Below are 57,671 nucleotides of genomic sequence, written 5' to 3'. Positions count from 1 at the left end.
TACGCCCCACGGGCGAGGGCCTCGACATCCAACGGTTGCGCGTACTCCCGGTCAATGCGGTCGCGTACCCGACGCAGCACCGCGAGGTCGCGGAGCCGCTGGTCGTCTGTCGGGGTGCCGGTCATCAGCGCGATCGTGCCACGCGATCTCGCCTGGCGCCCGACGATTCGGACATCGCATGTGTCGGGTACACCGCTCGTCACGAGGTTTCCTGTGCCACGATCGATGCCATGACCGACATCGACGGCATCGACACACACATCGCCCCGAGCGGACCCGGGTGTCTGGACTGCGAGGCCGACGGTAGCTGGTGGTTCCATCTCCGGCGGTGCGCACTGTGCGGCCACATCGGTTGCTGCGACGACTCGCTCAACGGTCACGCCACCGCGCACGCGACGAGCACCGGTCATCCGATCGTGCAGAGCTTCGAACCCGGGGAGAGTTGGTTCTTCGACTACCGGACCGACGACATGTTCACCGGGCCGGTACTCGCCCCACCACACCACCACCCGGACGCGCAGGCCACGCCGGGACCGGATGACCGCGTACCCGGCAACTGGCAGCAGATCCTCCTCGACCACCGCGGGCGATAGGCGACGGTCGCGTCGGGTGCGCGTCGGGGACGCCGACAGTCGATAATGTGCCCATGGGCGTCATCAACAGTCGGTTCCGGGGCAAACGCCGAGACGGACCGACCCTTCCCCCGGGGCAGTACCTCACCACCGACTTCCCGGTCCTCGCCACCGGCGCCACCCCGCGGGTGGTGACCGACCGGTGGTCGTTGTCCGTCACCACACCGGACGGACAGGGACACCGGTGGACGTGGCCCGAGTTCATGGCACTGCCCCAACAGAAGATCGTGGTGGACATCCACTGCGTGACACGGTGGTCGAAGCTCGGCACGTCGTGGACAGGCGTCTCGATCGACACCCTCCTCGACGCCGCCGGCGCGGACGTCGCGTCCGTGAGCCATGTGATGGCGCATGCCTACGGCGGCTACACGACGAACGTCCCGCTGGCCGATCTCGTCGGCGGCAAGGCGATGATCGCCCACACCTTCGACGGCAAGCCACTGCATCCCGAACATGGTGGGCCTGCACGACTTCTCGTACCGCACCTGTACTTCTGGAAGAGTGCGAAGTGGGTCAACGAGCTGCACCTGCTGACCCAGGACGAGCCCGGCTTCTGGGAGGCCAACGGTTACCACATGTACGGCGACCCCTGGCAGGAGCAGCGTTATGCCTGAGGCGCTCGACCGGTGACGACGTGGCAGGTGGCCACGGTCACCGCGGCGACGATGGAGACCCCCACCGCGCGATCACTGTGGTTGTCGATCCCGGGCTTTCCCGGTGCGCTGGCGGGTCAGCACATCGACATCCGACTGACCGCACCCGACGGCTATTCGGCGTCGCGCTCGTATTCGCTGTCCGACGTCCGTGAGGGCGACACGGTCGCGGTCAGCGTCGAGGAGCTCGACGACGGCGAGGTGTCGCCGTTCCTGGTGCGCGACCTCGAGATCGGTGAACAGGTCGAGATCGCCGGGCCGATCGGCGGGCACTTCGTGTGGTCCCCGACATCACCCGGCACGGCCCAGCCGATCCAGCTCGTGGCGGGCGGCTCCGGCATCGCACCGTTGATGGCCATGGTGCGCCTACGGGAGACCGCGGCGCCCGATTCGACGTTCCGGCTGCTCTACTCGGCCCGTTCTCCTGAACACGTCTACTACCGCGACGAGTTCGCCGCGCTGGCCGCACACCGACGGCTGCCGGTCGACTGGTTCTACACGCGATCGGCCCCACCGGACTCGATCCGTCCAGCGGGACGGATCACGCACGAGGAGTTCCTCGCCTCGGTGATCCCGGTGGAGAGCCGTCCCCTCGTCTACCTGTGCGGGGCAAACGAGTTCGTCGAGATGCTGGGCGAGTGGCTCGTCGACGCCGGCTACCCGATCGACTCGATCAGGATCGAGCGCTACCTCGCCGCCTGACTCACACCTCCGCGGCCAGGGCCCGTCCGGCCTGTCGACCACTGAACAGGCACCCGCCGAGGAAGGTCCCCTCGAGCGACCGGTAGCCGTGCACGCCACCGCCACCGAAACCGGCGATCTCGCCGGCGGCCCACAGGCCGGGGACCGCGGACAGCTCGGCGTTCTGCACCCGACCGGCCAGATCGGTCTGGAGTCCGCCGAGCGTCTTCCGGGTGACGATGTTGAGTCGGACCGCGATCAGCGGACCGGCCTTGCGGTCGAGGATCTTGTGCGGCGCCGCGGTTCGCGCGATCCGCTCTCCTCGTGACCGACGTGAGTTGTGTATCGCGGAGACCTGCAGGTCCTTGGTGAACGGGTTGTCGATCTCGCGGTCTCTCGCCACGATCTGGCGTCGCAGGTCGTCGTGCACGATCAGGTCGCTCCCGACGATCCGGTTCATGCCGTCGACGAGTTCGGGCAGGGTGTCGGCGACGACGAAGTCCTCGCCGTGTTCCTTGAACGCCTCGACGGGTCCGCTGGCGCCGGGCAACACCCGACTCAGGACCAGCTTGAGGTCCTTGCCGGTGATGTCGGGATTCTGTTCCGATCCCGACAACGCGAACTCCTTCTCCACGATTTTCTGCGTCAGGACGAACCACGAGTGGTCGAAGCCGCTGTCCTGGATGGCTTTCAGCGTGCCCAGTGTGTCGAAGCCGGGGAAGTTGGGCACCGGAAACCGTTGCCCGCGTGCGTCGAACCACATCGATGACGGTCCCGGGATGATGCGGATACCGTGGTTCGCCCAGATCGGGTCCCAGTTCTTGATGCCCTCCGTGTAGTGCCACATCCGGTCCCGATTGACCAGCCGGGCACCGGCTGTGGCACTGATCCCCAGCATGCGGCCGTCGACGTGTTCGGGCACGCCGGAGATCATCGAGGCCGGAGGCGTGCCAAGGCGCTCGGGCCAGTTCGCCCTGACCAGATCGTGATTGGCGCCGATCCCGCCGGCCGTCACGAGCACGGCCGACGCAGACAGGTCGAACTCCGCGGTGACCACCCGTGAGCTCTTGCTCCCGCGGACGGCATCGCTGGGCTCGAGCACCGCGCCGCGGACACCGGTCACCACGCCGTCGGACACGACGAGCTCGTCCACGCGATGGCGGAAGGCGAACGTCACGAGCCCGCGGTCGGCCGCCTCGCGGACCCGCCGTTCGAACGGGGCCACCACACCCGGCCCGGTCCCCCACGTGAGATGGAAGCGCGGAACCGAGTTGCCATGGCCCTCGGCGAGGTAGCCGCCGCGCTCGGCCCATCCGACGATCGGGACCCATCGCACGCCCTGGGCATGCAGCCACGAGCGCTTCTCGCCGGCGGCGAAGTGCACGTAGGCCTCGGCCCACCTGTGGCCCCAGTAGTCCTCGCCGGACGGGTCGTCGACACCGCGATCGAAGGTGGCGCTGCCGAGCCAGTCCTGCCAGGCGAGTTCGGGTGAATCCTTGATGCCCATCCGCCGCTGCTCGGGGGTGTCGATCATGAACAGTCCGCCGAGCGACCAGAACGCCTGGCCACCCAGGTTCGCGGCCGGCTCCTGATCAAGCAGGAGCACGCGTTTTCCGGCGTCGGCCAACTCCGCGGTGGCCACCAGCCCCGCCAGACCGGCACCGACCACGATCACATCTGCGTCCACGTTCTCTCCTCCTCGGCGACTTCGACCTCTCGTGTGAGAGTGTCGTGGATGACAAGGCAGCGCAATGATCGGCGTCCTTTCAACCATCCGGTTTGTCACCGGGTGACAAACCGCAGACGGGATCTCGATGAGCGCCGCACGCGAACGCACCGTCACCCGACTGCAGGGCGAACTCCCCGCGATCGTCACGCGGTCGGTCGATGCCATTCGCGAGGCAGTTCCCGCCTACCGCGACCTGCGGGGTCCACAACTCGACGAGGTCGAGAACATCGCGGCCGGGTCTCTGCGCCGGCTGCTCGAATTGTGGATCGACGACGGCGACATCGAGCGGGACCGATCCGCGTTCCGGGCGATCGGCACCGCTCGGGCCGCCGACGGCCGCCCACTGACCGACATCCTGCGCGCCTACCGCGTCGCGTCAGACGTGTTCGTACGACACGTCATCGACCACCATCTCGACGACCTCGAACCGGCCGACGTCGCCGACCTCAGCCTGCTGGTGCTCCGCACCCTTGACGCGGTCTCCGAGGTCATCATCGACGCGTACACCACCTACCGCGACCGCCTGACCTCCGATCGCGGACAGGCACAGGCCGCGTTTCTCGACGACCTCATCGCGGGTCGGCAGAACTCGCCCGGCGCCATTGCCGACCGCAGCAGGCAGCTCGATCTCGCCCTGGCCGGTCGTCCACAGCTGCTCGTGGTCGCCCGTACCGACCCAGGGCGCTCGATGTCCGACGACGACCTCGACACGATCCTCCGATCGCTCGGCGAGACACCGCACACCGACCCGACCGACGGTCCGGCACGACCCCACCTCTGCACCCGGCGTGGGACCCGAGGGGTCCTGCTGCTGCCCGGAACGGTCGACCGGACACTCCTCGACTCGGTGTGTGCGGCGGCGGATCTGCGGGGAAGCCTGATGTCGGGGCGACCCATCGCCGATGTCGCCGCCGCCTACCGGTTGGCATGCGACGCACTCGACACCGCTCCCGGACACGCATTCGCCGAGCGGGCGTTGCTCGACGACGGGGATTGTCAACTTCTGGTCCTGCTGACCGCGCGTGCGACGGCGGACACCGACGCGGTCGTGTCCACCGTGCTCGGACCGCTGCGCGATCCGTCCAACGAGCATCTGCTCGACGGCGTGCGGGCGTTCATCTCGACCGGCACGGCCACGGCGGCCGCCGCGGAGCTGCACGTGCATCCGCAGACGCTGCGATACCGACTACGCCGCGCGCAGGAGCTGACCGGCCGCGATCCTCGACACGCATGGCATCGCCTGGCGTTGGACACGGCGATCCAGCTGCAGCAGCTGGCTGATCCGCTCAGGCCTCGGTGATCTGACGCTCGAGATCGGCGATGCGGGCACGCAACTCCGCGGTCTCGGCGGCGTGTGCCTGGTTCAGGGCGCGCACGTAGTCGCGGTCGTACTGCGGGACCAGGCTGCGCGAACAGTTCCAGTCGAACGCCTCGATGGTGATCACGATGCTGCGTTCGGCCCGGGCCGCGATACGCGAGTCACCCACTGTCATCAGCCGCGACAGCAGTTCGGGGTCCTCCGCGGCGTCGACGACGGTGGCGTGGCCGAACAGCTTGAGCCGGATCTTGCGGGGATAGTCGGCGACGAACATCGCGATCCGGCCGTTGTCGTCGATGTTGCCCACCGACACGAACTGGGCGTTGCCGTGGAAGTCGGCGAAGCCGATGGTGTCCTCGCCCAGATGGTGCAGGAACCCACGCGGTCCGCTGCGGTACTGGATGTAGGGGTACCCGTCGGCCGTGGCCGTCGCGAGGTGGAACTGGAACACGCTGCTCAGCAGCCCGATCTCGCGTTCATCGAGATGGTCCGGTCCGTCGTCGTCGCGGTCGGCGTTCGCCCCGTACACCGCATAGCTGCCGTCGGCCCGTTGCCGTTCGAGCGCACCACGACCGAACATCAGGCGCGCATAGCGATTCGACATGACCACCTGTCTTCCTGTCGATCACGCGCGAACCGACACCTCGCAGAGCACCCGCTCACCGAAAGGTACTCGGTCAGCTCGGTCGCGGTGATAGACACATACGGCGGGACGATCACTGCGAGAGGTGGATGACATGGCGATCCAATCGTGGTCTCACATCGGGATCTGCTGTTCCGATCTCGACCGCTCCACGGCGTTCTACGTCAACGTCCTCGGGTTCCGTGAGCTGTTCACGATGGATCTCGGCCCCGAGTTCGCCGCCACGATGGAGATCGACGGCCAGTTCACCTCACGGATGCTGGCGCGTCCGGACATGCGGCTGGAACTGGTGCGGTGGACCACGCCCGACGGGGTCGGAGACCGCGAGCGACGAGCGATGAACCAGTTCGGGTTCACGCACCTCGCCTTCCGGGTGGAGGCGATCGACGATCTGTGGGAGCTCGCCGAGCAGTACGGCGGAACCGCTCAGCGACACACGGTCTCGAGGATGGAGGGGGCCGGTGGATCGGTCACCGGCGCGGTGTACCTCACCGACCCCGACGGCGTGCGGATCGAGTGCATGGCGGGCGTACCGGATCTGTCCACCCTCTGATCACGGCGCGCTCAGGGCCCTCTCGGATCGGCGATCGAAGCGACGATCTCGCGGGTGGCGACCTTCCCCTCCGGGGTCGGCAGGACCGGGTAGACGTGAATGGCCCCCTCGCACTGCGTCAGTCGCACCTGTCCACCGCCTGCGCGGATGCCGCGGGTCAGGGCCAACACGTCGGGCAGGAACAGATCGCGGGTACCGCACCAGATCTCGACCGGTGGGAGACCGCGCACCGATCCGCGGATGGGACTGACCCGCGGATCGTCGAGCGGTAGGTCGCCGGCCCACGCCCGCGCCGCCGCACGCAACCCGACGGAACTCAGCCACGGGTCGCGCTTCTCCACCCCGGCGATCTCCGGGTTCGACAACTCCGCGTCGAGCCACGGTGACACGAGTACGACCTGCCCCGGCTGGGGAAGGTCGAGAGCCGCCACCTGCTGGACGAAACCCAGCGCGATCCCGGCCCCCGCCGAATCGCCCATCACGGTGATCTCCGACGGGGTGGCGTCGGTGAGCAACCGCCGATACACCGACTCGACCAGGTCGTAGGCCTGCACCGCGGTGTGCTGTGGCGCCAGTCCGTACGCGGGTACGTCGACGCGGACCCCGGCATCGACCAGCCTGCTGATGAAACCGTAGTGCTGCGGCGCGATCTCGGCGATGTAGGCACCGCCGTGCAGGTACAGCACCGATCGGGTGAACCGGCCGTCCTTCGGGACGATGCGGTGGACGTCGAAGCCGTGTTCTCGGTACTGCGTGACGGTGTGCCGGTCCCGGATCGCCGGCGTCGGCTCGGCCGACCCCTTCGGCGCGTGGATGCGTCGCTGTGCACGTGCGGGCGTCGACATCTGTCGTTTGCGGGTCAGCCGCATGACACCCGCGACCAACCGCATCTGCGCGCTCATCTGCTCAGCCGGCCAGGGATCGACTGATGACGAGGCGCTGGATCTGGTTGGTCCCCTCGAAGATCTGGGTGACCTTCGCGTCGCGCATGTACCGCTCGACCCGGAAGTCCCGGGTGTAGCCGTACCCGCCGAAGACCTGGACGGCGTCGGTGGTCACCTTCATCGCCGCGTCGGTTGCGATGAGCTTCGCGACCGACGCGTTGCGCGAGTAGGGCAGGCCTGCATCACGTCTGCGAGCGGCGTCGAGGTACGTCGCCCTCGCGGAGTCGACGGCGGCGGCCATGTCGGCGAGCACGAACCCGAGACCCTGATGATCGATGATCTTGCGGCCGAACGTGGACCGTTCCTGCGCATAGGCGACCGCGTCGTCGAGAGCGGCCTGCGCGATGCCGACGGCGACCGCGGCGATGCCGAGGCGTCCCGAGTCCAGTGCGGAGAACGCGATCTGCAGGCCCTGCCCCTCAGCGCCCACGAGCCGGTCGGCTTCGACGTGCGCACCGTCGTAGTGCGCTGAGGTGGTGGGTATCGCGTGCAGGCCCATCTTCTCCTCGGGCTTGCCGAACGTCAGGTTCGGAGTGCTCTTGTCGACGAGGAAACAGGAGATTCCCTTCGACCCCTCCCCGGTGCGGGCGAAGAGGTTGTAGAAGTCGGCGACCCCACCGTGGGTGATCCACGCCTTGGCGCCGTCGATGACGTAGTGATCCCCCGCGGCGACGGCCCGACACGTCAGTGCCGCGGCATCGGAGCCGGCCTGCGGTTCGGACAGGCTGTAGGCGCCGATGGTGGCGCCGCCGAGCATGTCGGGCAGCCAACGTGCCTTCTGCTCCTCGGTACCGAAGGCGCTCACCGGGTAGCAGGCCAGGCCGTGCACACTCGCCGCGACCGCCACGGCCGCCCACGCCGAGGCGAGTTCCTCGAGCACCTGGAGGTAGACCTCGTAGGGCTGGCCACCGCCGCCCCACTCCTCGGGATACGGCAGGCTCAGCAGACCCGCCTCGCCGAGCGTTGCGAAGACCCCGTCGGGATACTGTTCCCGCTTCTCGTGGCCGTCGACGATCGGGCCGAGCGTCTTGGCTGCGATGTCACGGGTCAGCTGGATCAGCTCGCGGGCCTCGTCGGTGGGCAACAAACGGTCAACGGCCACAACCAGCTCCTCGGTGTCAGACGCCCGGTCTGACGACCGACGCACGATCGATGTAACCACGCAGTCCACCCGGCCCGACTCAGCCGCCCCATTACGATCGTCAATGGAGTCGTAGACACGTGCAGACATCGCGAATGCGGCCCGCCCGCCCGCGGAGAGGACTCACCGATGAGCTCGCATGAACCGATGGAACCGCTGTCCCCCAGCTATCTGGCCTCCGACCTGTTCGGATACCAGGCCGCGCTGACCGACGAGGAGAGCGAGATCATCCTCCGGGTACGACGTTTCCTCGCCGAGGAGGTCGCCCCGCGGGCGAACGAGTTCTGGGAGAAGGGCGAGTCGCCGCGGCACCTGCTGCCGCGGCTGGCCGAGCTGGACATCGTCGGACTCGGATACGAGTTCGACGGACGCAAACCGCACCGCAAGGTGCTCACCGGGTGGCTCGGGCTGGAGTTCGCGCGGGTCGACCCGTCCACCGGGACGATGTTCGGCGTCCACAGTGGTCTGGCGATGAGCAGCATCTCGATCCTCGGTTCCGCCGAGCAGCGTGACCGCTGGCTCCCGGCGATGCGCCGAATGGAACTCGTCGGCGCCTTCGGGCTCTCCGAACCCGACGGCGGTTCCGACGTCGCCGGCGGGCTGTCGACCACCGCGCGTCGCGACGGCGACGACTGGATCCTCAACGGCAGCAAGCGATGGATCGGCAACGCCACCTTCGCCGACCTCGTCATCGTCTACGCCAAGGACGAGGAAGACGGCGAGGTCAAGGGTTTCGTCGTGGAGAAGGACTTCGAGGGGTTCCGCGCGGAGAAGATCGAACGCAAGTACTCCTTGCGCGCCGTCGAGAACGCCGATCTCTACTTCGAGGACTGCCGAGTCCCCGGGGCCAACAAGCTCGAGAACGCCAACTCCTTCGCCGACACCGGCAAGGTCCTGCGCCTCACCCGCGGCGGGGTGGCGTGGAGCGCCGTCGGCGTGATGATCGGCGCCTACGAGAAGGCGGTGGCCTACGCGCAGGAGCGCGAGCAGTTCGGCAAGCCCATCGCCTCGTTCCAACTCATCTCCGACCTCATCGCCCGCATGGCGGGCAACGTCACCGCCTGTCTGGGGCTGGCAATGCAGGTGTCACAGCTGCAGGATCAGGGTGTCTATCGCGACGAACACGCAGCACTGTGCAAGACCTACTGCACGACGCGGTTGCGCGAGGTGGTCGGCTGGGCCCGAGAGATCATGGGCGGCAACGGGATCCTGCTCGACTACGACGTCATCCGGTACTTCGTCGACGCCGAGGCGCTCTACTCCTATGAGGGCACCTCGCAGATGAACAACCTGATCGTGGGCCGCGGCGTCACCGGGTTCAGCGCCTTCGTCTGAGGCACACCGCTAGAGCAGGGGTGGGATGATGGCCTCGATGAGGTGAGGTCCCTCCTCTGCGAAGGCGCGATTCAGTTCGGTCGCGAGGTCCTCGGCTGTTGTGACCCGCACGGCCGGGACGCCGAACCCGGTGGACATGGCGACGAAGTCCATGTCCGGGTGGGACAGGTCGAGCAGCGAGTTCGCCTTCTCGCCACCGCTCTGCGCGCCGACGCGTTGCAGTTCCATCCGCAGGATGGCGTAGGCGCTGTTGTTGAGCAGCACGGTGGTCACGTTCAGGTTCTCCCGCGCCATCGTCCACAGCGACGAGATCGTGTAGAGCGCACTGCCGTCGGACTGCAGCGCGAGCACGGGACGGTCCGGGGCGGCGATCGCGGCACCGACGGCGACGGGTAGTCCCTGTCCGATGGCACCCCCGGTCAACGTGAGCACCTGGTGTCGTGGCGCACCGGCGGTCGCGGCGGGCAACATCAGACCCGACGTGTTCGCCTCGTCGGAGATGATGGCGCCCTCCGGGAGGACGGAGCCGACGACCTGGACCCAGTTCGCCAACGTCAGATCGCCGCTCGGCAGGTCGACCTCGACCCGATCCTGCACCGTCGCGGTGTGCTCGGCCGCCACGCGGTCGGCCAGCGCGGTCACCGCACCGAGGACGTCGTCGCGGATGTCGACGAGGGTGTGCACCGTGGCGCCGTCGGGCACCAGGTCACTTGCCTTGTCCGGGTAGGCGAAAAACGACACCGGCGAGCGGGCCCCGATGAGGACGAGGTGTTCGATCCCGTCGAGTTGCGCCTGGGCCGCTTCGGCCAGGTAGCCGAGCCGGTCGAAGCTCGGGACACCGGCACCCCGGTCGAGCGCGGCGGGGAACGTCTCGACGAGAACCGTTGCCCCGGTGGCGTTCGCGATCCGGCTGACCGCGAGGAGTCCGTCGATCCGTGTGGCCTCGGCGCCGATGAGGATCACTGTCTTCGCACCCGAGGTCAGGGCCTCGGCGATCCCGGCGATCACCTGCTCGTCGGGGACGGCACGCGGCACCGGTGCCACGGCGGTCCCGACGGTTCCACCGGCGGTCCAGGAGATGTCCGCGGGGAGGATGACGGTGGCGATCTGCCCGGCGCCGTCCGTCGACGCGGCCACCGCGTCGGCGACATCCTGCCCGACCGTCTCGGTCGAGGTCGCCGTCCGCGTCCACCCCTGCAGCCACGATCCGAGCGTGGCGATGTCGGATTCCAACGGTGCGTCGTAGCGGTGGTGGTAGGTCGCGTGGTCGCCGACGATGTTGACGATCGGGGTGTGTGCGCGGCGCGCGTTGTGCAGGTTTGCCAGGCCGTTGGCCATACCCGGTCCCAGATGCAGCAGCGTGGCGGCCGGTCGGCCGGTCACCCGGGCGTAGCCGTCCGCCGCCCCGGTGACGACCCCCTCGAACAGGCAGAGGACCGCGCGCATCTGCGGCACGGAGTCGAGCGCGGCGACGAAGTGCATCTCCGAGGTTCCGGGGTTGCCGAAGCACACCTGCACACCGGAATCGACGAGCGAGCTGATCACCGCGTTGGCGCCGTTGGTCATGCTGGTTCCCCTTCACCGAACAGAACGCCGGGATTGAGTATCCCGGACGGGTCGAATCCTCGTTTGATCTCGCGCATCACCGCGATCACCGCCGGATCGGTCAACTCGGCGAAGTGTGCCGACTTGGCGCGTCCCACACCGTGTTCGCCGGAGATGGCGCCACCCATGCTCATCCCCAGCGCGAAGATGTCGTGGAGCAGTCCACGGCGGGCGTCGGTGTCGGGGCAGAAGATCGCGAGGTGGACGTTGCCGTCCCCGGCGTGACCGCAGCCGATCGCCGCCCCACCTGCGGTCGTGGCGAGTTCACGCGACCGTGCGAGGAATGCGGGCATCGCGGTGCGGGGCACCACCAGGTCGATGATGTCGTCGGCGCCGGCGGCCTTGGCGGTCCAGAATGCCTTCTCACGCGCGCCGATCAACGCACGGGCCGATCCACCGTCGAGCACGAACGTGTCGAGCGCGCCGCGCTGCGCCACCAGCGCCCCCAGTAGTTCGATGTCGCCGTCGAGACGGTCGCGGTCGCGGTTCTCCAGCGACACGACCAGATACGCCTGCGCGGTGTCCCGGAGCGCGTCGGGGATCCCGAGCGAGAGGTCCTGCGAGTAGGTGATCGACGCCATTGTCATCGCGTCGATGTACTCGAGGATGACCGGCGCGCACCCGGTCGCGATGACCGCAGGCACGATCCCGACGACCTCGTCGACCGTGGCGAACGGAGCGAGCACGGTGGCCGAATACGCCAGTCTCGGATGCAATTTCACCGTCACCTCGGTGGCGAGCGCCAGGGTCCCCTCCGAGCCGATGATGAGCTGGGTCAGGTCGTAGCCGGTGGACACCTTGGCGATGGCGCCGCCGGTCCGGATCAGCGCACCGGTCACGAGTGCGGCCTGCAGGCCGAGCACGTTGTGGCGGGTGACGCCGTACTTCACCGCCCGCATGCCGCCGGCGTTGGTGCCGACCGTCCCGCCGATGCTGGCGCTGAGCTCACCCGGGTACACCGAGTACATGAGACCCACCCGCCCGGCGGCCTCGTCCAGGGCTGCGAGTCCGACGCCGGGCTGGACCACGGCGACCTGGTTGTCGACATCGACCTCGAGGATCTCGGACATGTTCTCGAACGAGATGACCATGCCGTCGGCGAGCGGACGTGCCGCGCCGGACAATCCGGTGCCGGAGCCACGTGCGGTGACCGGGATCGCGTGCTCGCCCGCGTACCGGAGCACGGCCGCCACCTGCTCCGGCGTCGACGGCCGGACGACGTACATCGGCGTGACCGGCTCGATGTGCAGTGCCTCGTCGTGGCCGTAATCGGATCCGACGTGCTCGGTGTGGAGCACGTCGCGCGGACCGACGATCTCGGCGAGTGCCGCCGAGACCGTCCGGACGCGCGCGTCGGCGGTCATGCTCAGCTGTTGGGGCCGGAGATCTCCAGAGCGATGTTGTCGGGATCGCGGAACTCGAGGATGGCGATGCCCGCGTCGCCGAGATCCTTGACGCCCTCGTGGGCGACGCCGAGCTTGTCCAGGGTCGCGGCCGCATCGTGCAGATCCGACAGACCGGCGACCGAGAAGCTCAGGTGATCGAGACCGCACCGGTCCTCGGTGAACGAGTCGTCTCCCGGGGCGACCGGGCGCAGTCCGAGGAGGCCGCCACCGAACTGGTAGATGACACCACCGAACAGGAACGAGAGGGCTTCCTTGGTGGCGTCGTCGGCGTCGGCGGGCGGCGCCTCGAACGCGACGTCGAATCCGAAGACGTCGTCGTAGAACTTACGGGAGGTGGCGATGTCCCGGACGGTCAACCGAACATGGTTGTAGTCGGTTGCTTTGATCGTCACGAATTGCTCCTCTTCCGCGACCGGCGAGGTCGCATAAACATGTGTGCATCTGCCCTCACCGACCCTACGCGGGCGCGTGGATGGGAGAAGTGACGCTCGGGTGAACGCCGGTGCAGGCACACTGGAGTCATGAGGTCTCTGGTCGCCACCACTGCGGTGGCTCTGTCGGTCGTGTTGGTCGCGGGTTGTGGCACGGATTCGGAAGGCGGTGACGCCCCCGCATCGTCATCGTCGGCCACCCCGGTCGCGGCGGAACCCGCCGTGGCGCCGGCACCGACGGTGACTCCTGCGGGCAGGGTCATCGAGGTCGGCAACGAGCCCGAGGGCGTCGTCATCGGCACCTCCGGCATCGCCGCGGTCGGTGTGCGGCGGCCCGACGCCATAACCCTGGTCAACGTGCGTACCGGATCGGTGGTCCGCAGCATCCCGACCGCCGGCGCACCCAGGCATCTCGAGCTCGCCGGCCCCGACGGCCCGGTGATCCTCCCGCTCGAGACCTCGAACACCATCACCGAACTGTCGTTCGACGGGACCTTCGGGCCGATCGCGACCGGTGTCGGCGACCTGCCGCACGACGCGGTGCGTACCTCGGACGGGACTCTCGTCGGCACCAACGAACACGGCGGCGGCGCGTTGTTCATCCGTGACGGCAAGCTCGTCAAGTCGTTGCCCGCCGGTCCACCGCAGCCTGGCGGTGTCGCCGCGGTCGGGCGCTACGCCGCCATGGCCGACGTCCAGGGCAACGGTGTGTTCATCTATGACGGCACCACCATGACCGAGGTCGCGAGCAAACGGATCGGAACCCGGCTGACCCACGCCCACGCCCTCGGTGACGGCTTGGTGGCGTTCGCCGACACCGATGGTGGCGCGGTACTGATCGAACGGATCACCCCGCAGGTCACCGACGTCGCCCGCATCGATGCTCCCGGCAAGCCGTACGGGCTCAGTTATGACGCGCGCACCAAGACGCTGCTGGTCACCCTGGGGTCGTCGAACACGCTCCGACTGGTGGACATGACCGATCCCGCCAAGCCGCGCATCAAGGGCGACGTCCCCACGGTGCAGCAGGCGAACTCGGTGGCGATGGACCCGGTGACCGGCATCGTCGCCGTCACCGGCAGCGCGCCCGGCGAGGCCAGTTCGTTGCAGATCATCCCTGCAGATCAGTTGCCACGCTGAGTAACCCATCGCGGAACGACGAATGCCCCCGACCACCAGGCCGGGGGCATTCGTCTCGTGAGAGGGGTTCAGATCAACCGATCGAGAACGGCTTGCCGTAGAACGTGACCTGCTTGTCGACGTTCGACGTGCGCACGCGCACGATCGCGACCGAGCGCGCCTGGGCGTAACCGGCACAGCCGGTCAGCTGCAGCTGCGAGCCCGTGTAGCTGAGCTTGAGCTTGGAGCCCTCGTAGTCGACGTTGTTGGTGTACTGCTGGCTGCCGAAATCGTCGGCCTTCTCCACCTGGTTGATGAAGTACTGGGTCGCCTGGCCCGGCCCCAGCGTGAGCGACTGGTTCGCGCCGCCGCCGGTGGCGGTGCTGGTCCCCGCGAGGTTCTCGGTGGTGGTCCCGCTGCCACCGGAGGTGGTGGACGCGATGCTGACCTGGCAGCCGACGATGTACCCGGCCTGGATGCGGATCTTGGCCTTCTTGCTGGAGGTCACCTGGTACCGCGCGGACACCTGTGCGGCGCGGTGCAGCGGCGTCCCGCCCAGCGACGGTGCGATGGTCGCGGTCTCACCCGTGCGGGTGATCGACACCTTGGTGCCGTCCTGCAGGGTGGTGTTCTGGACCTGGTTGGGCAGCTTCACGAAGACGTCGGCGTTCGCCGAGCCCTGTGCCAGTAGTGCTGCGGCAGCGACCAGCGCGGCGCTGGTCCCGGCGAGCCCCGCGGCACGGCGGGTTGCTTTGTGCGAGTTGTTCATCGAATCCCTTGTCTGGTGATGTGGTTCGTGGGTGTGAGGGGATCAGCCGATGGAGAACGGCTTGCCGTACAGGGTGACCTTCTGCTGGCTCTCGCCGGTGGTCTCGACCACCGTGAACGCGCGGGCCTGGGCGTAGCCTCCGCATCCCTGGATCTGCAGCTGGGCGCGATCGTAGGAGATGTAGTACGTCCCCTTCTTCTCGATGTTCTTCGAGTTGACGATCACGAAGGACACCGCACCCGGGGTGAGCGGCAGCGAGAACGAACCGTTGACCGTCGCGGTGGGCAACGCGGCGCCGATGTTGCTGACCGTCGCGCCGCCGCCCAGCGTCAGGTTGCCGACGGTGACCTGGCAGCCGACGATGTAGCCGGTGGACAACGTGGCGGCAGCGCCGTTGGTCTCGGTCGAGTTCGTGCCGAGCGTGCCCGAGGTGGAGTTGCTCTCGCTCTGCGCACCACGGTTCGGGCCGGCCTTCTTGGCCTTGAGGTTCGGCGCGGACAGCGTGATGTCCGCGGACACCCATGCGGTCCGACCCGCGCCGTTGGCCGCCAGCGACGGCGAGAGCTGGGCGCGCTCGTTGGAACGGGCGAGGACGATGCCGTCGTCACCGCGGATGGCCCCGTTCGGGAGCTTGACGAAGGTGTCGGCGTTGGCTGCACCCGGAGCGACCAGACCGACTGCCGCAGCGCCGACCATGGTCATCGCTCCGAGCGATGCCGCCCGCCGCAACGCGGTGGAGTTCTTGCTCATTGTTCCTCTTTCGGACAATCGGGACCCGGAGCGCACTCACGGATCACATTCACTTCAATGGGTGTCGATCGAGCGCATTGGTGGAGAGCTGACTCTCTCGATCGGCAGAAGCCTGAAGCAGCGAGAAGAACACGCGGTGAACTGATCCTCGCGTTTCGGTGACAACGACCACCCCGTGGTGTGAACGCGGGCCGATTCCGATCTCAGAACCGGTCAAATCGTAATGCGAAGCCCACCAAACGATTTGAACGCACCGCCTGTCCATCTCTCGTTCATGTCGACGATGGCGTTCTGTGCGGATGGGCGAGATGCCGTCGGCCGCGGCCGATCCCGGCGACCCGTGTGGACCAGTCGGACTAGATGTCGACGCGTCCGCCGCGCGAGGCCGCCATGTCGTACGCGGTCTCGGCATGCTCCGCGTCGTCGATGCCGTCGGCCTCGTCCTGCGGATGGGCGCGGACACCGATGGTCGCCTTGAGCACGAGCGCGATGACCGCGGTCACGGCCATCGCGTATCCGCCGACGGCCAGGACGGCCACCAACTGCCGCCAGAGCTGATCCAGTCCGCCACCGTAGAAGAGTCCGTCGACACCCGCGGGTGACGCGCTGCTCGCGACGAGCCCGATCATGACGGTGCCGACGACACCACCGACGAGGTGCACACCGACGACGTCGAGCGAGTCGTCGTATCCCAGCTTGTATTTCAGCTCGATGGCCAGGGAGCTGACCGCACCGGCGACGATGCCGATGGCCAGTGCGCCGATCGGGGTGACCGATGCGCAGGCGGGGGTGATCGCGACGAGTCCGGCGACCACACCGGATGCCGCGCCGAACGAGGTCGGCTTGCCCTGTCGGATGCGTTCGACGAGCAGCCAGCTCATCATCGACACCGCGCCGGCACCGAGGGTGTTGGCCAGGGCCAGGGCGGCGGTGCCGTCGGCGGCCAACGCCGAACCGGCGTTGAACCCGAACCAGCCCAGCCAGAGCAGTCCGGCACCGAGCATGACCGCGGGCAGATTGTGCGGACGCATCGGATCGCGGGGCCACCCACGTCGGGTCCCGACGACCAGCGCGAGCACGAGAGCAGATGCACCCGAGTTGATCTCGACCGCGGTGCCACCGGCGAAGTCGATCGCCCCCAGATGGTTGACGATCCATCCGCCCTTCTCGGCGGCGAGACCGTCGAGGGCGAAGACCCAGTGCGCGACCGGGAAGTACACCAACGTCGCCCACAGCGCGGCGAAGAGCAACCACGCGGTGAACTTCATCCGGTCGGCCACGGCACCGGCGATCAGCGCCACCGTCACCATCGCGAAGCCGGCCTGGAACATCACGAAGACCATCGCCGGGATGGTGCCGACCAGTGGGATGGCGGCCGACGCCGGCTCACCCGGCGCGTAATCGCCCCCGAAGAGATGCTTCAGACCGGCGAACTGGGTGGGGTCGCCGATCACTCCGCCGATGTCGTCGCCGAATGCCAACGAATACCCGAACACCAGCCACAGGACCCACACGACGCCGATGGCCGCAAAGCACATCATCATCATGTTCAGGACGCTCTTCGCGCGCACCATGCCACCGTAGAAGAAGGCCAGCGCAGGCGTCATCACCAGGACGAGAGCCGCACTTGCCATCACCCAGGCGGTGTTCGCGGCGTCGGGCGCACCGATGATCGGGTAGGTCACCACAGCTCCTTTGCTGTCGAGCATTCAAACGACAGTCAAATTAGCAGTAGGTGACCGACCCGACGCGCCCGCACGTCAGATGGTGGCGGCCAACCGATCTGCGAGCAACCGGCTGAACCGCGCCGAATCGGACAGCTCCCCACCCTCGGCGATGACGGCCATCCCGTAGAGCAGCTCGGCGGTGTCGGCCAGTGACGGATCGTCGGCCTTGGCGTCGTGGGCAGATCGCAGCGCGACGATCAGCGGATGGTCCGGGTTCAGTTCGAGGATCCGCTTGGTCGGCGGCAGCATCTGACCCGACGCGCGGTAGAGCTTCTCCATCTGCGGCGAGAAGCTGAACGTGTCCCCGACCAGGCAGGCCGGTGAATCGGTGAGGCGGGTCGACAGGCGGGTCTCCTTGATGTGCTCGGACAGCGCCTCGGTCAGCCAGCCGGTGAGGTCGGCGAACTTCTTGTCGCGCTCCTCGCGCTCGGTGGCCGCCTCCTTCTTCTCGTCGTCGGACTTGCCCGCGTCGTCGTCGAGGTCGACCTCGCCCTTGGCGATCGACCGCAGGGCCTTGCCGTCGAACTCGGGGACCGACCCGACCCACATCTCGTCGACCGGGTCGCCGAGCAGCAGCACCTCGATGCCCTTGGCCCGGAACGCCTCGATGTGCGGCGAGTTCTCCATGGCCTGACGGGATTCGCCGGTGAGGTAGTAGATCTCGTCCTGTCCGACCTTCATCCGGCCGACGTAATCGGCGAGAGTGGTCATCGATTCGGCGTCGTGGGTCGACTCGAAGGACGAGATCGCCAACAGGGCATCCTTGTTGTCCTGGTCGTTGATTAGGCCTTCCTTGATGGCCCGACCGAACTGGCTCCACAGCGTGGTGTAGTCCTCCGGACGCGAGGTCTGGATGTCCTTGATCGTCGAGAGCACCTTCTTGGTCAGTCGACGTCGGATCGCGCGGATCTGTCGGTCCTGCTGCAGGATCTCGCGGGAGACGTTGAGGGAGAGATCCGCCGCGTCCACGACACCCTTGACGAACCGCAGGTACTCCGGGATCAGCTCCTCGCAGTCGTCCATGATGAACACGCGCTTGACGTACAGCGAGATGCCGCCGTTGCGCTCGCGCATGAAGAGGTCGAAGGGCGCCTGGGTCGGGATGAACAGCAGTGCCTGATACTCGAACGTGCCCTCGGCCTTGAGCGCGATGGTCTCGAGCGGGTCGTCCCATGCGTGGCTGACGTGACGGTAGAACTCCTTGTACTCCTCGGGTTCGACCTCGTCCTTCGACTTCGACCACAGCGCCTTCATGGAGTTCAGCTGCTGGGTCTCGACGACGGTGCGCGTGGTCGGTTCGGGCTTGTCCTCGCCCTCGGCGACATCCTCGGCCTCGACGGTCTCGGTGCGCTCGACGTCCATGCGGATCGGCCAGGCGATGAAGTCCGAGTAACGCTTGATCAGCTCACGGAGCTTCGAGTCGTCGGCGTAGTCGTGCAGGGCGTCGTCGGTGTCGGCCGGCTTGAGCGCCAGCGTGACCGAGGTCCCCTGCGGCGCATCCGGCACGGTCTCGATGGTGTAGGTACCCGCACCGCTGGACTCCCACTTGGTGCCCTCGCTCTCCCCTGCCTTACGGGTGAGCAGGGTGACGGAGTCGGCGACCATGAACGTCGAGTAGAAGCCGATGCCGAACTGTCCGATGAGGTCCTGCGACGCCGCGGAGTCCTTGGCCTCGGCGAGTTTCTTGCGCAGCTCGGCGGTGCCCGATCGGGCGAGCGTGCCGATCAGTCCGACGACGTCGTCGCGCGACATGCCGATGCCGTTGTCACGGATGGTCAGGATGCGCGCCTGCGGGTCCCGCTCGATCGTGATGTGCAGATCCGACGTGTCGACGTCGAGGTCCTTGTTCTGGAATGCCTCGAGGCGCAGTTTGTCGAGAGCGTCGGACGCATTCGACACCAACTCGCGCAGGAAGCTGTCCTTGTTCGAATAGACGGAATGAACCATGAGGTCGAGCAATTGGCGGGTCTCGGCCTGGAATTCACGTTCTTCGACAGGTGCGCTCACTGTGATCTCTTCTCCTGTGTCGTGATCGAGTCGGCACACGATCTTACCGAGACCACGATCGGCCCACCCCGCCGCCCGCGCTGGTGTATCCCGGAAGGGTCCCTCCCCACCGCGCCTGCGCTCGCCACACTTTCCGAGGAGTCTCCGTGTCCCCATCGCCCGAGTCCCACGACGCCGCGTCCGGCCCCAGGAGCGTGCCGACCGACACGCACCTCTCCCCCGCCTACACCGGTCGACTGTCGACGCAGAAGATCCCCGCGTTGCGGATGCCCGCGGAGTCGATGGATCCCGACGCCGCCTACCGGTTCATCCACGACGAGATGATGTTCGACGGGGCCTCGCGCCTGAACCTGGCCACGTTCGTCACCACGTGGATGGACCCCCAGGCCGAGAAGCTGATGGCCGAGACATTCGACAAGAACATGATCGACAAGGACGAGTACCCGGCGACGTCGGCGATCGAATCGCGCTGTGTGTCCATGGTCGCGGACCTCTTCCACGCGCCCGACCTCGACCCGACCGACCCGTCCAGTGCGATCGGCGTCAGCACGATCGGCTCCAGCGAGGCGGTGATGCTGGCCGGGCTGGCCATGAAGTGGCGGTGGCGTCAGCGGCGTCGCGACGCCGGCGTGGACACGCACCGACCGAACCTGGTGCTCGGGTCGAACGTGCAGGTGGTGTGGGAGAAGTTCTGTCGTTACTTCGACGTCGACGCCGTCTATCTCCCGGTCGAACCGGGTCGCTACGTCATCACCCCCGAGCAGGTCACCGCGGCCGTCGACGAGAACACCATCGGTGTGGTGGCCATCCTGGGGACCACCTTCACCGGTGAGCTCGAGCCCGTCGCCGAGATCGTGGCCGCGCTCGACGAGGTCGCAGCAGGCGGCGGTGTCGACGTGCCGGTCCATGTCGACGCGGCCAGCGGCGGGTTCGTCGTCCCGTTCACCGATCCCGACCTGGAGTGGGATTTCCGCCTGCCGCGGGTCGTGTCGATCAACGCCAGCGGTCACAAATACGGACTCACCTACCCCGGCATCGGGTTCGCGGTGTGGCGCGACAAGGAGTTCCTCCCCGAGGACCTGGTGTTCCACGTCAACTACCTGGGCGGCGACATGCCGACCTTCACGCTCAACTTCTCGCGTCCCGGCAATCAGGTGATCGGTCAGTACTACAACTTCCTGCGACTCGGATTCGAGGGGTATCGGTCGATCATGATCTGTCTGTCGGAGACCGCGCAGTGGCTCGCGCAGCAGCTCGGCGAGATGTCGGAGTTCGAGATCATCTCCGACGGCTCGGCGATCCCGGTGGTGACGTTCGCCACCGCAGGCGACCCGGGTTTCTCGGTGTTCGACCTCTCCCGCGCCCTGGCCGCGTTCGGATGGCAGGTCCCGGCGTACACGATGCCCGCCGACGCCACCGACGTCGCGGTGCTGCGCATCGTCGTGCGCGAAGGCTTCTCCGCCGACATGGCACGTGTCCTGTGCGAGAACATCACCACCGCCATCGACGGACTGCGCCGGGTGCACACCTCCGGCGAGCTGCCCCACCGCAACCACTTCAAGCACTGACCCTGCCGGGGCGCCGACGACAGGGCACTAGTCTGAGGTGATCACGCCACCATCGAACGTCTCGGTGTCGCGACGAACGAGATGACAACCGGGGAGGGAGCGTCGTGGGGGCTCCGAGCGTTCTGTTCGTCCACGCGCACCCCGACGACGAGTCGCTGTGGACCGGCGGCACCATCGCACGGATCGTCGAGGCGGGATCGACGACGTCGGTTCTCACGTGCACCTGGGCATCGGGCACACCTCGACACACCGAACTCACGAGCGCGCTGCGCATACTGGGGGTCGACGCACCCATCGCACTCGGATACGCCGACGGTGGGTTCCCCGAGTCCGCGCCGCAGTCGGCGGCACTGTGCGAGTGCCGGTTCGACGACGCCGTACGTCAGATCGTCGAACACATCCGGCGTCTGCGGCCCGACATCGTCGTCACCTACGACGCCTACGGCATCTACGGTCATCCCGACCACATCCAGGCTCACCGCCTCGCTCTCGCTGCGGTCGAGGCCGCAGCGTGTGCGCCCCTCTACCCCGACGCGGGCCCCGCCTGGCAGACCCGGTCGCTGTATCTGTCGACCGTGCCGACCCGTGTGATGCACCGGATCCGACACCAGGTCACCACCGGACCGCCGCCGGAGGGCGCGGTGCCCCCGGGCACGCCGGATGCCGCCATCGACCTCGAACTCGACGTGTCGGCGTGGGTGGAACAGAAGTGGTCGGCCATCGGCGCACACCGGTCGGAGATGGATCGCAGCCCGGCCCTGGTCGAGCTCGCCGAACTCGATGTCGCGCGGCGCAACGCACTGCTGGGCACCGAGTGGTATCTCCGGCGTGATCTCGTCGTGGGCGGCGCCGACCTCGTGTGAGCCCAGCGCTCACACGTCGATGATCGATGATCGCAAACCGCTCGCGCGGAGGACCTTTCGTTCGATACCGGCGCGCAGACCTTCCGCGGTTCCGATCAGACGCACGGAGTCGGTGGCCCGGGTGATCGCGGTGTAGAGCAGTTCACGACTCAGCAACGCCGAGTCCGCGGGTGGGATCACCACGGCCACGGCGCGGTACTGGCTGCCCTGACTGCGGTGGATCGTCATCGCGTGCGCCGAGGACACGCCGCGCAGGCGACCCGGGTGCACCAGGCGTTGATCGCTGCCACGGCCGAACGCCGCCATCAGGCGATCGTCGTCGGCGACGACGATCCCGGTGTCGCCGTTGAACAGTCGCGCACGGTGGTCGGTCTCGGTGAGCAGCAGCGGGCGCCCCGGATACCAGGGACGGTCGAGATCGACGAACGTCGCGGCACCGACGGTCCCCCATGCGGTCACCCGCTGTGCCCATTGACGTACACCCGCCGGCCCCTCGCGATGAGCACACAGGACACGGTGCTCGCCGAGCGCGGCCAGGGCGGCCCCGGCATCGCCGCGTTCGGCCGCCGACACCATGCTCTGCACCCACGCTGCGACCTCGCCGCGGGCGATGTGTGCCTCCTCGGCCGGTTCGAGGGTCAAGTCGGATTCGCCGGCGTCGAGTATCGACAGCGCCTCGTCGGCGTCGCCGGCCCGAACTGCATCGGCGAGCCGGCCGATCCGGATGCCGAACCGACGTCGGCGGCGGAGTCGGACGACACCGTCGGCCATCTCCGACCGCTCCGCTGCGGCCACTGTCGCATCGAGATCTGCATCCCCATCCGGGGCGTTCGGCGTCGAGTCGGTGGTGATGAGATCGGCGAGCGGGCCGGCGAGTTCGGTGGTGTGCGACCGGTGCACGAGGTCGGCCAACACGGCGCCGGCGTCGACCGACGCCAGCTGATCCGGGTCGCCGATCATGACCAACCGCGTGGTCGGGCGCAGCGCCTCGAGCAGGTGGTACATCAGCGTCAGCGACACCATCGACGCCTCGTCGACGATGATCACGTCGTGCGGTAGGCGGTTCGATGCGTGGTGCCGGAATCGGTTGCCGCCACCGGGAAGTGGGCCGAGCAGGCGGTGGATGGTCACGGCCTCCACCTCGGGCAGCGCAATCTGCGCGGACTGGGCGGTCACGGCGTCCTGGAGCGACGCCGCGGCGCGTCCGGTGGGCGCGCACAGACCGACCCGGAGCCCGGATCCGTGCAGCGCGTACAGCAGGGCGATGATCCGGGCGGCGGTGTGGGTCTTCCCGGTTCCCGGTCCGCCGGCCAGCACGGTGGTCCACCGGGTCGCCGCGACCGCCGCCGCCATGCGTTGCCGGTCGGGCCCGGGTGAGTCCGGGTCCGACGGGAACAGCGCACCGAGCTCGGCGGCCACGCGGGCGATCTCGGCCGCGGGTTCGGAGGCCGCGCGTTCGGTGAGGATCGCCCGAACGCGTTGTTCCTCGCGGAAGTAGCGGTCCAGATAGAGCAGCGACGCCCCGTCATCGGTCGTCACCACCCGCAGGGGCTGTAACGGCGACTCCGCCGACGTTGTCGCCAGGGCACTGGCCCGGACCTTGTCGGGCAGGGTGAGCGGGTCCGGCCACGCCAGCTCGGCGGGGTCGGTACCGGTGTCGGAGTCGGGCGGGATGTCGCGCAGCCTCGCCAGGTCGATACAGACCGACCCGGCGCGGACGGCCCGGACGGTGAGGGCCACGGCGAGCACGACGTCGGGGTCGACCTCGGCCCGGCGGATCGTCACCAGCCGGCGGGCGACGTGGACGTCGGCCGGTCCGAGAACCCCCGCACGGTTGAAGTCGGCCAGCACCCCCTCGGCGCGCAACGCGAGCCGGTGCCCGGCGTTCATGGTCGGCTTCCCGTCGTCTGCCCGCCCAGCAGTTCCGACAACGCCACCACGAGCGCCGGCGGCACATCCCAGCCGAACACCCCACGATCGGGCGGGGTGTCGGGACCGACCATGGCGCGGACGAACAGGTAGAGCACGCGCCCGAGGTGACGGTCGGGTCGGTACCCGGGCAGTCGCCACCGCAGGTAGCGATGCAGGGCAACCGAATACAGCATCGCCTGCAACGGGTAATGCGACCGCATCATCTCCGCGGCCATGGCTGCCTCGTCGTAGTCCTCGACGGTCAGATCCCCGAACCCGAGTCGGTTGGTCTTGTAGTCGACGATCACGAACCGCTCGTCGGCGGTTCGCAGGACGCCGTCGATGCTGCCCGTGAGGAACCCGTCGAGCGCTGCCCCCGGGATGAGACGCAGACGAGCCGGGTACTCGCGTAACGGGTCGTCGGCCGGCAGGTGGTCGTCCATCAGGTCGGCGATCGCGGCCAGGGTCGAACCGCGGGTCGCCGACGCGAGCGGGAACTCGAAGTCCATCTCGGCCAGTCGGTCGGCCATCGCGACCCCGGCGAGGTCGGGTATCCCGGAGGCGCGTCCGAGCGGGGTCTGCAGGACCGCGTTCATCGCGCGGGCGAGGACGTCGACGTCGACCTGCAGGCCCGATGCGAGTGCGGCGCGGGCACACCGATCGCGGACCTCGGCCGGCAGGTCGGCGGCGTCGGTGTCGACGTTCTCGAGCACCGAGTGGACGAGCAAACCGAACGTCGCACCGGCCGGGAGCCCGTTCATCAGCGACGGCGCGCCCCCGGCCGCGGACGTATCGGTCACCACCGCGTCGTCGGGCTCGTCGGTCAGCGCCGCGGCGGCGTCGACGTCGACAGCGGCACCGACCGCGACGTGGTGATCGGCGACCAGGGCCGAATACGATGTCCGGCGCCAGCCGTGGTCGATGACCCGGTCGAAGTCCGCTGCGCGCAACGTGATCGGCGCGCCACCGGTGTCCGGGGTCACCGGCGACGATGCCGCCGGTCCGCCGACCGCGGGTTCGACGGAGATGACTCCGCCGGCCGGGCCCGCCCACGCGGCGAGCTCGGATGCGATCGAGGCGTCCGCGGGCACACGCGCAGTCGGGCCGGGATCGGGCGCGTTCGTGTCGGCGCTGGTGGTGCTCCGGGCGAACAGGAGTCGGTGCAGGGGCGCCGACCGCGCGGACGAACCGGCGGCCCACCACAGGACGACCTGACACCGGGCCCGGGTCACGGCCACGTAGAACAGTCGCAGTTCCTCGCCTGCGTCCTCGGCCTCGGCCGTTCGCCGATTGCGGGCGAACTCCGCCGACCGGGACCCGCCCACGTCGAGGATGCGGTCGCCGGATTCGTCGTGCAGATCGAGCGTCGGCGGGTAGGGATTGCGGGCGGCGTCCCACCCGAACGGCACGTAGACGATCGGGAACTCGAGGCCCTTGCTGCCGTGCACGGTCATGATCGACACCGCCTGCGCATCGCGGTCCAGACGTCGACTCTGCTCGGCCTGATCGCCGACGCGGGGGTCCTCGAGGCGGTCGACGAACCATCGCAACAGTCCCGCGATCCCCCGTGACTCGGTGACGACGTATCGATTGCACAGCGACGCGAGGTGGGCGATGTCGGTCATCACGCGCTCACCGTCGACACCGGAGAGGATGCGCGACTCCATCCCGGTCCGGATCGCGAGTCGCTCGTACATCGCGGCGAATCCCGACTGCGCCAACGTCTGCGACAACTCGATCAGCAGATCCCCGGCGTCGGCGAGCGCGTCGCCACCGGCGGCGTCGATCTCGCCTGCCGTCCGGCCGATGAGCGGCGTCAGCGCGGCGAGTGTCACACGATCGGATCGGTTGGGCTGCTCGAGTGCCCGCAGGACGTGGAACCAGTCGCGGGCGCTCGCGGTCGCGAAGACACTCGATCCGGCGCCGACCACCGAGGCCACCCCGGCTTCTCGCAACGCCCGCTGCACCGGCCCGATGGTCGAGCGCGTCCGCAACAGGATCACCACGTCGGACGGGCGGACCGGCCGGGTGGTCCCGTCCGGGTCGGTCAGTTCGGGCGCGTCGGCGAGCAGTTCCGCGACGTCTCGGGCGACGTCGTCGACGACCGCCGATCGTACGGCGGACAGCGGCGGGAACCCGTTGTCCCCTAACGGCCCGAGCCCGATGCGACCGAGGTGGCGCAGCCGCAGCGGAGGTCGGCCGGACAGCCGCGACGCGGTGTGGGTCGCATCGACCGGCCGGACGACGATGTCGGGATGTCCCAGTGCCGCGCCCCCGTAGAGGTGGTGCAGCGCGGTCACCAGTCCGGCGTCGCTGCGCCAGTTGGTGCCGAGTGCCTGGTGGTTGTCAGCACTCGTCGCGGCGTCGAGATAGCTCAGGACCTCCGCGCCGCGGAACGCATAGATCGACTGCTTCGGATCACCGACCAGGATCAGGTCGGAATGGCCGTGGAAGCATCGGCGCAGGATCTCCCACTGGATCGGGTCGGTGTCCTGGAACTCATCGACCAGGACCACGGAGAAGAAGTCACGGATCCGCGCGCAGGCCGCCTCACCGTGCACCGGGTCGGTGATCACGTCACGGAGCAGCGACTGCAGCTCGTCGTAGTCGCGGATCCGCATCATCCGTTTGCGGCGCAGCACCTCTCGGCGCACCGCGGTCACGAAATCGGTCCGGGCGCGGGCCGGGGTGCCCTCCGGGGCGTCCCTCGGCACGAGGGTGGCGTGGGACTGTCGGACGCCGTCGCGGGCGATGGCGACCGCGTCGCGGAAGTCGAACGGCGGGTCGTCGAGGCCGCTGTACCACTTGAGGAACACGTCTCCGGCGACCTCGGTGACCAGGTCGTCCACCTCTTCGACCAGGGTGAGGCCGTGTTCGCTCTCCCCGGCGATGCCGAGTGCGTCGAGCATCCGGGAGCAGAACGTGTGGGTGGTGCTGACCGTCGCCGCGTCGAAGTCCGACAGCGCGGCGCTGATCCGTTCGCGACGCAGTGCCACCTCGTCGGCGGGGGCATCGGCGAGCGCGGTGACCAACGAGTCCGACCGTGCGCCGGCCGGATCGGCCAGACCTGCGGCCAGCGTCGTCAACCGCTCGCGCGTGCGCTCCCGCAACTCGGCGGTGGCCATCCGGCTGAAGGTCACCAGCAGCAGTGCGCCGACGTCGACGCCCTCGGCGATGTGGCGGGCCGCCAGTCCGACGATGGCGTGGGTCTTGCCGGTCCCCGCGCTGGCCTCGAGCACCGTCGTGCCGGTGGGCATCGGCGCGAGGAGGTCGAACGTGGTGCGCGCGACGTGCGATCGGGCCGGCGTCATCGGACCACCACCTGCTCGGCGTCGAACATCGGGTGCCAGATCGACTCCGCAGACGCGACGAACTCCTCGACCGCGCCCGGATCGGTCGCGATACCCGCGAACCCGGACGGGAAGACCAGGTTCAGGTAACGGTCGGCGTGTTCGCCGAACGTGGCCTCGAACGCGGACCGGGCGGCGTCCAACGCCTCCGGCACCGGGTCCCCGCCGTGACGCCGCACGGCGTACTCGGCGCCGGCCGCAGCGGGCAGGGCCAGCGGGTGGCTGAGACCGACATCGCGTAACCGCACCAGGTCGGCCAGGATCTGCACCGGCGCGTCGAGCAGGACCAGTTGCGCGCGGGCGAGTCGCGTCCCCTTGCCGAATCGGCCGATCGTGAGACCGGTCATGGTCCCGTCGGCACGGGTGGCCGCGGCTGCGAGCAGCGCGATCCACGTGGACAGTCGGTGTTTGGGGGCGAGCTTGGAGTAGTGCGCCCGGAACACGACGTCACCGTGGACCCCGTCCACCGTGCCGGTCAGTCGACGGCCCTCGCCGAGGTCGACGTCGATGTCCACCGAGGTCCGTTCGGTGGCGACGATGGCCGCGGCCGCATCCCAGAGCCGTTCCACGTCGTCGAGGACCGGTTCGAGTGCACGGCGACCCAGTTCGAACGGCGGCAGTGTCCCGCGGCGGAGCTCGGCCCCCCGGAGGGCGTCGATCGTGTCGCCCTGCAGTCGATGACGCAGTAGCCGGTCGCCTATCCCCCAGCGGTCCAACGGATCGAGACCGGGATCGAGTTCGTCGTCGAGCACCTCTGCGGTGTCGGGGACGGCGAACCCGAGTCGTTGCCTGCAGAAGCCGCGGACGGGGTGTTCGAAGAACGCGATCAGGTCGGCGACGTCGACCGCGGGAGCCGTGCCGGAGGTCGAGGTGACCGGGGGCAACGGGGTGCGATCGAACTCGATGGCGTGGGTCGGTGGCGCGATGAGCGCGCGCGCCCCGGCGAGGGCGGCGCGGTCGAACCCGAACGGCGACGCGGCGTCGAAGTTCGCGGGATCGAACGCGTGTAGCGGGTGCCTGCGGACCACGCGGTCGGCATGAAGGGGTGAGACGAGCGCGGTGATGGCGTCGACCAGCTCGCTCACCGGCACCGACGGCGGGCGGCGCAACCCGGTGACCGGATCGGCACCGGTGTAGGCGATCACCAGCTTCTCCTGCGCCGACATCATGGTGTCGAGGAGGAGCTGACGGTCCTCGCTGCGCGGATCACGCTCACCGACACAGGGGGTGCGATCGAGGACGTCGTCACCGTCCTCGCGGGAGACCCGCGGGTAGACGTCGTCGTCGAGACCGATGAGCACCACCACCCGGTGCGGTACGGCACGCATGGGGACCATCGAGCAGACGGTCAGTTCACCGGTCCGGAAGTTCGCGCGCGTCGGCCGGGCGGCGACCACGTCGTCGAGCAGAGCCACGACGTCGGCGCGGCGCAGGACGACGTCACCGCAGTGTTCGGTGGCGCGGGTGATCTCGTCCACCGCCTGCGCCCGCTGCCAGGCGTCGGCGGGCGCCACGTCGAGCAGGTCGTCGATCACACGCACCATCGCCTCGGTCCAGTCCTGCGCCGAGCGCACCCCGGTGAGCGCACCCACACATGCGTCGAGCCGGTCCACGAACTCCGCGAACCGACCGACCAGATCGATGTCGGCGCTGTCGATGCCGTCGAGCGGCAGCGCGCGGTGCACCCACTGCAGACCCGCTTCGTGCGCGACGACACCGAGGACCATCCGATCGAGTCCCGTCTCCATCGTGTTCTGCTCGAACCCCTTGAGTCCGAACGCTGTTCGCTGGGCCGCTCCCAGGCCCCAGCGGACCCCCGCCTCGGCCATCCAGCGGCCGATGAGCTCGAGGTCGTCGTCGGTGAAGCCGAAACGGGTGCGTACCGGCGTCCGGCCGGCCAGGTCGGCGATGTCGCTGGCGGTGACGCGTGCTCCGGCGAGGTCCACGACGACCACGACCGACTCGAGGACGGTGTTCGTCGCACTCATCGACCGGTCGGCGAGACGGACCCGCAGACGATGCGCGGGGTGGCCGTCGACGTCCGGCCCCTGTCCGTCCGGCCTGCGGGAGTCGAACGCCGCACGGATGAGCGGCGCGAACGCCTCGATGTCCGGGCACATGACGATGACGTCGCGGGGCATCAGCGTCGGGTCGTCGGTGAACATCCGGGCCAGGACGTCGCGGATCACCTCGACCTGCCGTCCCGGGCCGTGACACGAGTGCACGCCGACCGAGTCGTCCATCGGCCCCGGCGTCACGTCGGTTGCCGCGACGTCGGCCCGGATCGTCTGTTGCAGCCGGGCCAGCAGCGTGGTCGGTTCGGTGAGCGTGCCGGCGTGGTGGATGTCGCGGGTGACGTGACGTGCCAGGCGTAGCTGGGTCTCCCGGATCTCCCGGGACAAGCTGGCCAGCAACGGGTTCGACACCCCGCCGCGGGCCAGGTCCCGACGTCGGACCGGCTCGCCCGCGGCGGCCGTGATCTGCCACAGCCGGTCGCTGGGGTGCGGCAGGAAGACGTGGACGTCGCGATCGGCGCCCACGGCGGAGAGCACCGCGAGCTGTTCGGTGGTCAGGCGGGTGGGCCCGAACAACGAGAGCCGTCGGGGCAGATCGAGCGCGGTGGGCTCCGATGTCATTCGAGCGCAGAGGGATTCGAGACGCTCGGCGGGACCGGGCGTACCGATCCGTTCCCGCAACCGTCGCCACACCTGCGCCTGCCACCGTTGGTCGGTGGGCAGTTCGCCGCCGATGCCGTCGGTGTCGTGGCCGTCGGCCCAGTCGGAGAGCATCTGTGGGCGTTGTGCGGCGTAGGACCGGAACGTGCGGGCCAGACCCACAGCGGTGCTCCACCGACGCCCGGCGCGATGGGCTTCGACGGTGCCGTCGGGACGCACGCCCAGATGGCGTGCGAGAACCGCGCATCCGGGATCGTGCACGCAGGAGTCGAGCACCTCGAGCAGCGTCCATCGCATCCGCGCGGGCGACCATGGGTCGTCGGCCCAGTGGTATCCGCGGATCGAGCCCAGCACCCGGTCGACGAGGTCGGTCGGCGACCGGAAGTCGATGTTCGCGGCGATGCCGTCGGCTCCGACGTCAGAGGTGCCGAGCCGAGCGGACAGCCGCTGACCCAACCACCGCTCGACCCCCTTCGCGGGGACGGCGACGATCTCCGGGGTCAGCGCGTCGGCGAGGGGATCGCGCAGGATGTCGGCCAGGGCGTCGGCGAGGATGTCGGTGCGCTCGGCGCGGTGCAGGATCAGCACGGTGCTCCTCCCCTCGCCCCGACATGGTGCCGCACAGGTGTACCAGCGGACACCGACATCACCCGGTCAGGCTCGCCGACGCAGCGGCACCGGTTCGTCGAGACGGTCGCGCATAGCCGCCACCAGGTTCTCCGGCATGGCCGCGGGCGCACCGTGGGGATCCACGCAGACCAGCGTCGTCTCGGCCTGCACGAACCGCCTGCCCGAGGCGTCGGCGAGCACCGAGCCGAACTCGAACGACGAACGACCGACGCGGCTCAGCCAGACCGACGCCAGGATGTCGTCCTCGGTGTAGGGGATGGTGGCCAGGAACTCGACCTCCTGGCGCACCACGACGAGGCCGGTGCCGGTCGCGGTGGCGTCGTCGGTCTGCGGCGCCGCGGACCCGGACGCGATCAGGCGCGGCATGGCACGTACCCGCGACTCCTCGAGGAGGCGGGCGATCGCGACGTTGTTGATGTGGCTGTTGATGTCCATGTCGCCCCAGCGCAGCTGCAGGGCGATGGTCACCGCATGATCGGACATGGGCGTCATCGTATAGTCGGCGCCCGCACCCGCCGCGATCGGTGCGGTCAGGGTCGGGGCGCTCAGGGTCGGGTGAACTGCAACTGACTGACCTGCAGGTAGCCCGACGCGAAGCCGGCCTCGCAGTAGGCCAGGTAGTACTCCCACATGCGACGGAACGTCTCGTCGAACCCCTTGTGCTGCACGGTGTCCCACGAGGCGTTGAAGCGATGTCGCCAGCGACGCAGGGTCTCGGCGTAGTGCTGGCCGAGATCGATCCGATCCGACCGGACCAGTCCGGTGTGATCGGCGATGGTGGCGTCGATGGCCTCCAGCGACGGGATCAGACCGCCGGGGAAGATGTACTTCTGGATCCAGCCGAATGACCGTCGAGTGGCCAGCATCCGGTTGTGCGACATCAGGATCGCCTGGATGGAGACCTTGCCGCCCGGGGCGAGCAGTTCGTCGATCTTGCCGAAGTAGGTCGGCCAGTACTCCTCGCCGACCGCCTCGATCATCTCGACGCTCACGATCGCGTCGAACCGACCCTCGACGTCGCGGTAGTCCTGCAGACGGATGTCGATGCGGTCGGTGAGTCCGGCGTCGGCGATGCGGCGCAACGCGAGCTCGCGCTGCTCCTGTGACAGCGTCACCGTGGTCACCACCGCACCGCGTTGGGCGGCCTGGATCGCCAACGCGCCCCACCCGCTGCCGATCTCGAGTACGCGCGTGCCCTCGGCGACACCGGCCATGTCGAGGACCGAATCGATCTTGCGGTACTGCGCTGCTTCGAGATCCTGCGTGGCGAAGTCCGCCGCCGGGTCGAACATCGCCGAGCTGTAGGACATCGTGGGATCGAGGAACGACGCGAACATCTCGTTGCTGAGGTCGTAGTGGGCGCCGATGTTCCGCTTGGATCCCTCGACCGAGTTCCGCTGATGCTCGGGGATCCGCTTGTCGACGACAGCGCGCAGCTTCCAGATCGGTTCCGGCACCAGGCTCGTCATCCGTTCGGCGAAGGGTGTCAGGGCCCGACCGAGGTCGCTGCCCTCGGCCGCACGCCAGTCACCGGCCATGTAGGCCTCGCCCAGTCCGATCTTCGGGTTGTGGCCGAGTCGGTCGTAGAAGACCCTGGGCCGCACGATCTCCAGCGTCTCGCTGTCGGGAGCGCCGTTGCCGCGGATCTCGCCGTTCGGGAACAGGACGTTGACCGGCGCCTTGCTCAGCGCGTAGTCGACCAGGCGACGCGTGATGGGGGTCTTGAACCAGGTTCCCGCGAGAACAGGCCTGCGCACGGCGAACGGATCAGCGACGTTGGTCATGGGGTTCAGACCTCCTGTGGGGGCGTGTGGGAAGGACGGGCCACGACGGGCAGGCGGCGGAGCCACAGCCAGATCCCGTGGACCGCGATGAGTCCGGTGACCCGCTGGGGCATCAGCGGCATGGTCAGTATCGACCGCAGCACGGCCCGGTTCGTGGCCGGGCGTGGAACCCCGGTGAACGATGCGCTGAACGGCGGCATCCCCGGTCGGTCGAGGGTGATGGTGACGACGACACGGTCGGCATCGAGACGGAACACCATGCGGTAGTGCCCCGAGACGTCGTTGAACGGCGAGACGTAGAAGTGCTTGTCGACCTCCGCGCGTCCGTCGGCGTCGGGGCGGAGCAGGTAGGCGGTGCGTTCACCGTAGGTGTTGTGCACCTCGGCGATCAGGCACCGCAGCTCGCCATCCGCCGCGAAGCACCAGTAGACCGACAGCGGGTCGAACACGTAGCCGAGCACCCGCGCGTTGGCGAGCATGACCACGCGGGATCCGGTGCCGAGGTCGATGTCGTTGGCCGCGAGGTAGGTCTCGACGTTGGTCTTGATCGCGGCAGCGGAGTCGGAGTCGATCGCGCCCAGGTGATCGCGCGCGCTGAACCGCGCGAAGGGGGCGAGCAGGCGCGGCAACCGCGGCGGGGCGTCGAGATCGATCAACCACTGGTACACGCGGTGCCGGAAGCGGTGTGCCGTGTCCCCGCGGCGGACGTGCGACACGTCCCCGGTCACGATCGCCGGCAGCGACGGCAGGTCGAGGACCGCCGTCATCGGGTCACCACCGGGCACCGAGATGTTCGGCCGCGGCGACACCCGATCGGGCGCCGTCCTCGTGGAATCCCCAACCGTGGTAGGCACCCGCGAACGCGGTTGTCGACGAGTTCAGTTGGCTCAGAAGGGTTTGCGCGGCCACGGCCGCCGGCGTGTAGGTCGGGTGGGCGTAATCCATCACCGCGATGATCGTCGAGGGGTCGATCAACTCGCGGGCGTTGAGCGTGACCAGGTAGTCGGTCGGGCTGTCGAGTGCCTGCAGGCGGTTCATCCAGTAGGTGACCACCGGCGGCTCGTCGGATCCGCCGTCGCCGTCGGGAGTGAGGTAGTTCCACGACGCCCGCGCCCGCCGCGCCGACGGCAACAGCGTCGAATCGGTGTGCAGCACAGCCTGGTTCGGAGAGTAGTGGAAGGCCGACAGGACGGTGCGCTCGGATTCGGACGGATCCGCCAACATGGCCAGCGCCTGATCGGGATGGGTGGCGACGACCACCTTGTCGAATCGGTTGCGACCGCCGGTGCGGTCGGTGATGGTGACCCCGTCGACGTCGCGCACGATCTCGGTGACACCGCTCGACAACCGGATGTCGGAGATGCCCTCGGCGATCCTGCGGACATACTCCTGCGACCCACCGGTGACGGTGTACCACTGCGGCGAGCCGGTGACGGTGAGCATGCCGTGGTTGCGCAGGAAGGCGAACAGGTATCGCGCGGGGTAGTCCAGTGACGCCTCCGGGCCCGACGACCACACACAGGAGACGAGCGGGACCGCATAGTGGCGCCGGAAGAACGCCCCGAAATCGTGTCCGTCGAGGAACTGTCCGTAGGTGGTCAGATCGTCGTCGGTCGCCGAGTCCAGGAAGGCACCCGCGGCACGGTGGAACTGTTTGACCTGCAGCAGCATCCCGAGAAACCGGGGATCGGCCAGCCGGCGCGGCTGGGCGAGGATGCCGCCGAGACCGCGACCTCCCGCGTACTCGAACCCGCTGGCGCGGTCGACGATGCTCATGCTCATCTCGGTGGGCTGCGTGGCCACCCCGAGTTCGGCGAACAGCCGACGCAGGATCGGGTACGTCTCGTCGTTGTGGACGATGAAACCCGAGTCGATGCCGAGTCTGCGGTCGCCGTCGGGAACCTGATGGGTGTGGGCGTGACCCCCCAACCGGTCGTCGGCCTCGTACAGCGTCACCGCATGGGTGCGACCCAACAGGTGCGCGGCGGTGAGTCCGGACACGCCCGATCCCACGACCGCAACGGTCGGGGACTGCGCATTCTGGGACCCACTCGTCATCACTCGCACCACTGTCTCTCACCGGGAAAAGCCATTGTCGGACCACAAGGGTCTCATTGAGCGTTCGGACCACCCGCACCACTGGATGGGCGCCGTGGGTTCGCTCTGGGTGAAATCGGACATGGCGACGACGCGCATAGGCTCGCGATATGAGCATCACTCGTTCGTCCGTGGTCGATGATTCGATCGACGAGGTCTTCGCCTGGCACAAGCGGCCCGGGGCGTTCCACCGCCTCTCCCCCGGCTTCGCGCCCATGTCGCTGCGATCGGAGGCCACCTCCATCGAGGATGGTGAGGCCATCCTGGTGCTTCCCGGCGGCCTGACCTGGACCGCAGCCCACCAACCAGACGGTTATCGCCCGCCGAATCAGTTCGTGGACAAGCTCACCTCGTTCCCGCTCCGGTACGTCACGCCCTGGACACACACGCACAACTTCGACGCCGTCGACGCCGACCACACGCGGGTCACCGACACCGTGGACACCCGTGTGCCCGGGTTCGCGCTGTCGTCGATGTTCGACTTCCGTCATCGGCAGCTCGCCGACGACATCATCACCCAGAAGTGGGCGCGATCACTGCAACCGACACCGCTGACCATCGGCATGACGGGTGTCTCGGGAACCATCGGCACCGCGCTGGCCGCCCTGGCCACCACCGGTGGTCACCGTGTCGTGTCGCTGGTTCGTCGAGAGCCGGTCGGCGACGACGAACGACGCTGGGACCCCGACAATCCCGCCGCCGATCTCCTCGACGACCTCGATGTCGTCGTACACCTGGCGGGATCGTCCATCGCGGGACGCTTCACCGACGCGCACGTCTCCCGCGTCCGCCACAGCCGGGTCGAGCCGTCACACGCCCTCGCGCGAGTGGCAGCCACGGCCGCCGCCGACGGACGCGGCCCCCGCGTCTTCGTCGGGGCGTCGGCCATCGGGTACTACGGCGCGGACCGTGGCGACGAGGAACTCACCGAGACCAGCGACCCGGGCGACGGGGTCATCGCCGACATCGTGCGCGACTGGGAGGCGGCCTACGCACCGGCCGCCGACGCCGGACTGCGGGTGGTCACCGTCCGCACCGGTGTCGTACAGGCGTCGGCGGGCGGGATGCTCAAGGTGCTCCGGCCGGTGTTCGGGGCGGGCCTCGGTGGCCCGATCGGCGACGGCACCCAGTGGTTGTCCTGGATCGGTCTGGAGGACGTGTGCGACGTGTTCTACCGCGCCGCACTCGACGACCGCTTGTCCGGGCCGGTCAACGCGGTCTCCCCCGAGCCCGTCCGCAACAGCGAGTTCACCGACACGATGGGGACGGTCCTGCACCGACCCACCGTGATGCGGGTGCCCGAGTTCGCGCCGAAGCTGGTGCTCACCGAGAGCGGCGCGGGTTCGCTGGCCCTGGCGAGCCAGCGGGTCCTCCCGGAGACATTGGCGGGCATCGGGCACGACTTCCGGATGCCCGCGCTCGCCGATGCCCTGCGGCACCAGTGCGGACGGTGACCGACAGGCGCTTTCGCGTACCCCGGTAACACGACACGTTCGACGAAACCGCCGATGCGCTGCACTTACGCCCTATATTGATGCGGTGATCATCGAGACCGCGCACCTGGTGCTCCGGCCGATCACCCGTGACGACGCCGCGGCCCTGGTGGATCTCGACAGCGATCCTGCGGTGATGCGGTACGTCTCGGGTGGCCGCCCGACGCCTCGCACCATGATCGAGGACTGGGTGATCCCGCGTGCCATCGCCGAGATGTCGACGCGACGTGGGGTCGGCATGTTCGCCGCGATGGATCGGCACCGGGGCGGGTTCCTCGGCTGGTTCTCGTTGCGTGCACCTCGCCACAGCAGCCGGGCCGAGCTCGAGCTGACCTACCGACTACGCCGCGAGGCGTGGGGGTACGGCCTCGCCACCGAGGGATCCCGTGCACTGGTTCAGGTCGCCTTCGACCGCCTCGCGACCGATCGCCTCTTCGCCGGCACGATGGCGGTCAACGCCCCGTCTCGGCGGGTGATGGAGAAGTCCGGCATGCGCCTGGCGGCCCTGCACCAGGCCGACGACACCGCCATCGACGGGTACGAGCGCGGCGAGGTCGAGTACGAGATCCTCAGATCTCAGTGGGAGACAGCGGATTTCCCGTGGGCGAGATTGGCGCGGGCGGCTGCGCACCTGAGCGCCTGAGCACTGCCGCACGCGCATCGGCCGACGACCCGGTACGGACCGCGACGATGCCGACCAGCAGGACGAGCGCACCGAGCACCTGCAACGGCCCCATCACCTGACCGAGCAGGATGGCCGAGGCGACCGCCGACGCCACCACCTCGAGCAGCGCGACGAACGATGCCGGCGTCGGTCCGAGCATGCGCACCGCGGTGATCCCGGTGACGTAGGCCAGAGTCGTCGCGACACCGGCCACCGCCAGCGCGGCGACCCACCACGGGGTGTGGTGGCCGGCCAACGTCACCTCGGCCGTGCTCGCGTGCATCGGGAACCACCCCACCGCACCTGCGGCGCCGACCAGCACCGCCCCGACCACGAGGCCGCCGCACGTCAGCGCGATCGGGTCGACGCCGGTGGCGGCGTCCGCGGACTCCTCGGCCAGCAGGAAGTACGCGGCCAGTCCGACCGCCGCGGTCAGCGCCCAGGCGACCCCGATCGGATCGATCGACACACCGGCACCGCCACCGATGACCACCAGCAGTCCGGCGACCGCGACCGCGGCGCCCGCCAGCGTCACCCGGCCGGGACGTCGCCTGCGCACCGCCCACTCGAAGCCGATCACCATGACCGGCGCGCTGTACTCGATGAGCAACGCGATCGGGACATCGAGGTAACGGACCGCGTTGAAGAAACTCAGCTGGACGACGGCCACGGCCAACACCCCGTAGGCCAGTACGCGGATCGGGGCGCGTCCGATCGCGAGCAGACGGCGGGGTCGCACGATGAGCACGGGCACGACCAACAGCGCCGCGCCCAGACCGAGCCGCAGTGCACTGGCCGCCGTCGAGGACCATCCGGCGTCGATGAGCGACTTCGCGAGCGGCCCGGACAGGCCGAACGCGGTGGCCGACACCGTCGCGACCATCAGCCCACCGGACGCGTTCGGTTTCATGAGGGTCCCCGTTCGATATCGGATGTAAGAGGTGTCAGTGACTTAGACTGCTTACAGCAGACGTCATCGTGAGTCAGGAGTCAAGGTGCGTTTCACTCATGACACAGAACCGGCGTTGGTCGCGGTCGTCGCGCTGGTCAACTCCGGTCGCAATGCGCAGGACACCCTCGCCGACCCCGCCGACCTCACCGCCTTCCTCGATGAACACGGCTACACCGGCCGCCGTGACGGCACCGACGAGGAACTGGGGTCGGTCCGGGCGATGCGGGACCGACTCGCGCATTTCTGGCAGATCGGGCGCAACGACGCGGCATCGGAGGTCAACGCGATCCTGCGTGAATGCGGCGCCGTGCCGTTCCTGACCCGCCACGACTCGAGCGACTGGCACATCCACGTCACCGATTCCGCCGATCCGCTCGCCGACCGCATCGGCGCCGAGACCGCGATGGCCCTGATCGACCTGATCCGCGCCGACGAATTCGATCGGCTCACACTGTGCGCGGCGCCGGACTGCGATTCGGTGCTGATCGACATGTCGCGCAACCGATCTCGTCGGTTCTGCTCCCATCGCAACTGCGGTAACCGAGCCAACGTGGCCGCCTACCGCCGACGTCGATCGCAGGCCACGGGCTGACGTGGTGACGGATGCGTCCGTACCGGCCCCCGGGGGCCGACGACGTGGTGTCCACCGTGGGCGCGTGCGAATCGACTCGATTGACTACCGTTGAGGCCGAGCGGGCGTGAACTCGACCTGAGACCGGCCTGCAGACGCACTCCACGACCACAGACAGGAGAAGCCCATGGGCCTGAATCGGCTTGATGGACAGCACCCCCATCGCGTGGTGGTCATCGGATCGGGATTCGGCGGGTTGTTCGGCACCCAACGGCTGAAGAAGGCCGACGTCGATGTGACCTTGATCGCGCGCACCACCCATCATCTTTTCCAGCCCATGCTCTACCAGGTCGCGACGGGGATCGTGTCGGAGGGCGAGATCGCCCCGGCCACCCGGGTGATCCTGCGGAACCAGGACAACGCACAGGTCCTCCTCGGCGACGTCGAGTCGATCGACCTCGAGAGCAAGGTCGTCCGCTCGCGACTGCTGACCCGCATCACCGAGACACCGTTCGACAGCCTGATCATCGCCGCGGGTGCCGCCCAGTCGTACTTCGGCAACGACCAGTTCGCGGAGTTCGCGCCCGGCATGAAGACGATCGACGACGCACTCGAGTTGCGCGGCCGCATCCTCGGCGCGTTCGAGCAGGCCGAGCTGTCCGAGGACCCCGATGAGCGCGCGCGGCTGCTCACCTTCGTCGTGGTCGGGGCCGGTCCCACCGGTGTCGAGCTGGCCGGGCAGATCGCCGAGATGTCCGACAAGACGCTCAAGGACACCTTCCGCAACATCGACCCGACGAGCGCACGCGTGATCCTGCTCGACGCCGCGCCCGCCGTGCTGCCGCCGATGGGCGAGAAGCTCGGCACCAAGGCCGCCAAACGCCTCGAGGGGATGGGCGTCGAGATCCAGCTGAACGCGATGGTCGTCGACCTCGACTACAACGGTCTGACCGTCAAGGACAAGGACGGGACGACCCGTCGCATCGAGTCGCAGTGCAAGGTGTGGTCGGCCGGTGTGGCCGCCAGCCCGCTGGGCAAGCAGCTCGCCGAGCAGAGCGGCGTCGAACTCGACCGTGCCGGTCGGGTGAAGGTGCAGCCGGACCTGTCCATCCCGGGCCACCCGAACGTGTTCGTCGTCGGCGACATGATGTCGATCGACGACGTCCCCGGTATGGCGCAGGGCGCCATCCAGGGCGGTCGCTACGCGGCGGATGCGATCAAGGCGAGCCTGTCGGGTCAGAAGCCCGAGGAACGCAGTCCGTTCAAGTACCACGACAAGGGCTCGATGGCGACGGTCTCACGTTTCAGCGCCGTGATGAGCGTTCCGATCCCGTTCACATCCAAGCGTTTCGAGACCGAGGGCTTCTTCGCATGGCTCGGGTGGCTGGCACTGCACCTGGTCTACATCGTCGGGTTCCGCAGTCGCCTCAGCACGATCATCGACTGGACGGTGTCGTTCACCACCCGGAGCCGCTCGCAGCTTACGGTCACCGAGCAGCAGGTGTACGCACGGACCGCCATGGATCATCTGCACCACCTCGAGTCGGAGAACAAGGCCGGCGAGACATCGGGTATCCCGGCGGCTACCAACCCGACACCTCCCGCGGCCACGTCCACCCCGTCCGGTGAGACGACCGCCGCCGCGCAGGGCACCACGGACACGAAGGCCGCCGAGGACAACGACACCAAGTCGAAGCAGAGCGCCGACGCTGGTTGATCCACCCCCGTCAACCGAGACCGGCGAGCGCCTCGTCGGTCTCGGTCAGTGACCGGCCCACCACCGTGGTCAGCGATCCGCCGCATGCGAGCCGCAGTCGGGCCGCGACCGTGCGTGCCGACACCGCGGCCGGAACCGGGTCGGGGTAGCGGAAGGCGCTGAGAAGCGCACGCTGGTCGACGGCCCCCGGGGTGTCGGCGGAGTCGAGTACGAGCCGGTGCCGCAGGGCGGGTTCGGTGGCCAGGTCGACGTACAACCGACCCGTCCACCGGCCACCGTCCTCGTCATGGCGACCGAGTTGCACCCGTTCGTCGATCAGCACCGTCGATGTCGGATCGGCGTGGACCGTCGTCGAGGTCACAAGGTCGGCGTCGGCGGCGACGATCGTCGGCATCGGGGTGATCGCGAGGTCCGCCCCGGGACCGACCAGGACGGTCCAGTCCATGGTCGATGTCCGCTCGGTTCGTGACGGCAGCGCGATCGTCGCGGCGACCGTGCTCAGCCGCAGGCGCGCGCCCTCCTCGACCTCGACGGTGATGTCGACGTGGTCGCCACCGAGCGGTGTCGCGGCCGTGGAGATCAGGTGCAGCGCATCGGGTCCGGTCTGGCGCACGGCGAGTCCGCCACTCGCCCGGATCCGAGGCGATCGCCCCGCCCGGGCGACGATGTGCACATCGGTGCGCATCCCCTCAGGCCTGCGCGCTGACCCCTGCGCCCAGCTCCGAACGCACCCAGGACAGCACCTCGCTCGCGGCGGGGTCGTCGGTGAGCGAGATCAACGCCGTGGGCCGACCCTCGCGGACCCGTGCGGCGTCGGTCGCCATCACGGTCAGGTCGGCTCCGACCAGCGGGGCGAGATCGGTCTTGTTGATCACCAACAGATCCGAGAACGTCACGCCCGGTCCGCCCTTGCGCGGGACCTTGTCGCCGCCGGCCACGTCGATGACGAAGATCTGGACGTCGATCAGGCCGGTCGAGAACGTCGCGGTGAGGTTGTCGCCGCCGGATTCCACGAGGATCAGATCCAGCGGCGGGTTGGCGGCGACCAGGTCGTCGATGGCGTCGAGGTTCGCGGTGATGTCGTCGCGGATCGCGGTGTGCGGACACCCACCGGTCTGTACGGCGGTGATCCGCTCGTCGGGGAGGACGGCGTTGCGCCGTAGGAAGTCGGCATCCTCGGTCGTGTAGATGTCGTTGGTCAGCACCGCGACCGAGAGTTCCTCGCGCAGTTGACGACACAGCGCGGCGACGAGGGCCGTCTTGCCGGACCCCACGGGCCCGCCGATACCGATGCGCAGTGCCTCACCGGGTTGGCGGACACGGCGTGGCCGGTCGTGGGTGTGCGAGTGGGGTTCGCCGTCGATCAGATGCGGGGGCATGTCACCGTCTTTCGGATAGTCGATCAGGATGCGAACAGCGGCATGCCGCGTCGCTCGTGGCGTTCGGCGAGTACGTCGAACAGGGGGTCGGAGAGGTCGGCCAGGTCGGACGCGGCCTCCTCGGCGATGTCCTCACACAGGGGTGCGAGGTCCATCGTGATGATCGCGACGTCGGCCGGATCAAGGGCGAGCAGCCGCTGCCCGGCGGTCGCCGCACCGGTCATGGCGGTGTAGACCTGCACGAGCGCGGTGCGCCGCCCGGAGACGCCGCACAGTCGCCCGACCCGGCCCGCGATGACGGGCAGGTGCGATCGCGGGATGTGGTCGGAGAAGTCGTGATCCGGCCAGCGGCGTCGTGCCAGCCGGACCATGCCCCGGCCCTGGCTCAGCGACGCCGCGCGCGCCGCCGACGAGGGTGTGCGGGCGTCGGTCTCGCGCTGCGCGACCGCATCGGACAGTCGGCCGTCGGCGACCGCGGCGGCGATCGACGCGGCCACGAGAGCACCGGTGGCGATCCGCCGCTCGAGGTAGCGACGCAATCCGGCCGCGTCGACGACCACCCGGTCGGCGATGGCCTGCTCGACGCCACCGGAGTGGACGTGGCCACCGACCGGCAGCCGGGAATCGGCCAGGGTGAGCATCATCGCCAGGGCGTGGTCGCCGGAGACGACATCTGTTGTGGACGGGCACATCTCAGAACAGGAAGTATCGCTGGGCCATCGGCAGTGAGGTGGCGGGCTGCTCGGCCCACACCTCGCCGTCGATCCGGACGGTGAAGGTGTCCGGGTCCACCACGATCTCGGGTTGGGCGTCGTTGAGCGGCATGTCCTTCTTGCCCACGGCCCGGACGTTCTTGACCGGCGCGAGTCGTCGTCGGATCCCGACCCGGTCGGCGAGGCCGTTGTCGAGGGCCTGCTGCGCGACGAACGTCAGTGAGGTGTCGGCGGCCACCGGCGGGGCGGCGCCGAACATGGGGCGCGGCAACACCGGTTGCGGCGTGGGGATGGACGCGTTCGCGTCACCCATCGCCGCCCACGCGATGGCGCCGCCCTTGACGACCACGTGCGCACGGACACCGAAGAACGCCGGCTCCCACAGCACGAGGTCGGCGAGCTTGCCCACCTCGATCGAACCGATCTCGTCGTCGAGTCCGTGCGCGATGGCCGGACAGATCGTGTACTTCGCGATGTAGCGGCGGGCGCGGTTGTTGTCGGCGGTGGTGTCGCCCGCGAGCGACCCGCGCCGCCCCTTCATCACATGCGCGGTCTGCCAGGTGCGCAGGACCACCTCGCCGACACGCCCCATCGCCTGCGCGTCGGAGCCGATCATCGAGATCGCACCCAGATCGTGCAGCAGGTCCTCGGCGGCGATCGTCGAGGGCCGGATACGACTCTCGGCGAACGCCAGGTCCTCGGGGACACTGGGATTGAGGTGGTGACACACCATCAGCATGTCGAGGTGCTCGTCGAGGGTGTTGACGGTGTGCGGCCGGGTGGGATTGGTCGAACTGGGCAGGATGTTGGGAAGGCTTGCGACGGTGATGATGTCGGGCGCGTGCCCGCCGCCCGCACCCTCGGTGTGGTAGGCGTGGATGCCGCGCCCGGCGATGGCGCCGATGGTCTGCTCGACGAATCCGGCCTCGTTGAGGGTGTCGGAGTGCAGGGCCACCTGCACCCCGAACTCGTCGGCCACCCGCAGGGAGGCATCGATCGCCGCGGGCGTGCTCCCCCAGTCCTCGTGCACCTTGAACCCGGATGCACCGGCGAGGATCTGCTCGCGCATCGACTCGACACCGACCGTGTTGCCCTTGCCGAGCAGCACGATGTTCATCGGCCAGTGATCGGTGGCGGCCATCATCGACGCCAGATGCCAGGCGCCCGGCGTCACGGTGGTCGCCTTGCTGCCCTCGGCCGGCCCGGTGCCGCCGCCGATCATGGTGGTGATGCCGTTGCCCAGCGCCTCTTCCATGATCTGCGGCGCGATGAAGTGGACGTGACAGTCGATGCCGCCGGCCGTGACGATCTTGCCGTTGCCCGCGATCACCTCGGTGGACGGGCCGATCACGAGCTGTGGGTGGACCCCGTCCATCGTGTCGGGGTTACCCGCCTTGCCCAGTGCGACGATCCGACCGTCGCGGATCCCCAGATCGGCCTTGATGATCCCCCAGTGGTCCAGGACCACCACCCCGGTGATGACGGTGTCGGGACTGCCCTCGGCGCGGGTCGCCCTCGACTGGCCCATCGACTCCCGGATGACCTTGCCGCCGCCGAACACCGCTTCCTCGCCGGCCAGACCCGGCCCGCCGCACCGGTCCTCGGTCACCTCGATCACCAGGTCGGTGTCGGCCAACCGGATCCGGTCGCCGACGGTGGGGCCGAACAGTTCCGCGTATCGCGCTCTGCTGAGAGAGGCCATGTCAGTCCAACTTTCCCGGGGGGTCGAGCGACAGTCCGGGGACCACCCTGGCTCCGCCGATGGGGACGAGCTCGACCTGCATCTCGATGCCCGGCTCGAAGCGCACCGCGGTACCGGCCGGGATGTTCAGACGTCGACCGTGCGCCTCGGCGCGCGGGAAATCGAGCGCGGCGTTGGCCTGCGGGAAGTGGTAATGACTGCCCACCTGGACCGGGCGATCCCCGCGGTTCACCACGGACACGGTGGTGACGTCGGCGCCGGCGTTGATCTCGATCTCACCGTCGGCACACAGGATCTCGCCGGGGATCACCACAGCGGTCGCCGCATCGGCGTCGTCGGCGGTCATGAGATCGGGTCGTGGACGGTGACCAGTTTGGTGCCGTCGGGGAAGGTCGCCTCGACCTGGACGTCGTGCAGCATCTCCGGCACACCGGACATGACCTCGGCGCGGCTGAGAACCTCACGACCGGTCGACATCAACTCGGCCACCGACCGTCCGTCGCGGGCGCCCTCGAGCACGTGATCGGCGATGAGGGCAACGGCCTCAGGATGATTGAGCAGCAGACCTCGCCCCTGACGCCGCCGGGCGAGCTCGGCCGCATACGAGATCATCAGCCGTTCCTGTTCGTGCAGGGACAGTCGCATGACGCCTCCCTCCGTTCTGCACCCGTCGAATGGGCGATCTCATAGTGCCACGCAGCACGCCGGTCGGCGCGGTGTGCGAGAGCTCAGCCGCCGACGAGCGGGACGACCCGTTCGGGTGTACACAGCGGTCCGATGGCCGCGACGTGCGCGGGATCGAACGCGTTCACACCCCACCCGCGGACCAGCACCCCGGCCAGTGCGCGCGCGGTCGCCGGTTCGTCCAGCACACCGCCGTCCGTCGCGTCGCCGGTACCGTCGTCGACGGCACTCTCGAGGTAGCGCTGCAGACGCACGGTCGCGGCGGGCATGGCGTCGGCGAAGAACGTCTGCACCGCCAGCCACCGCGTGACCAGGTGCCCGGGGTGCATGTCCCACCCCTGGTAGAAACCGCGCTCCAACGAACGGCGGACGAGTCGGTGGTGCCGTCGCACGGCGGCGTCGACCTGCGCGACGTCACCGGTCGGGACGATCTGCGTGGAACCGTCGCACACCCAGACGCCGGTCTGCGCGGCGGACGCGAGCATGACCGCCTTGGCGTGGTCGGCGACCGGGTGCTCGAGTGACTGATACGCCGAGACGATCCCGCAGGCCGCGCTGTAATCGTAGGTGCCGTAATGCAATCCGCTCAGACGTGGACCCGACCGATGGATGGCTTGCGCCACGGTCGCGGCACCCGAGGCACCGACCACCGCCTGCGGGCTCTCGATCTGCAACTCGAAACGCACCGTCTCGGGCGCGAGTCCGTGTGCTCGTTCGATCTCCTCGCACAGAGCGATGACCGCGTCGACCTGGGCCACGGCGCGCAACTTCGGGACCGTGAAGACGAACCCGTCAGGCACTCCGCCCGCACCGTCGAGAACCGCCTCCATCGAGCGCAGCCCGCGAGTGCGCTCGTGGGGTCCGAGTCCCTTGCAGCGAACGCCGGCGGTCAGCCGCGGGCCCGACCCCGTCGTGCTCCACTGCGCCAACACGGCGCCCGCCGCCCGCGCGTGGCGGTCCTCGACGGCGTCGTCGCGCCAGCCGTATCCGTCCTCGAGGTCGATCCGCAGATCCTCGATCGGGGCGGTCCGCAGACGGTCGAGCATGGTCTCGACGGCGTGCTCCGACGACAGCTCGACCAGCGTCGGTCGCACCGACTCGGCCAGGTCCAGTGCGCGCGAACCCCATTCGGCGACGGTCGCGGTGCTCACCGAATCGGCGGAGACATAGACGGTGTGCACAGGCTGGGTCTCGGCCCGCGCATCCGGGTATCCGGCGGCGAGTTCGGCGTCGACCTCGCGCAACAGGTCATCCATGCGGGCCTGGGCGCGGGCGCGCAGGCCGGCGGTGTTCGTACCGTCGGTCATCGGCTGGTCAGGACGGACGTGCGTCGAGGTTCTGCAGCCGGACGCGTCCCTGCGCCAGCAGCCGGCCGTCGGCGTCGGTCACGTCGACCTGCCACAGCTGTGACGACCGACCGCGATGGATCGGGACGGCGCGACCGGTCACGACCCCCGAGCGCACCGACTTCAGGAAATCGGTGGAGTTGTTGACCCCGACCACCGTGGGAGGAAGGCCCTTCTCCTGCAACCACATCGCAGCCGACACGCTGGCCAACGACTCGACGAGCGCGCAATAGGTGCCGCCGTGGACGATCCCGTAGGGCTGATGGTGCACCGAACCCGCGTCGAAGGTGGCGATCGATCCGTCGCCACTCATCGTCTGGTATTCGAAACCCAGTGTCGCGTCGAGGCCCGAGGGCTCGGTGCCGATGGACAACGGTTCGTCTGCCACGGGGGCTCCTTCACGGTCGGTGTGCCTGCGACCCTATGTCACCCGACAACGACGACCTGCCCCGGAAAACCGGCAGGCCCCACACCCTGGGGGCGTGGGGCCTGCCGTGGCGTGGACCGGGGGTCTCTGCAGCCCTCAGGACACTCACTCGGTCCGACGTTGTCCTAAAGATAGGCTACCCTTATTCACGTGTCAACAACGGCCCGTCCGGGACGTTGTGGGGGACGCCGAACGGACCACCCACCCCTGCGGTGGCTCCGGAAACGGACTTCATCGGTAAACTCGGGAGGATGAGCGGCTTGGGCGATCTGGAACGTGCGGTCATGGACAACCTGTGGTCCAGCGACACACCGCAAACGGTGCGTCAGGTCCACGCGGCGTTGTCCCGTGACCGCGAGCTGGCCTACACCACGGTGATGACCGTCCTGCAGCGTCTCGCGAAGAAAGACCTGGTCACCCAGATCCGTGACGATCGGGCACACCAGTACTCCCCGACCCACCCGCGCGAGCACCTCGTCGCGAGCCTGATGGTCGACGCGCTGAGCGAGGCCGACGAGTCCACCTCACGCCACGCCGCGCTGGTGTCCTTCGTGGGCCGCGTCGGCGCCGACGAGGCCGACGCCCTGCGCCGCGCCCTCGACGAACTCGAGGCCGCGCAGTCCGAGTCGCGGAACCGCTGAACGGGTCCCCTGATCACTCGTGGGCACCGTCGCCACACAGGTAGAATCGGCTGATCGGCCACCGTGCCCGGTCCGTCGGACACGCACCAACAGCCGTAGGAATCGTCGATGACCGCCCTCGTATTCGGGATCTTCGCCCTGGCACTGACAGGTCCCGTGGCGGAGTGGCTCTCACGAGCGCGATGGCCGTTGCACGCGCCGCGCGCCGCGATGGCGCTGTGGCAGTCGATCGCTCTCGCCGCCGTCCTCTCGGCGTTCAGTTGCGGGCTCGCGATCGCGGCAAACCTCCTGGTCCCCGGCCCGGACGGCCGCCCGACCACCAACCCGTTCGACGAGATCAAGTCCCTGGGCGTCGTGTTGTGGCTGATCTACGTCGGTGTCTTCGCGCTCACCCTGATGATCGGCGCGCGGTTGATGTACACCACCGTGCGTGTCGGCGTCCGCACGCGCGCGCGTCGTTCGGCGCACCGCCAGCTCATCGACCTGCTCGACCGGGTCGACCGCAGCCGGTCCGACCACCGGTTCCTCGCCCGCGACGTCCGCATGCTCGAGGTGGAACAACCCATCGCCTACTGCCTGCCCGGGTTGCGCCAGCGTGTCGTGCTCAGCGAGGGCGTCATCTCCCGGTTGAGCCGCGATGAGCTCGAGGCGGTCATCACCCATGAGCGGGCACACCTGCGGGCACGCCACGACCTAATCCTGGAGGCGTTCATCGCGGTGCACGCCGCGTTCCCCCGGTTCATCCGCAGCCGTTCCGCTCTGGGCGCGGTGCAGCTGTTGGTCGAGGTCCTCGCCGACGATCACGCCGTCCGCGCCACCGGGCCGACCCCGCTCGGTCGGGCGCTCGTCGCCTGCGCCGACTCCGTCGCTCCCCGCGGTGCGCTCGCGGTCGGCGGTCCGACGACCCTGACCCGCGTGCAGCGGCTCAGTCACGACCGGCCGGCGCGCCTGGCCGGATTGGTCGCATATGTCGCGGCCGCAGGGATCCTGGTGTTGCCGACGCTGGCCGTCGCGATCCCGTGGCTCACCGAGCTGAGCAGGCTCGTCACCGCCGGGTGACATCCACCGACGCGGAGTCCGCCGCATGGCACTCACGCGAAGGCAATAGGCTGGGGCACATGACACAGACTGACTCAGGCGCCGATTCCACCAGCACTGCTCGCGCACAGATCGGCGTCACCGGTCTGGCCGTCATGGGCTCCAACATCGCGCGCAACTTCGCCCGGCACGGGCACACGGTCGCGCTGCACAACCGCAGCATCGCCAAGACCGACGCCCTGATCGACAAGCACGGTTCCGAGGGCGACTTCGTCCGGACCGAGACGATCGAGGAATTCATCGCCGCGCTGGAGAAGCCCCGTCGCGTGCTGATCATGGTGAAGGCGGGCGACGCCACCGATGCCGTGATCAGCGAGCTCGCCGACGCCATGGAGGAGGGCGACGTCATCATCGACGGCGGCAACTCGCTCTACACCGACACCATCCGGCGCGAGAAGGAGATGAGCGACCGCGGACTGAACTTCGTCGGCGCCGGCATCTCCGGCGGCGAGGTCGGCGCGCTGGAGGGCCCGTCGATCATGCCCGGCGGACCGAAGGAGGCCTACGAGTCGCTCGGGCCGCTGCTCGAGTCGATCTCCGCGCACGTCGACGGCACCCCCTGCTGCACCCACATCGGTCCCGACGGCTCCGGACACTTCGTGAAGATGGTGCACAACGGCATCGAGTACGCCGACATGCAGCTCATCGGCGAGGCCTATGACCTGCTGCGCAAGGCGCTCGACCTCCCGGTCGACAAGATCGCCGACGTCTTCCGCGACTGGAACTCCAGCGACCTGGAGAGCTACCTGATCGAGATCACCGCCGAGGTCCTGTCGCAGACCGACGCAGAGACCGGCAAGCCGCTCGTCGACGTCATCGTCGACGCCGCCGGCCAGAAGGGCACCGGCCGTTGGACGGTGAAGTCGGCGCTCGACCTCGGCGTCCCGACCACCGGCATCGGCGAGGCCGTGTTCTCCCGCGCCCTGTCGAGCGCACTCGACCAGCGCAAGGCCGCCAACGGACTCGAATCGGGGCAGCTGGGCAGCGCCCCGACCGACACCGACCAGTTCATCGACGACATCCGCTCGGCGCTCTACGCGTCGAAGGTCGTCGCCTACGCGCAGGGCTTCGACCAGATCGCCGCGGGCAGCAAGGAATACGACTGGAACCTGCACCCCGGCGCGATGGCCACCATCTGGCGGGGCGGCTGCATCATCCGGGCCCAGTTCCTCAACCGCATCGTCGAGGCCTACGACGAGAACGCCGATCTGCCCAGCCTCTTGCTGGCCCCGTATTTCCGCGACGCCGTCGAGAAGGCCGTCGACAGCTGGCGTCGCGTGGTGGTGACCGCCACCCAGATGGGCATCCCGGTCCCGGCGTTCGCGTCGTCGCTGTCGTACTACGACGCGCTGCGGGCCGATCGCCTGCCCGCCGCGCTGACCCAGGGACTGCGCGACTACTTCGGTGCACACACCTACCAGCGCATCGACAAGGAGGGCACGTTCCACACCCTGTGGAGCGAAGGCCGTACCGAGGTCGAGGCCTGAGCCGGAGGGCGAAGCAATGCGTTTTGTCGAGGGCCACACCCCGACCAACGATCTGACCTACGACGACGTGTTCGTCGTACCCGGCCGCAGTGACGTGGCGTCGCGGTTCGACGTCGACCTGTCCTCGCGGGACGGTTCGGGCACCACGATCCCCATCGTGGTGGCGAACATGACCGCGGTGGCGGGCAAGCGGATGGCCGAGACGGTCGCCCGCCGCGGTGGTGTCGTCGTCCTCCCCCAGGACCTCCCGGCCGATGCCGCCGCCGATTCCATCGCGTTCGTGAAGAGTCGCGGCCTGGTCGCCGACACCCCGGTCGTCCTGGCCGCCGGCGACTCGGTGTCCGACGCCCTGGCGCTGCTCCCCAAGCGAGCGCACCGGGCCGCGGTCGTCGTGCACCCCGACACCGGGGCGCCGCAGGGCATCGTCACCGAGGCCATGTGCACCGACGTCGACCGGTTCGCGCGTCTGTCGGAGGTTCTGGACCCGAATTTCGTGTCCATGCCCGTCGACTCGGCGCCGCGTGCGGTGTTCGACGCCCTCACCGACCAGCACCTCGGGGTCGCCGTACTCACCCACCCGGACGGGTCGATGGCCGGTGTCCTGACCCGCACCGGCGCGCTGCGCACCGGGATCTACCAGCCCAACGTCGACGGGGACGGTCGGCTCCGAGTCGCCGCCGCGGTCGGCATCAACGGTGACGTGGTCGGCAAGGCGCGGGCGCTGGTCGAGGCCGGCGCCGATCTGCTCGTCGCCGACACCGCGCACGGTCACCAGGAGAAGATGCTCGCCGCCGTCGCCGCCCTGGCCGCGGCCGACCTGGGCGTTCCGATCGCTGCGGGCAACGTCGTCTCCGCGCAGGGCACCACCGACCTGATCGACGCGGGCGCGTCGATCGTGAAGGTCGGTGTCGGACCGGGCGCGATGTGCACGACCCGCATGATGACCGGGGTCGGCCGACCCCAGTTCTCCGCGGTGGCCGAGTGTTCGGCGGTCGCGCGGGCGCGCGGTGCCCACGTCTGGGCCGACGGTGGGGTCCGTCATCCCCGCGACGTCGCGTTGGCGATCGCCGCCGGGGCGTCGAACGTCATGATCGGTTCGTGGTTCGCCGGGACGTTCGAATCACCGGGCGATCTGAAGACCGACCCGTCGGGTCGCTCCTACAAGGAGAGCTTCGGCATGGCGTCCAAGCGAGCGGTCGCCGCGCGGACGGCCACCGACAGTGCTTTCGACCGTGCGCGCAAGGGATTGTTCGAGGAAGGGATCTCCAGCTCGAGGATCCTGCTCGACCCCGACCGCCCCGGTGTCGAGGACCTGATCGACCACATCTGCTCGGGAGTCCGCAGCACGGCGACCTACGTGGGCGCCCGCACGCTCGATGATCTCCACGACAAGGTGGTCCTCGGGGTGCAGTCACCAGCCGGTTTCGCCGAGGGACGCCCCCTGCCCAGCGGTTGGTGAGGCCCGTCACCCGATACGATGGGTGCCTTGGTCATCGATTCGACACCGCGCCAGCTCGGACTCGCTCCCCGGCGCCTCATGGAGGACACCTTGGTGCCCACGGCACCCGTGCTCACGCACACTCACATCACCCCGACATCTGAGCCGGGTCGCTGAGCATGCAGGCACTCATCCTCATCGGCAGTCTGCTGGGCTTCGTCGCGCTCACGCTGGGCACCGCATTGTTCGTCGCGGCCGAGTTCTCGCTCACCGCGCTGGAGCGCTCCACCATCGAGGCCGACCGACGGCAGCGCGACGATCGCCGCTCGCGGCAGGTCAGCCACGCGCACAAGACGCTGTCGTTTCAGCTGTCCGGCGCACAGTTGGGCATCACCATCACCACCCTGGTCACCGGCTACATCGCCGAACCGGTGCTGGCGCAACTGTTCTCCCCCGTGTTCGACGCCATCGGCACGTCAGAACAGGTGACGTCGGTCGTGTCGATCCTGCTCGCCCTGGTCATCGCGACCTCGCTGTCGATGATCCTGGGCGAGCTCATCCCCAAGAACTACGCCATCGCCCGTCCGCTACCGACCGCGCGCAGCACGGCCGGGCCGATGACGGTGTTCTCGACCGCCTTCGGTTGGGCCATCAACGGCCTCAACGGAACCGCGAACTGGCTGGTCCGACGCCTGGGCATCGAACCGGCCGAGGAGCTGCGCTCGGCGCGCTCACCCCAGGAGCTCGGGTCCCTGGTGCGCAACTCGGCGCGCGAGGGGTCACTCGACCAGGGCACCGCGATCCTGGTGAACCGTTCGCTGCGCTTCGGCGAACGCACCGCTGAAGAACTGATGACGCCGCGGGTGACCGTGGACGCCGTCGACGAGGACGCGAACGTCCGCGATCTCATCGTCGCCGCCTCGGAGACCGGGTTCTCCCGGTTCCCGGTGGTCGTCGACGGTGACCTCGACAACATCCGCGGGTTCGTCCACATCAAGCAGGCGTTCACCGTCCCGCTCTCGCAGCGCCGCACCACGCGCCTCGGAGACCTCGCCCGCCCGGTGCCGGTGGTTCCCGCGAGCCTCGACGGCGACGCGCTGATGAGCCGCATCCGCGCCGATGGCATGCAGGTCGCGGTGGTCATCGACGAATACGGCGGTACCGCGGGCATCGTCACGACCGAGGACCTCATCGAGGAGATCGTCGGCGACGTGACCGACGAACACGACGACGAGCAGGCCGACGTGCAGAAGGACGGCGAGGGGTACCTCTGCGCCGGCCTGCTGCGCATCGACGAACTGCTCGACGCGACCGGGTACAAGGCTCCCGACGGCGACTACGACACCCTCGGCGGGCTGGTCATGCACACCCTGGGCCGATTGGCCGCAGAAGGCGACGTCGTCGACCTCCCCGAGCGCGCGGGTTCCGACGACGACGAGAGCGGCAACGACCCCATGCCCGTGGTGCCGAGATGGCGCGCGAAGGTGGTCCGGATGGACGGACGCCGCATCGACATGGTCGCCATCGAACCCATCCCCGACGACGAGCAGGGCGCCGACGACACCGCCACGACCGAGGAGGTCACGTCGTGAACGATCTCCTCGGCGTGGTGCTCGCCGTGCTCCTGCTCGCAGGCAACGCCTTCTTCGTCGGCGCCGAGTTCTCCCTCATCTCCGCGCGCCGCGACCGACTCGAGGCCCTGGCCGACGAGGGCAAGCGCCGGGCACTGACGGTCATCCGTGCCGGCCAACAACTCTCGCTCATGCTCGCCGGGGCGCAGCTGGGCATCACCATCTGCTCGATCCTGCTGGGTCGCGTCGGTGAGCCGGCGGTGGCGCATCTGATCGAGAAGCCCATGGACCTCCTCGGTGTGCCCGAGAGCTTCCTGCACCCGATCGGGTTCGCGATCGCCCTGGCCCTGGTCGTCGTGCTGCACATCCTGTTGGGCGAGATGGTGCCCAAGAACATCGCGCTCGCCGGTCCGGAGAAATCGGCGATGCTGCTGGTGCCCGCACACCTGGCGTTCATCAAACTGGCGCGGCCGCTCATCTCCTTCTACAACATCGCCGCGAACCTGTCGCTGCGGGTCATGCGGGTCGAACCCAAGGACGAACTGGACGCCACCGTGTCGGCGGGTGAGCTCGCCGCCATGATCGGTGAGTCCCGCGAGGAGGGGCTGATCGACGCCGAGGAGCACGACCGCCTCACCCGCGCACTGCAGACCACCGGCCGGACCGTCGTCGAGGTGGCGATCGGACTCGACGAACTGCGCAGTGTGCGGGTCACCGCCGACCCGGCGACCGGACGCTCCGGACCCACCCTCGGATCGATCGAGAGAGCGGTCTCCGACACCGGCTTCTCGCGGTTCCCGGTCCGCGGTTCCGACGGCGCCTACACCGGCTACCTGCACCTCAAGGACGTGCTCGACGAGATCCTCGACGACGACATCGGTCAGGACTCGATCATCGGCGTCGACAAGATCCGTCCGCTGCCGGTGATCTCCGGCGACACCTCGCTCGACGAGGCCACCGCGGCACTGCGACGGACCAGCGCCCACCTGGGCGCCGTCGTGGACATCAACGGGCGCACGGTCGGCATCGTCGCACTCGAGGACCTCGTCGAGGAGTTCGTCGGCACCGTGCGGGACGAGACGCACCGGATCTGATGGCGGGCCAGGGACTTCGCGTGCGCCTGGACGCGACCGACATCGCCGACCGGACCGACCAGCACCGCAGTCGGGTGACCCGGCTGCTCGCCGACCACCCCGCACAGGCCCCCGACGGATCACCGCACCCGGTGTGGGGGTTCCTGTTCCGCTACTACAGCCACAAGCCCGCCCTGCTGATGCGCTGGCACCCCGGCCACGGCGTCGACCTCGACACCCCGACCGAGCACGCCGGCTATCCGCACTACGTGCCGACCGCCGACGGTCACGCCGTCACCGTCGACCCGGCCTATCTCGAGACCCGCGCCCGGACCGTCGGGTTCGTCGACAGCCTGCTGCGTGCCACCGCCGACCGGGCTCCCCGCCTCAACTGCTTCGGGATGCACGAGTGGGCGATGGTCTACCGCGCATCGGCCTCCGACATCCGGCATCGCACACCGCTGCGGCTCTCACCGGCCGCCACCGACGCCGCCGTCGAGGCGAGTGAGCTGCGCTGCACCCACTTCGACGCGTTCCGGTTCTTCACCGAGCCGGCCGGACCACGCAACGTGACCCCGCTGACGCGGGCGACGCAGGTCGACTCCGAGCAGCCCGGCTGCGTGCACGCGGGCATGGATCTCTACAAGTGGGCGTACAAGTTGAGTCCGCTCGTCGACTCCGACCTCGTCGCGGACGCGCTCGAGGTCGCGTTCGACCTCCGCGAGCTGGACATGCGGGCGAGTCCCTACGACTTCGCGGCACTCGGCTTCGGCCCCATCGCGGTGGAGACCCCGGCCGGACGCGCGGAATACGTGCGCAGGCAGACGGTGTTGACCGATCACGCGGCGCTGATCCGGCGCCGATTGATCGACAGTTGCGCCGGTCTGATCGACCGGCAACCTCCCCGATGACGGCTTGTTACTCCCAAGTAGCCTGACAATGTAATTTCAGCTGTTCGACGACGAGAAGTGAGGCAACCATGTCCGAGCGCGTCACGGTGAACGGGGTGCAGGTCGCATCCGTTCTCTACGACTTCATCAACTCCGAGGCCCTTCCCGGAACCGGTGTGGATCAGGACGCTTTCTGGACCGGTGCCGCCGCAGTGATCACCGATCTGGCGCCCCGCAACCGCGAGCTGCTCGAGATCCGGGAGTCGCTGCAGGCCAAGATCGATGCCTGGCATCACGACAACACCTTCGAGCCGGCCGCATACAAGGAGTTCCTCACCGAGATCGGCTACCTCGCGCCGGTGCCCGAGGACTTCCAGATCACGACCGAGAACGTCGACACCGAGATCACCAGCACCGCGGGCCCGCAGCTCGTCGTCCCCGTCCTCAACGCCCGCTTCGCGCTGAACGCGTCGAACGCACGGTGGGGCTCGCTGTACGACGCGCTGTACGGCACCGACGCCATCTCCGAGGCCGACGGCGCCGAGAAGGGCTCGTCCTACAACAAGGTCCGCGGCGACAAGGTCATCGCCTACGCCAAGAACGTCCTCGACTACGCCGCGGCCCTGGAGGACGGATCCTGGACATCGGTGACCGCGCTGCACGTCGACGGATCCGCCCTGGTCGTCACCCTCGACGGGGGCACCACCACCTCGCTCGCCGACCCGAACGCGTTCGCCGGTTACCTCGGTGACGCCGCGGCCCCCACCGGGGTCCTGGTGCGTCACAACGGACTTCACCTCGAGGTCCAGATCGATGCCGATTCCCCGATCGGGTCGACCGACGCGGCGGGCATCAAGGATGTCCTCGTCGAGTCGGCGATCACCACGATCATGGACTTCGAGGACTCCGTCGCGGCCGTCGACGCCGACGACAAGGTGCTCGGCTACCGCAACTGGCTCGGCCTCAACCGCGGCGACCTGTCCGAGGAGGTCTCCAAGGGCGGCAAGACCTTCACCCGGGTGCTCAACCCCGACCGCGTCTACACCGCACCCGACGGCGGCGAGCTGTCGCTGCCTGGTCGCTCGCTGCTGTTCGTCCGCAACGTCGGGCACCTCATGACCAACGACGCGGTCCTCGACGCCGACGGCAACGAGGTCGGCGAGGGCATCCTCGACGCGCTGTTCACGTCGCTGATCGGCGTGCACGGCATGAGCGCGGACGGCCTGCAGAACTCGCGTACCGGATCGATCTACATCGTCAAGCCGAAGATGCACGGTCCCGACGAGGTCGCGTTCACCGCGGAACTGTTCGGCCGGGTCGAGCAGGTTCTCGGGCTGCCCGAGAACACCATCAAGGTCGGGATCATGGACGAGGAGCGCCGCACCACGGTCAACCTCAAGGCCTGCATCGCCGCGGCGTCCGAGCGCGTGGTGTTCATCAACACCGGCTTCCTCGACCGCACCGGCGACGAGATCCACACCTCCATGGAGGCGGGCGCGGTCGTGCGCAAGGCAGAGATGAAGTCGCAGACCTGGATCAAGGCCTACGAGGACTTCAACGTCGACACCGGCCTGCACGCGGGTCTGCAGCATCGCGCCCAGATCGGGAAGGGCATGTGGGCCATGCCTGATCTGATGGCGGACATGCTCGAGCAGAAGATCGGCCACCCCAAGGCCGGCGCGAACACCGCGTGGGTGCCCTCGCCGACCGCCGCGACGTTGCACGCGTTGCACTACCACCAGATCGACGTGTTCGAGCGGCAGGACGAGATCGCCAAGCGTGATCCGGCGTCGGTCGACGACATCCTGACGATCCCGCTGGCGCCGAAGACCGACTGGTCCGACGAGGAGAAGCAGCAGGAGCTCGACAACAACTGCCAGTCGATCCTCGGCTACGTGGTCCGGTGGATCGACGCCGGTGTCGGTTGTTCGAAGGTCCCCGACATCCACGACGTCGCGCTGATGGAGGACCGTGCGACGCTGCGGATCTCGAGCCAGTTGCTGGCCAACTGGATCCGGCACGGTGTCGTCTCCGAGGCCGATGTCGTCGCCTCGCTCGAACGGATGGCGCCGGTGGTCGACCGACAGAACGCGTCGGACCCCACCTACCGTCCGCTGGCACCGGATTTCGACTCCAACATCGCCTTCCAGGCGGCCAAGGAGCTGATCGTGTCCGGCACGACGCAGCCGAGCGGCTACACCGAGCCGATCCTGCATCGTCGTCGTCGCGAGTACAAGGCCGCGAACGCCTGAGCGGGCCGACTATCCTCGCCTGTCATGGGCCAACATCGCACCGATGACACACGACGCCGCGGCATCAGCCGCGGCGTCGTGTTCGGTTTCCTGGCGATCGTGGTCGTCGCGGTGCTGGTGGTCGTCTGGATCTCGCTCGGCAACCGGATCACCGCCGACGGTGACGATGCGGCCAAGGCGTGCGTCGAGGGACCGGCCACGGTCACCGTCCTGGCCGATCCCGCCCTCGCCACGCAGCTGAACACCATCGCGGGCGCCTACAACGCGACCAAGCCGGTGGTGCGTGACCAGTGCATCACGGTCACCGTGGCACCGCAGGACGCGAAGGTCACCCTCGACGGGCTGACCGGTACCTGGGACACCGAGTCGATGGGCCCCTATCCGGCCGCGTGGGTGCCTGCGTCGTCGGTGTGGAGCGCACAGTTGCTCACCGCCCGTTCGGCGGTCGTCGACGGCAACCCCGAGTCGTTGGTCACCTCACCGGTCGTCCTCGCGGTGGCGCCCGAACTGGCCCGCGCGGCCGGTTCGACGGTGGGGTGGCTCGACATCCCCACGTTGGCGCGTCGCGACAACAGCCTCGACGACCTCGGACTCCGCGGGTGGGGGTCGTTGAAGATGGCCCTCGCCGCCGGGCCCGGGAGCGATGCGAGTGTGTTGGCCGCCGAGGCCATCGCCACGCAGGTGTCGCGAACGACGACCGGAGGACTCACCGCCGCCGACGCCGACACGGCGACGGTCACCTCGACCCTCACCGATCTGCGCAAACGCGCACCGACACCCACCGATGGGGTCGCCACCGGGGCGTTGCCCACCATCGCGAACTCCGGCAACCCGGCGACCGCGTCGATCCACGCCATCCCGATCACCGAGCAGGCGTTGTATGCGGCCACCCGGTCCGACACCTCCCCCGGCGTCATCGAACTGCTGCCCGAAGGCCCGACTCCCCTGGCCGACTACCCGGTCGTCGACCTGACCGGTCAGCAGGTCACCGCGGCGCAGGCCGAGGCGGTCACCCGGTTCTTCGACTTCGTCCGCACCCCGGAGCAGCTGACATCGATCACCGCCTTGGGATTCCGCGGCAATGCGCCGCTGCCCGCGGCCACGGCGGCGGTGACGTTCCCCGTCACCGACAACCCCATGCCCGCGCCGGAACCGGCGGCGGCCACGGCCATCGCGAAGATCATCCTCGGCGGCTGAGCCACAACCGTCACCACTGCGCCCTCATCCGGACTCAGAGCACGCAACGCGCGCT

50 protein-coding genes (1 of these 50 running past the window's edge) are annotated in these 57,671 nt (G+C 68.7%); 22 read left to right on the top strand and 28 right to left on the bottom strand.

The genetic code is table 11. The features are described from left to right. Window positions 1-125 carry the 5' end (the start) of a helix-turn-helix transcriptional regulator gene (locus JHC79_RS00470; protein ID WP_296387908.1) on the bottom strand. The gene continues 340 nt to the left of window position 1, outside the view, so only the first 125 of its 465 coding nucleotides appear in the window; the start codon lies at window positions 123-125; its stop codon lies off the left edge, out of view. Between the two features lie 105 nt (window positions 126-230). Between JHC79_RS00470 and JHC79_RS00465 the strand changes: the two genes are divergently transcribed. The 3 genes from JHC79_RS00465 to JHC79_RS00455 are packed head-to-tail and all read left to right on the top strand — an operon-like array spanning window position 231 to window position 1,987. Next, window positions 231-593 (top strand): UBP-type zinc finger domain-containing protein, encoded by a 363-nt coding sequence (locus JHC79_RS00465; protein ID WP_296387907.1) that lies wholly within the window; start codon window positions 231-233, stop codon window positions 591-593. A 53-nt stretch (window positions 594-646) separates the two neighbouring features. Continuing rightward, window positions 647-1,246, top strand: coding sequence for a sulfite oxidase-like oxidoreductase (locus JHC79_RS00460; protein WP_296387906.1), 600 nt, complete (start codon window positions 647-649; stop codon window positions 1,244-1,246). Between the two features lie 12 nt (window positions 1,247-1,258). After that, the gene (locus JHC79_RS00455) at window positions 1,259-1,987 is read left to right on the top strand and encodes an FAD-binding oxidoreductase (RefSeq protein ID WP_296387905.1); all 729 of its coding nucleotides are present in this window, start codon (window positions 1,259-1,261) and stop codon (window positions 1,985-1,987) included. Between the two features lies 1 nt (window position 1,988). Here JHC79_RS00455 and JHC79_RS00450 read toward each other — a convergent pair whose 3' ends face one another. Continuing rightward, window positions 1,989-3,653 (bottom strand): FAD-binding dehydrogenase, encoded by a 1,665-nt coding sequence (locus tag JHC79_RS00450; RefSeq protein WP_296387904.1) that lies wholly within the window; start codon window positions 3,651-3,653, stop codon window positions 1,989-1,991. Between the two features lie 127 nt (window positions 3,654-3,780). Between JHC79_RS00450 and JHC79_RS00445 the strand changes: the two genes are divergently transcribed. Continuing rightward, window positions 3,781-4,995, top strand: coding sequence for a helix-turn-helix domain-containing protein (locus JHC79_RS00445; protein ID WP_296387903.1), 1,215 nt, complete (start codon window positions 3,781-3,783; stop codon window positions 4,993-4,995). Here JHC79_RS00445 and JHC79_RS00440 read toward each other — a convergent pair. Next, complete coding sequence (locus JHC79_RS00440; RefSeq protein WP_296387902.1) at window positions 4,982-5,617, bottom strand: pyridoxamine 5'-phosphate oxidase family protein; 636 nt, start codon at window positions 5,615-5,617, stop codon at window positions 4,982-4,984. The two genes, JHC79_RS00445 and JHC79_RS00440, sit on opposite strands and share 14 nt — an antisense overlap. Window positions 5,618-5,750: 133 nt before the next feature. Here JHC79_RS00440 and JHC79_RS00435 point away from each other — a divergent pair, with 133 nt between their 5' ends. Next, the gene (locus JHC79_RS00435) at window positions 5,751-6,209 is read left to right on the top strand and encodes a VOC family protein (protein WP_296387901.1); all 459 of its coding nucleotides are present in this window, start codon (window positions 5,751-5,753) and stop codon (window positions 6,207-6,209) included. 11 nt (window positions 6,210-6,220) lie between these two features. On the opposite strand, the gene JHC79_RS00430 is transcribed toward JHC79_RS00435, so the two are convergent. Next, window positions 6,221-7,111 (bottom strand): alpha/beta hydrolase fold domain-containing protein, encoded by an 891-nt coding sequence (locus JHC79_RS00430; protein WP_296387900.1) that lies wholly within the window; start codon window positions 7,109-7,111, stop codon window positions 6,221-6,223. 4 nt (window positions 7,112-7,115) lie between these two features. Then, the gene (locus JHC79_RS00425) at window positions 7,116-8,255 is read right to left on the bottom strand and encodes an acyl-CoA dehydrogenase family protein (RefSeq protein ID WP_296387899.1); all 1,140 of its coding nucleotides are present in this window, start codon (window positions 8,253-8,255) and stop codon (window positions 7,116-7,118) included. A 168-nt stretch (window positions 8,256-8,423) separates the two neighbouring features. Here JHC79_RS00425 and JHC79_RS00420 point away from each other — a divergent pair, with 168 nt between their 5' ends. Further along, window positions 8,424-9,629 (top strand): acyl-CoA dehydrogenase family protein, encoded by a 1,206-nt coding sequence (locus JHC79_RS00420; RefSeq protein WP_296387898.1) that lies wholly within the window; start codon window positions 8,424-8,426, stop codon window positions 9,627-9,629. A 9-nt stretch (window positions 9,630-9,638) separates the two neighbouring features. On the opposite strand, the gene JHC79_RS00415 is transcribed toward JHC79_RS00420, so the two are convergent. Genes JHC79_RS00415 through JHC79_RS00405 form a run of 3 tightly spaced genes read right to left on the bottom strand, consistent with a single transcriptional unit; the run spans window position 9,639 to window position 13,032 of the window. Further along, window positions 9,639-11,195 (bottom strand): acetolactate synthase large subunit, encoded by a 1,557-nt coding sequence (locus tag JHC79_RS00415; protein WP_296387897.1) that lies wholly within the window; start codon window positions 11,193-11,195, stop codon window positions 9,639-9,641. Then, a complete protein-coding gene (locus JHC79_RS00410) occupies window positions 11,192-12,598 on the bottom strand; it encodes an FAD-linked oxidase C-terminal domain-containing protein (RefSeq protein WP_296387896.1) in 1,407 nt (468 codons plus the stop codon). The genes JHC79_RS00415 and JHC79_RS00410 overlap by 4 nt, the downstream gene beginning before the upstream one ends. Window positions 12,599-12,600: 2 nt before the next feature. Further along, window positions 12,601-13,032: a VOC family protein gene (locus JHC79_RS00405; protein WP_296387895.1), complete on the bottom strand. Its 432-nt coding sequence runs from the start codon at window positions 13,030-13,032 to the stop codon at window positions 12,601-12,603. A 129-nt stretch (window positions 13,033-13,161) separates the two neighbouring features. On the opposite strand from JHC79_RS00405, the gene JHC79_RS00400 reads away from it, so the two are divergent. Beyond that, window positions 13,162-14,211 carry a hypothetical protein gene (locus JHC79_RS00400; protein ID WP_296387894.1) on the top strand — a complete coding sequence of 350 codons (1,050 nt, stop codon included), beginning with the start codon at window positions 13,162-13,164 and terminating at the stop codon, window positions 14,209-14,211. A gap of 73 nt (window positions 14,212-14,284) precedes the next feature. Here the strand turns inward: JHC79_RS00400 and JHC79_RS00395 are convergent, their stop codons facing one another. From JHC79_RS00395 to htpG, 4 genes are all read right to left on the bottom strand, one after another. Beyond that, complete coding sequence (locus JHC79_RS00395) at window positions 14,285-14,959, bottom strand: MspA family porin (RefSeq protein WP_296387893.1); 675 nt, start codon at window positions 14,957-14,959, stop codon at window positions 14,285-14,287. A gap of 42 nt (window positions 14,960-15,001) precedes the next feature. After that, entirely contained in the window at window positions 15,002-15,709 is a 708-nt protein-coding gene (locus tag JHC79_RS00390; RefSeq protein WP_296387892.1) for an MspA family porin, read from the bottom strand. Window positions 15,710-16,065: 356 nt separating this feature from the next. Next, window positions 16,066-17,418: an ammonium transporter gene (locus JHC79_RS00385; RefSeq protein ID WP_296387891.1), complete on the bottom strand. Its 1,353-nt coding sequence runs from the start codon at window positions 17,416-17,418 to the stop codon at window positions 16,066-16,068. Between the two features lie 51 nt (window positions 17,419-17,469). Then, window positions 17,470-19,443, bottom strand: coding sequence for a molecular chaperone HtpG (gene htpG / locus JHC79_RS00380; RefSeq protein WP_296387890.1), 1,974 nt, complete (start codon window positions 19,441-19,443; stop codon window positions 17,470-17,472). Window positions 19,444-19,589: 146 nt separating this feature from the next. Between htpG and JHC79_RS00375 the strand changes: the two genes are divergently transcribed. Together JHC79_RS00375 and JHC79_RS00370 are read left to right on the top strand one after the other, a co-directional pair. Further along, window positions 19,590-21,011, top strand: a complete 1,422-nt coding sequence (locus JHC79_RS00375; RefSeq protein WP_296387889.1) for a glutamate decarboxylase — start codon at window positions 19,590-19,592, stop codon at window positions 21,009-21,011. 104 nt (window positions 21,012-21,115) lie between these two features. Beyond that, window positions 21,116-21,874 carry a PIG-L family deacetylase gene (locus tag JHC79_RS00370; protein ID WP_296387888.1) on the top strand — a complete coding sequence of 253 codons (759 nt, stop codon included), beginning with the start codon at window positions 21,116-21,118 and terminating at the stop codon, window positions 21,872-21,874. A gap of 9 nt (window positions 21,875-21,883) precedes the next feature. On the opposite strand, the gene recD is transcribed toward JHC79_RS00370, so the two are convergent. The 7 genes from recD to JHC79_RS00335 all read right to left on the bottom strand — a co-directional run bounded on the left by recD (window position 21,884) and on the right by JHC79_RS00335 (window position 34,282). Then, a complete protein-coding gene (recD, locus tag JHC79_RS00365; protein ID WP_296387887.1) occupies window positions 21,884-23,764 on the bottom strand; it encodes an exodeoxyribonuclease V subunit alpha in 1,881 nt (626 codons plus the stop codon). After that, window positions 23,761-27,096, bottom strand: a complete 3,336-nt coding sequence (locus JHC79_RS00360) for a UvrD-helicase domain-containing protein (protein ID WP_296387886.1) — start codon at window positions 27,094-27,096, stop codon at window positions 23,761-23,763. The genes recD and JHC79_RS00360 overlap by 4 nt, the downstream gene beginning before the upstream one ends. Further along, window positions 27,093-30,398 (bottom strand): exodeoxyribonuclease V subunit gamma, encoded by a 3,306-nt coding sequence (gene recC / locus JHC79_RS00355; protein WP_296387885.1) that lies wholly within the window; start codon window positions 30,396-30,398, stop codon window positions 27,093-27,095. The genes JHC79_RS00360 and recC overlap by 4 nt, the downstream gene beginning before the upstream one ends. Window positions 30,399-30,464: 66 nt before the next feature. Further along, window positions 30,465-30,923, bottom strand: a complete 459-nt coding sequence (locus JHC79_RS00350) for an acyl-CoA thioesterase (protein ID WP_296387884.1) — start codon at window positions 30,921-30,923, stop codon at window positions 30,465-30,467. Between the two features lie 62 nt (window positions 30,924-30,985). Next, entirely contained in the window at window positions 30,986-32,224 is a 1,239-nt protein-coding gene (locus JHC79_RS00345) for a cyclopropane-fatty-acyl-phospholipid synthase family protein (RefSeq protein ID WP_296387883.1), read from the bottom strand. Between the two features lie 5 nt (window positions 32,225-32,229). Next, the gene (locus JHC79_RS00340; RefSeq protein ID WP_296387882.1) at window positions 32,230-32,991 is read right to left on the bottom strand and encodes a DUF1365 domain-containing protein; all 762 of its coding nucleotides are present in this window, start codon (window positions 32,989-32,991) and stop codon (window positions 32,230-32,232) included. A 4-nt stretch (window positions 32,992-32,995) separates the two neighbouring features. Continuing rightward, a complete protein-coding gene (locus JHC79_RS00335) occupies window positions 32,996-34,282 on the bottom strand; it encodes an FAD-dependent oxidoreductase (protein ID WP_296387881.1) in 1,287 nt (428 codons plus the stop codon). A gap of 149 nt (window positions 34,283-34,431) precedes the next feature. Here JHC79_RS00335 and JHC79_RS00330 point away from each other — a divergent pair, with 149 nt between their 5' ends. Continuing rightward, window positions 34,432-35,775: a TIGR01777 family oxidoreductase gene (locus JHC79_RS00330; protein WP_296387880.1), complete on the top strand. Its 1,344-nt coding sequence runs from the start codon at window positions 34,432-34,434 to the stop codon at window positions 35,773-35,775. Window positions 35,776-35,860: 85 nt separating this feature from the next. Beyond that, a complete protein-coding gene (locus JHC79_RS00325; protein ID WP_296387879.1) occupies window positions 35,861-36,457 on the top strand; it encodes a GNAT family N-acetyltransferase in 597 nt (198 codons plus the stop codon). Here JHC79_RS00325 and JHC79_RS00320 read toward each other — a convergent pair. Continuing rightward, window positions 36,384-37,388 carry an EamA family transporter gene (locus JHC79_RS00320; protein ID WP_296387878.1) on the bottom strand — a complete coding sequence of 335 codons (1,005 nt, stop codon included), beginning with the start codon at window positions 37,386-37,388 and terminating at the stop codon, window positions 36,384-36,386. The two genes, JHC79_RS00325 and JHC79_RS00320, sit on opposite strands and share 74 nt — an antisense overlap. Window positions 37,389-37,473: 85 nt before the next feature. Between JHC79_RS00320 and JHC79_RS00315 the strand changes: the two genes are divergently transcribed. Next, window positions 37,474-38,022, top strand: a complete 549-nt coding sequence (locus JHC79_RS00315) for a CGNR zinc finger domain-containing protein (protein ID WP_296387877.1) — start codon at window positions 37,474-37,476, stop codon at window positions 38,020-38,022. Between the two features lie 166 nt (window positions 38,023-38,188). After that, on the top strand, window positions 38,189-39,718 hold the full coding sequence (locus JHC79_RS00310; protein WP_296387876.1) for an NAD(P)/FAD-dependent oxidoreductase: 1,530 nt from the start codon (window positions 38,189-38,191) through the stop codon (window positions 39,716-39,718). A 10-nt stretch (window positions 39,719-39,728) separates the two neighbouring features. Here JHC79_RS00310 and JHC79_RS00305 read toward each other — a convergent pair whose 3' ends face one another. The 8 genes from JHC79_RS00305 to JHC79_RS00270 form a co-directional block, all read right to left on the bottom strand. After that, window positions 39,729-40,331, bottom strand: coding sequence for an urease accessory protein UreD (locus JHC79_RS00305; protein ID WP_296387875.1), 603 nt, complete (start codon window positions 40,329-40,331; stop codon window positions 39,729-39,731). Between the two features lie 76 nt (window positions 40,332-40,407). Beyond that, window positions 40,408-41,097 carry an urease accessory protein UreG gene (gene ureG, locus JHC79_RS00300; RefSeq protein WP_296387874.1) on the bottom strand — a complete coding sequence of 230 codons (690 nt, stop codon included), beginning with the start codon at window positions 41,095-41,097 and terminating at the stop codon, window positions 40,408-40,410. A gap of 23 nt (window positions 41,098-41,120) precedes the next feature. Then, window positions 41,121-41,789 (bottom strand): urease accessory UreF family protein, encoded by a 669-nt coding sequence (locus JHC79_RS00295; protein ID WP_296387873.1) that lies wholly within the window; start codon window positions 41,787-41,789, stop codon window positions 41,121-41,123. A gap of 1 nt (window position 41,790) precedes the next feature. After that, window positions 41,791-43,512 (bottom strand): urease subunit alpha, encoded by a 1,722-nt coding sequence (locus JHC79_RS00290; protein WP_296387872.1) that lies wholly within the window; start codon window positions 43,510-43,512, stop codon window positions 41,791-41,793. Window position 43,513: 1 nt separating this feature from the next. Then, complete coding sequence (locus JHC79_RS00285) at window positions 43,514-43,858, bottom strand: urease subunit beta (protein WP_296387871.1); 345 nt, start codon at window positions 43,856-43,858, stop codon at window positions 43,514-43,516. Further along, complete coding sequence (locus tag JHC79_RS00280; RefSeq protein WP_296387870.1) at window positions 43,855-44,157, bottom strand: urease subunit gamma; 303 nt, start codon at window positions 44,155-44,157, stop codon at window positions 43,855-43,857. Before JHC79_RS00280 ends, JHC79_RS00285 begins: the two co-directional genes overlap by 4 nt. Window positions 44,158-44,240: 83 nt before the next feature. Next, the gene (locus JHC79_RS00275) at window positions 44,241-45,503 is read right to left on the bottom strand and encodes an aldolase/citrate lyase family protein (RefSeq protein ID WP_296387869.1); all 1,263 of its coding nucleotides are present in this window, start codon (window positions 45,501-45,503) and stop codon (window positions 44,241-44,243) included. A 7-nt stretch (window positions 45,504-45,510) separates the two neighbouring features. Continuing rightward, on the bottom strand, window positions 45,511-45,930 hold the full coding sequence (locus JHC79_RS00270; RefSeq protein WP_296387868.1) for a PaaI family thioesterase: 420 nt from the start codon (window positions 45,928-45,930) through the stop codon (window positions 45,511-45,513). Between the two features lie 290 nt (window positions 45,931-46,220). Here JHC79_RS00270 and JHC79_RS00265 point away from each other — a divergent pair, with 290 nt between their 5' ends. The 9 genes from JHC79_RS00265 to JHC79_RS00225 all read left to right on the top strand — a co-directional run bounded on the left by JHC79_RS00265 (window position 46,221) and on the right by JHC79_RS00225 (window position 57,616). Further along, window positions 46,221-46,610, top strand: coding sequence for a BlaI/MecI/CopY family transcriptional regulator (locus JHC79_RS00265; protein ID WP_253662904.1), 390 nt, complete (start codon window positions 46,221-46,223; stop codon window positions 46,608-46,610). A gap of 108 nt (window positions 46,611-46,718) precedes the next feature. After that, window positions 46,719-47,669, top strand: coding sequence for a M56 family metallopeptidase (locus JHC79_RS00260; protein ID WP_296387867.1), 951 nt, complete (start codon window positions 46,719-46,721; stop codon window positions 47,667-47,669). Window positions 47,670-47,728: 59 nt separating this feature from the next. Beyond that, window positions 47,729-49,195 (top strand): NADP-dependent phosphogluconate dehydrogenase, encoded by a 1,467-nt coding sequence (gndA, locus tag JHC79_RS00255; protein ID WP_296387866.1) that lies wholly within the window; start codon window positions 47,729-47,731, stop codon window positions 49,193-49,195. 16 nt (window positions 49,196-49,211) lie between these two features. Further along, a complete protein-coding gene (locus tag JHC79_RS00250) occupies window positions 49,212-50,654 on the top strand; it encodes a GuaB1 family IMP dehydrogenase-related protein (protein WP_296387865.1) in 1,443 nt (480 codons plus the stop codon). 158 nt (window positions 50,655-50,812) lie between these two features. Then, window positions 50,813-52,225: a hemolysin family protein gene (locus JHC79_RS00245; protein WP_296387864.1), complete on the top strand. Its 1,413-nt coding sequence runs from the start codon at window positions 50,813-50,815 to the stop codon at window positions 52,223-52,225. Continuing rightward, window positions 52,222-53,298, top strand: a complete 1,077-nt coding sequence (locus JHC79_RS00240; protein WP_296387863.1) for a hemolysin family protein — start codon at window positions 52,222-52,224, stop codon at window positions 53,296-53,298. The genes JHC79_RS00245 and JHC79_RS00240 overlap by 4 nt, the downstream gene beginning before the upstream one ends. 74 nt (window positions 53,299-53,372) lie before the next feature. After that, window positions 53,373-54,188, top strand: a complete 816-nt coding sequence (locus JHC79_RS00235; protein WP_296387942.1) for a 3-methyladenine DNA glycosylase — start codon at window positions 53,373-53,375, stop codon at window positions 54,186-54,188. A gap of 68 nt (window positions 54,189-54,256) precedes the next feature. Further along, a complete protein-coding gene (locus tag JHC79_RS00230; RefSeq protein WP_296387862.1) occupies window positions 54,257-56,419 on the top strand; it encodes a malate synthase G in 2,163 nt (720 codons plus the stop codon). A gap of 24 nt (window positions 56,420-56,443) precedes the next feature. Continuing rightward, the gene (locus tag JHC79_RS00225; RefSeq protein ID WP_296387861.1) at window positions 56,444-57,616 is read left to right on the top strand and encodes a substrate-binding domain-containing protein; all 1,173 of its coding nucleotides are present in this window, start codon (window positions 56,444-56,446) and stop codon (window positions 57,614-57,616) included. Window positions 57,617-57,671 lie beyond the last annotated feature (55 nt).

Source organism: Williamsia sp., from assembly GCF_016462415.1.
Classification (GTDB): domain Bacteria; phylum Actinomycetota; class Actinomycetes; order Mycobacteriales; family Mycobacteriaceae; genus Williamsia_A.
This window is presented reverse-complemented; position numbering and strand designations above follow the sequence as displayed.

Excerpts from the sequence above, each read along its gene's own strand:
- JHC79_RS00465 (WP_296387907.1), top strand. The coding sequence starts at position 231 with ATGACCGACATCGACGGCATCGACACACACATCGCCCCGAGCGGACCC.
- JHC79_RS00460 (WP_296387906.1), top strand. The coding sequence starts at position 647 with ATGGGCGTCATCAACAGTCGGTTCCGGGGCAAACGCCGAGACGGACCG.
- JHC79_RS00445 (WP_296387903.1), top strand. The coding sequence starts at position 3,781 with ATGAGCGCCGCACGCGAACGCACCGTCACCCGACTGCAGGGCGAACTC.
- JHC79_RS00440 (WP_296387902.1), bottom strand. The coding sequence starts at position 5,617 with ATGTCGAATCGCTATGCGCGCCTGATGTTCGGTCGTGGTGCGCTCGAA.
- JHC79_RS00435 (WP_296387901.1), top strand. The coding sequence starts at position 5,751 with ATGGCGATCCAATCGTGGTCTCACATCGGGATCTGCTGTTCCGATCTC.
- JHC79_RS00430 (WP_296387900.1), bottom strand. The coding sequence starts at position 7,111 with ATGAGCGCGCAGATGCGGTTGGTCGCGGGTGTCATGCGGCTGACCCGC.
- JHC79_RS00420 (WP_296387898.1), top strand. The coding sequence starts at position 8,424 with ATGAGCTCGCATGAACCGATGGAACCGCTGTCCCCCAGCTATCTGGCC.
- JHC79_RS00415 (WP_296387897.1), bottom strand. The coding sequence starts at position 11,195 with ATGACCAACGGCGCCAACGCGGTGATCAGCTCGCTCGTCGATTCCGGT.
- JHC79_RS00410 (WP_296387896.1), bottom strand. The coding sequence starts at position 12,598 with ATGACCGCCGACGCGCGCGTCCGGACGGTCTCGGCGGCACTCGCCGAG.
- JHC79_RS00400 (WP_296387894.1), top strand. The coding sequence starts at position 13,162 with ATGAGGTCTCTGGTCGCCACCACTGCGGTGGCTCTGTCGGTCGTGTTG.
- JHC79_RS00395 (WP_296387893.1), bottom strand. The coding sequence starts at position 14,959 with ATGAACAACTCGCACAAAGCAACCCGCCGTGCCGCGGGGCTCGCCGGG.
- JHC79_RS00390 (WP_296387892.1), bottom strand. The coding sequence starts at position 15,709 with ATGAGCAAGAACTCCACCGCGTTGCGGCGGGCGGCATCGCTCGGAGCG.
- JHC79_RS00385 (WP_296387891.1), bottom strand. The coding sequence starts at position 17,418 with ATGCTCGACAGCAAAGGAGCTGTGGTGACCTACCCGATCATCGGTGCG.
- recD (WP_296387887.1), bottom strand. The coding sequence starts at position 23,764 with ATGAACGCCGGGCACCGGCTCGCGTTGCGCGCCGAGGGGGTGCTGGCC.
- JHC79_RS00360 (WP_296387886.1), bottom strand. The coding sequence starts at position 27,096 with ATGACGCCGGCCCGATCGCACGTCGCGCGCACCACGTTCGACCTCCTC.
- JHC79_RS00350 (WP_296387884.1), bottom strand. The coding sequence starts at position 30,923 with ATGTCCGATCATGCGGTGACCATCGCCCTGCAGCTGCGCTGGGGCGAC.
- JHC79_RS00345 (WP_296387883.1), bottom strand. The coding sequence starts at position 32,224 with ATGACCAACGTCGCTGATCCGTTCGCCGTGCGCAGGCCTGTTCTCGCG.
- JHC79_RS00340 (WP_296387882.1), bottom strand. The coding sequence starts at position 32,991 with ATGACGGCGGTCCTCGACCTGCCGTCGCTGCCGGCGATCGTGACCGGG.
- JHC79_RS00335 (WP_296387881.1), bottom strand. The coding sequence starts at position 34,282 with ATGACGAGTGGGTCCCAGAATGCGCAGTCCCCGACCGTTGCGGTCGTG.
- JHC79_RS00330 (WP_296387880.1), top strand. The coding sequence starts at position 34,432 with ATGAGCATCACTCGTTCGTCCGTGGTCGATGATTCGATCGACGAGGTC.
- JHC79_RS00320 (WP_296387878.1), bottom strand. The coding sequence starts at position 37,388 with ATGAAACCGAACGCGTCCGGTGGGCTGATGGTCGCGACGGTGTCGGCC.
- JHC79_RS00310 (WP_296387876.1), top strand. The coding sequence starts at position 38,189 with ATGGGCCTGAATCGGCTTGATGGACAGCACCCCCATCGCGTGGTGGTC.
- ureG (WP_296387874.1), bottom strand. The coding sequence starts at position 41,097 with ATGCCCCCGCATCTGATCGACGGCGAACCCCACTCGCACACCCACGAC.
- JHC79_RS00295 (WP_296387873.1), bottom strand. The coding sequence starts at position 41,789 with ATGTGCCCGTCCACAACAGATGTCGTCTCCGGCGACCACGCCCTGGCG.
- JHC79_RS00290 (WP_296387872.1), bottom strand. The coding sequence starts at position 43,512 with ATGGCCTCTCTCAGCAGAGCGCGATACGCGGAACTGTTCGGCCCCACC.
- JHC79_RS00285 (WP_296387871.1), bottom strand. The coding sequence starts at position 43,858 with ATGACCGCCGACGACGCCGATGCGGCGACCGCTGTGGTGATCCCCGGC.
- JHC79_RS00280 (WP_296387870.1), bottom strand. The coding sequence starts at position 44,157 with ATGCGACTGTCCCTGCACGAACAGGAACGGCTGATGATCTCGTATGCG.
- JHC79_RS00275 (WP_296387869.1), bottom strand. The coding sequence starts at position 45,503 with ATGACCGACGGTACGAACACCGCCGGCCTGCGCGCCCGCGCCCAGGCC.
- JHC79_RS00265 (WP_253662904.1), top strand. The coding sequence starts at position 46,221 with ATGAGCGGCTTGGGCGATCTGGAACGTGCGGTCATGGACAACCTGTGG.
- JHC79_RS00260 (WP_296387867.1), top strand. The coding sequence starts at position 46,719 with ATGACCGCCCTCGTATTCGGGATCTTCGCCCTGGCACTGACAGGTCCC.
- gndA (WP_296387866.1), top strand. The coding sequence starts at position 47,729 with ATGACACAGACTGACTCAGGCGCCGATTCCACCAGCACTGCTCGCGCA.
- JHC79_RS00250 (WP_296387865.1), top strand. The coding sequence starts at position 49,212 with ATGCGTTTTGTCGAGGGCCACACCCCGACCAACGATCTGACCTACGAC.
- JHC79_RS00245 (WP_296387864.1), top strand. The coding sequence starts at position 50,813 with ATGCAGGCACTCATCCTCATCGGCAGTCTGCTGGGCTTCGTCGCGCTC.
- JHC79_RS00230 (WP_296387862.1), top strand. The coding sequence starts at position 54,257 with ATGTCCGAGCGCGTCACGGTGAACGGGGTGCAGGTCGCATCCGTTCTC.
- JHC79_RS00225 (WP_296387861.1), top strand. The coding sequence starts at position 56,444 with ATGGGCCAACATCGCACCGATGACACACGACGCCGCGGCATCAGCCGC.